The sequence below is a fragment of the Streptomyces sp. NPDC014870 genome, assembly GCF_043081505.1.
Classification (GTDB): Bacteria; Actinomycetota; Actinomycetes; order Streptomycetales; family Streptomycetaceae; genus Streptomyces.
In genome coordinates this window covers 111,178-162,774 of the sequence record NZ_JBIBWQ010000008.1, presented here as the reverse complement: position 1 = coordinate 162,774, position 51,597 = coordinate 111,178, and the positions used below count along the sequence as shown (strand labels likewise).

General features: G+C 72.3%; 56 protein-coding genes and 1 pseudogene. 26 read left to right on the top strand and 31 right to left on the bottom strand.

What is annotated here, in order from left to right:
* A pseudogene (locus tag ACF09C_RS23440) lies at positions 1 to 185 on the top strand (hypothetical protein); the annotation flags it as partial.
* A gap of 144 nt (positions 186 to 329) precedes the next feature.
* A complete protein-coding gene (locus ACF09C_RS23435; RefSeq protein ID WP_392094352.1) occupies positions 330 to 1,013 on the top strand; it encodes a class F sortase in 684 nt (227 codons plus the stop codon).
* Here the strand turns inward: ACF09C_RS23435 and ACF09C_RS23430 are convergent.
* Both ACF09C_RS23430 and ACF09C_RS23425 read right to left on the bottom strand, forming a co-directional pair.
* Complete coding sequence (locus ACF09C_RS23430; protein ID WP_392093942.1) at positions 1,010 to 1,909, bottom strand: hypothetical protein; 900 nt, start codon at positions 1,907 to 1,909, stop codon at positions 1,010 to 1,012. The genes ACF09C_RS23435 and ACF09C_RS23430 overlap by 4 nt on opposite strands.
* A 251-nt stretch (positions 1,910 to 2,160) precedes the next feature.
* Entirely contained in the window at positions 2,161 to 2,385 is a 225-nt protein-coding gene (locus ACF09C_RS23425) for a hypothetical protein (protein ID WP_392093940.1), read from the bottom strand.
* 115 nt (positions 2,386 to 2,500) lie between these two features.
* Here ACF09C_RS23425 and ACF09C_RS23420 point away from each other — a divergent pair, with 115 nt between their 5' ends.
* Together ACF09C_RS23420 and ACF09C_RS23415 are read left to right on the top strand one after the other, a co-directional pair.
* Positions 2,501 to 3,343, top strand: coding sequence for a helix-turn-helix domain-containing protein (locus ACF09C_RS23420; protein WP_392093939.1), 843 nt, complete (start codon positions 2,501 to 2,503; stop codon positions 3,341 to 3,343).
* A complete protein-coding gene (locus ACF09C_RS23415; protein WP_392093937.1) occupies positions 3,315 to 3,605 on the top strand; it encodes a DUF397 domain-containing protein in 291 nt (96 codons plus the stop codon). Before ACF09C_RS23420 ends, ACF09C_RS23415 begins: the two co-directional genes overlap by 29 nt.
* On the opposite strand, the gene ACF09C_RS23410 is transcribed toward ACF09C_RS23415, so the two are convergent.
* The 7 genes from ACF09C_RS23410 to ACF09C_RS23380 all read right to left on the bottom strand — a co-directional run bounded on the left by ACF09C_RS23410 (position 3,588) and on the right by ACF09C_RS23380 (position 10,289).
* Positions 3,588 to 5,258, bottom strand: a complete 1,671-nt coding sequence (locus ACF09C_RS23410; RefSeq protein ID WP_392093935.1) for a serine/threonine-protein kinase — start codon at positions 5,256 to 5,258, stop codon at positions 3,588 to 3,590. The genes ACF09C_RS23415 and ACF09C_RS23410 overlap by 18 nt on opposite strands.
* Before the next feature lie 134 nt (positions 5,259 to 5,392).
* Positions 5,393 to 6,316, bottom strand: a complete 924-nt coding sequence (locus tag ACF09C_RS23405) for a VOC family protein (RefSeq protein WP_392093933.1) — start codon at positions 6,314 to 6,316, stop codon at positions 5,393 to 5,395.
* A 21-nt stretch (positions 6,317 to 6,337) separates the two neighbouring features.
* Entirely contained in the window at positions 6,338 to 7,366 is a 1,029-nt protein-coding gene (locus ACF09C_RS23400; protein WP_392093931.1) for a sigma-70 family RNA polymerase sigma factor, read from the bottom strand.
* 25 nt (positions 7,367 to 7,391) lie between these two features.
* Entirely contained in the window at positions 7,392 to 8,636 is a 1,245-nt protein-coding gene (locus ACF09C_RS23395) for an NAD(P)/FAD-dependent oxidoreductase (protein WP_392093929.1), read from the bottom strand.
* Positions 8,637 to 8,822: 186 nt separating this feature from the next.
* Positions 8,823 to 9,143, bottom strand: coding sequence for a hypothetical protein (locus ACF09C_RS23390; protein WP_392094351.1), 321 nt, complete (start codon positions 9,141 to 9,143; stop codon positions 8,823 to 8,825).
* A gap of 136 nt (positions 9,144 to 9,279) precedes the next feature.
* Positions 9,280 to 9,918 carry a hypothetical protein gene (locus tag ACF09C_RS23385; protein WP_392093928.1) on the bottom strand — a complete coding sequence of 213 codons (639 nt, stop codon included), beginning with the start codon at positions 9,916 to 9,918 and terminating at the stop codon, positions 9,280 to 9,282.
* 20 nt (positions 9,919 to 9,938) lie between these two features.
* Positions 9,939 to 10,289, bottom strand: coding sequence for a hypothetical protein (locus tag ACF09C_RS23380; protein WP_392093926.1), 351 nt, complete (start codon positions 10,287 to 10,289; stop codon positions 9,939 to 9,941).
* An 87-nt stretch (positions 10,290 to 10,376) separates the two neighbouring features.
* Here ACF09C_RS23380 and ACF09C_RS23375 point away from each other — a divergent pair, with 87 nt between their 5' ends.
* Positions 10,377 to 11,015 (top strand): TetR/AcrR family transcriptional regulator, encoded by a 639-nt coding sequence (locus ACF09C_RS23375; RefSeq protein WP_392093925.1) that lies wholly within the window; start codon positions 10,377 to 10,379, stop codon positions 11,013 to 11,015.
* Here ACF09C_RS23375 and ACF09C_RS23370 read toward each other — a convergent pair.
* Entirely contained in the window at positions 11,012 to 11,848 is an 837-nt protein-coding gene (locus tag ACF09C_RS23370; RefSeq protein ID WP_362425244.1) for a transglutaminase-like domain-containing protein, read from the bottom strand. The two genes, ACF09C_RS23375 and ACF09C_RS23370, sit on opposite strands and share 4 nt — an antisense overlap.
* The gene (locus tag ACF09C_RS23365) at positions 11,845 to 12,846 is read right to left on the bottom strand and encodes a GNAT family N-acetyltransferase (RefSeq protein WP_392093922.1); all 1,002 of its coding nucleotides are present in this window, start codon (positions 12,844 to 12,846) and stop codon (positions 11,845 to 11,847) included. Before ACF09C_RS23365 ends, ACF09C_RS23370 begins: the two co-directional genes overlap by 4 nt.
* 112 nt (positions 12,847 to 12,958) lie before the next feature.
* Between ACF09C_RS23365 and fdxA the strand changes: the two genes are divergently transcribed.
* The gene (gene fdxA, locus ACF09C_RS23360) at positions 12,959 to 13,279 is read left to right on the top strand and encodes a ferredoxin (protein ID WP_003985062.1); all 321 of its coding nucleotides are present in this window, start codon (positions 12,959 to 12,961) and stop codon (positions 13,277 to 13,279) included.
* Positions 13,280 to 13,394: 115 nt separating this feature from the next.
* Positions 13,395 to 14,504, top strand: a complete 1,110-nt coding sequence (locus ACF09C_RS23355) for a bifunctional succinyldiaminopimelate transaminase/glutamate-prephenate aminotransferase (protein ID WP_392093920.1) — start codon at positions 13,395 to 13,397, stop codon at positions 14,502 to 14,504.
* 88 nt (positions 14,505 to 14,592) lie between these two features.
* Here ACF09C_RS23355 and ACF09C_RS23350 read toward each other — a convergent pair whose 3' ends face one another.
* Together ACF09C_RS23350 and ACF09C_RS23345 are read right to left on the bottom strand one after the other, a co-directional pair.
* Positions 14,593 to 15,027 (bottom strand): ATP-binding protein, encoded by a 435-nt coding sequence (locus ACF09C_RS23350; RefSeq protein WP_392093919.1) that lies wholly within the window; start codon positions 15,025 to 15,027, stop codon positions 14,593 to 14,595.
* A gap of 271 nt (positions 15,028 to 15,298) precedes the next feature.
* Positions 15,299 to 16,276: a hypothetical protein gene (locus tag ACF09C_RS23345; RefSeq protein WP_392093917.1), complete on the bottom strand. Its 978-nt coding sequence runs from the start codon at positions 16,274 to 16,276 to the stop codon at positions 15,299 to 15,301.
* Positions 16,277 to 16,305: 29 nt separating this feature from the next.
* Here ACF09C_RS23345 and dapE point away from each other — a divergent pair, with 29 nt between their 5' ends.
* Together dapE and ACF09C_RS23335 are read left to right on the top strand one after the other, a co-directional pair.
* Positions 16,306 to 17,388 (top strand): succinyl-diaminopimelate desuccinylase, encoded by a 1,083-nt coding sequence (gene dapE / locus ACF09C_RS23340; RefSeq protein WP_392093915.1) that lies wholly within the window; start codon positions 16,306 to 16,308, stop codon positions 17,386 to 17,388.
* An 84-nt stretch (positions 17,389 to 17,472) separates the two neighbouring features.
* Positions 17,473 to 18,222, top strand: a complete 750-nt coding sequence (locus ACF09C_RS23335) for a TIGR00730 family Rossman fold protein (RefSeq protein WP_392093913.1) — start codon at positions 17,473 to 17,475, stop codon at positions 18,220 to 18,222.
* Positions 18,223 to 18,280: 58 nt separating this feature from the next.
* Here ACF09C_RS23335 and folP read toward each other — a convergent pair whose 3' ends face one another.
* Complete coding sequence (gene folP, locus ACF09C_RS23330; protein ID WP_362425267.1) at positions 18,281 to 19,141, bottom strand: dihydropteroate synthase; 861 nt, start codon at positions 19,139 to 19,141, stop codon at positions 18,281 to 18,283.
* Positions 19,142 to 19,244: 103 nt separating this feature from the next.
* On the opposite strand from folP, the gene ACF09C_RS23325 reads away from it, so the two are divergent.
* A complete protein-coding gene (locus ACF09C_RS23325; RefSeq protein WP_392093911.1) occupies positions 19,245 to 19,601 on the top strand; it encodes a DivIVA domain-containing protein in 357 nt (118 codons plus the stop codon).
* Positions 19,598 to 20,182, top strand: coding sequence for a DNA-3-methyladenine glycosylase I (locus ACF09C_RS23320; protein WP_392093909.1), 585 nt, complete (start codon positions 19,598 to 19,600; stop codon positions 20,180 to 20,182). Before ACF09C_RS23325 ends, ACF09C_RS23320 begins: the two co-directional genes overlap by 4 nt.
* A 49-nt stretch (positions 20,183 to 20,231) precedes the next feature.
* On the opposite strand, the gene ACF09C_RS23315 is transcribed toward ACF09C_RS23320, so the two are convergent.
* From ACF09C_RS23315 to ACF09C_RS23305, 3 genes are all read right to left on the bottom strand, one after another.
* Positions 20,232 to 21,461: an FG-GAP-like repeat-containing protein gene (locus tag ACF09C_RS23315; RefSeq protein WP_392093907.1), complete on the bottom strand. Its 1,230-nt coding sequence runs from the start codon at positions 21,459 to 21,461 to the stop codon at positions 20,232 to 20,234.
* 32 nt (positions 21,462 to 21,493) lie between these two features.
* Positions 21,494 to 22,741, bottom strand: coding sequence for an FG-GAP-like repeat-containing protein (locus ACF09C_RS23310; protein WP_392093905.1), 1,248 nt, complete (start codon positions 22,739 to 22,741; stop codon positions 21,494 to 21,496).
* A gap of 123 nt (positions 22,742 to 22,864) precedes the next feature.
* A complete protein-coding gene (locus tag ACF09C_RS23305; RefSeq protein WP_392093904.1) occupies positions 22,865 to 23,668 on the bottom strand; it encodes an enoyl-CoA hydratase/isomerase family protein in 804 nt (267 codons plus the stop codon).
* Between the two features lie 314 nt (positions 23,669 to 23,982).
* Here ACF09C_RS23305 and ACF09C_RS23300 point away from each other — a divergent pair, with 314 nt between their 5' ends.
* Positions 23,983 to 24,150, top strand: a complete 168-nt coding sequence (locus tag ACF09C_RS23300; protein WP_073809075.1) for a DUF3117 domain-containing protein — start codon at positions 23,983 to 23,985, stop codon at positions 24,148 to 24,150.
* Between the two features lie 125 nt (positions 24,151 to 24,275).
* Here ACF09C_RS23300 and ACF09C_RS23295 read toward each other — a convergent pair whose 3' ends face one another.
* Positions 24,276 to 24,941, bottom strand: a complete 666-nt coding sequence (locus ACF09C_RS23295; RefSeq protein WP_362425285.1) for a class I SAM-dependent methyltransferase — start codon at positions 24,939 to 24,941, stop codon at positions 24,276 to 24,278.
* Between the two features lie 153 nt (positions 24,942 to 25,094).
* Here ACF09C_RS23295 and sigE point away from each other — a divergent pair, with 153 nt between their 5' ends.
* The 5 genes from sigE (at position 25,095) to ACF09C_RS23270 (ending at position 29,887) form a co-directional block, all read left to right on the top strand.
* On the top strand, positions 25,095 to 25,853 hold the full coding sequence (sigE, locus tag ACF09C_RS23290) for an RNA polymerase sigma factor SigE (RefSeq protein WP_352191173.1): 759 nt from the start codon (positions 25,095 to 25,097) through the stop codon (positions 25,851 to 25,853).
* Between the two features lie 2 nt (positions 25,854 to 25,855).
* Entirely contained in the window at positions 25,856 to 26,848 is a 993-nt protein-coding gene (locus ACF09C_RS23285) for an anti-sigma factor family protein (RefSeq protein WP_392094349.1), read from the top strand.
* A 78-nt stretch (positions 26,849 to 26,926) separates the two neighbouring features.
* A complete protein-coding gene (locus ACF09C_RS23280) occupies positions 26,927 to 28,627 on the top strand; it encodes a trypsin-like peptidase domain-containing protein (protein ID WP_392093902.1) in 1,701 nt (566 codons plus the stop codon).
* Positions 28,628 to 28,716: 89 nt separating this feature from the next.
* Complete coding sequence (locus ACF09C_RS23275; protein ID WP_392093900.1) at positions 28,717 to 29,157, top strand: sec-independent translocase; 441 nt, start codon at positions 28,717 to 28,719, stop codon at positions 29,155 to 29,157.
* Positions 29,158 to 29,260: 103 nt separating this feature from the next.
* A complete protein-coding gene (locus ACF09C_RS23270; RefSeq protein ID WP_392093898.1) occupies positions 29,261 to 29,887 on the top strand; it encodes a hypothetical protein in 627 nt (208 codons plus the stop codon).
* An 83-nt stretch (positions 29,888 to 29,970) separates the two neighbouring features.
* Here the strand turns inward: ACF09C_RS23270 and ACF09C_RS23265 are convergent, their stop codons facing one another.
* Genes ACF09C_RS23265 through ACF09C_RS23255 form a run of 3 tightly spaced genes read right to left on the bottom strand, consistent with a single transcriptional unit; the run spans position 29,971 to position 33,014 of the window.
* Positions 29,971 to 31,104, bottom strand: coding sequence for an Mrp/NBP35 family ATP-binding protein (locus tag ACF09C_RS23265; protein ID WP_392093896.1), 1,134 nt, complete (start codon positions 31,102 to 31,104; stop codon positions 29,971 to 29,973).
* A gap of 43 nt (positions 31,105 to 31,147) precedes the next feature.
* Positions 31,148 to 31,753 carry a DUF1003 domain-containing protein gene (locus ACF09C_RS23260; RefSeq protein ID WP_392093894.1) on the bottom strand — a complete coding sequence of 202 codons (606 nt, stop codon included), beginning with the start codon at positions 31,751 to 31,753 and terminating at the stop codon, positions 31,148 to 31,150.
* Complete coding sequence (locus ACF09C_RS23255; RefSeq protein WP_392093893.1) at positions 31,743 to 33,014, bottom strand: magnesium transporter MgtE N-terminal domain-containing protein; 1,272 nt, start codon at positions 33,012 to 33,014, stop codon at positions 31,743 to 31,745. Before ACF09C_RS23255 ends, ACF09C_RS23260 begins: the two co-directional genes overlap by 11 nt.
* Before the next feature lie 216 nt (positions 33,015 to 33,230).
* Between ACF09C_RS23255 and ACF09C_RS23250 the strand changes: the two genes are divergently transcribed.
* On the top strand, positions 33,231 to 34,016 hold the full coding sequence (locus ACF09C_RS23250; RefSeq protein WP_392093891.1) for a hypothetical protein: 786 nt from the start codon (positions 33,231 to 33,233) through the stop codon (positions 34,014 to 34,016).
* A gap of 25 nt (positions 34,017 to 34,041) precedes the next feature.
* Here ACF09C_RS23250 and ACF09C_RS23245 read toward each other — a convergent pair whose 3' ends face one another.
* The 3 genes from ACF09C_RS23245 to ACF09C_RS23235 all read right to left on the bottom strand — a co-directional run bounded on the left by ACF09C_RS23245 (position 34,042) and on the right by ACF09C_RS23235 (position 37,109).
* On the bottom strand, positions 34,042 to 35,298 hold the full coding sequence (locus ACF09C_RS23245; RefSeq protein WP_392093889.1) for a CapA family protein: 1,257 nt from the start codon (positions 35,296 to 35,298) through the stop codon (positions 34,042 to 34,044).
* 133 nt (positions 35,299 to 35,431) lie between these two features.
* Entirely contained in the window at positions 35,432 to 35,941 is a 510-nt protein-coding gene (locus ACF09C_RS23240; protein ID WP_392093887.1) for a hypothetical protein, read from the bottom strand.
* Positions 35,942 to 35,969: 28 nt separating this feature from the next.
* On the bottom strand, positions 35,970 to 37,109 hold the full coding sequence (locus ACF09C_RS23235; protein WP_392093885.1) for a magnesium and cobalt transport protein CorA: 1,140 nt from the start codon (positions 37,107 to 37,109) through the stop codon (positions 35,970 to 35,972).
* A 412-nt stretch (positions 37,110 to 37,521) separates the two neighbouring features.
* Here ACF09C_RS23235 and ACF09C_RS23230 point away from each other — a divergent pair, with 412 nt between their 5' ends.
* The 4 genes from ACF09C_RS23230 to ACF09C_RS23215 all read left to right on the top strand — a co-directional run bounded on the left by ACF09C_RS23230 (position 37,522) and on the right by ACF09C_RS23215 (position 40,909).
* On the top strand, positions 37,522 to 38,106 hold the full coding sequence (locus ACF09C_RS23230; protein WP_392093883.1) for a suppressor of fused domain protein: 585 nt from the start codon (positions 37,522 to 37,524) through the stop codon (positions 38,104 to 38,106).
* 121 nt (positions 38,107 to 38,227) lie between these two features.
* Positions 38,228 to 38,866 (top strand): DUF6758 family protein, encoded by a 639-nt coding sequence (locus tag ACF09C_RS23225; RefSeq protein ID WP_392093882.1) that lies wholly within the window; start codon positions 38,228 to 38,230, stop codon positions 38,864 to 38,866.
* 193 nt (positions 38,867 to 39,059) lie between these two features.
* Complete coding sequence (locus ACF09C_RS23220; protein ID WP_392094348.1) at positions 39,060 to 39,920, top strand: PHP domain-containing protein; 861 nt, start codon at positions 39,060 to 39,062, stop codon at positions 39,918 to 39,920.
* Between the two features lie 383 nt (positions 39,921 to 40,303).
* Complete coding sequence (locus ACF09C_RS23215; protein WP_362425325.1) at positions 40,304 to 40,909, top strand: MarC family protein; 606 nt, start codon at positions 40,304 to 40,306, stop codon at positions 40,907 to 40,909.
* Between the two features lie 99 nt (positions 40,910 to 41,008).
* Here ACF09C_RS23215 and ACF09C_RS23210 read toward each other — a convergent pair whose 3' ends face one another.
* Positions 41,009 to 41,161, bottom strand: coding sequence for a hypothetical protein (locus ACF09C_RS23210; RefSeq protein WP_318103221.1), 153 nt, complete (start codon positions 41,159 to 41,161; stop codon positions 41,009 to 41,011).
* Positions 41,162 to 41,340: 179 nt separating this feature from the next.
* Between ACF09C_RS23210 and ACF09C_RS23205 the strand changes: the two genes are divergently transcribed.
* On the top strand, positions 41,341 to 42,276 hold the full coding sequence (locus ACF09C_RS23205) for an NYN domain-containing protein (RefSeq protein WP_392093879.1): 936 nt from the start codon (positions 41,341 to 41,343) through the stop codon (positions 42,274 to 42,276).
* Here ACF09C_RS23205 and ACF09C_RS23200 read toward each other — a convergent pair.
* Complete coding sequence (locus ACF09C_RS23200; RefSeq protein ID WP_392093877.1) at positions 42,273 to 43,145, bottom strand: alpha/beta fold hydrolase; 873 nt, start codon at positions 43,143 to 43,145, stop codon at positions 42,273 to 42,275. The genes ACF09C_RS23205 and ACF09C_RS23200 overlap by 4 nt on opposite strands.
* Positions 43,146 to 43,247: 102 nt before the next feature.
* A complete protein-coding gene (locus tag ACF09C_RS23195; protein ID WP_392093876.1) occupies positions 43,248 to 45,431 on the bottom strand; it encodes a DEAD/DEAH box helicase in 2,184 nt (727 codons plus the stop codon).
* 487 nt (positions 45,432 to 45,918) lie between these two features.
* Here ACF09C_RS23195 and ACF09C_RS23190 point away from each other — a divergent pair, with 487 nt between their 5' ends.
* Positions 45,919 to 46,665, top strand: a complete 747-nt coding sequence (locus ACF09C_RS23190) for a ferritin-like fold-containing protein (RefSeq protein WP_362011224.1) — start codon at positions 45,919 to 45,921, stop codon at positions 46,663 to 46,665.
* Positions 46,666 to 46,752: 87 nt separating this feature from the next.
* Here the strand turns inward: ACF09C_RS23190 and ACF09C_RS23185 are convergent, their stop codons facing one another.
* The 4 genes from ACF09C_RS23185 to ACF09C_RS23170 all read right to left on the bottom strand — a co-directional run bounded on the left by ACF09C_RS23185 (position 46,753) and on the right by ACF09C_RS23170 (position 48,601).
* Positions 46,753 to 47,022 carry a hypothetical protein gene (locus ACF09C_RS23185; protein ID WP_392093873.1) on the bottom strand — a complete coding sequence of 90 codons (270 nt, stop codon included), beginning with the start codon at positions 47,020 to 47,022 and terminating at the stop codon, positions 46,753 to 46,755.
* A gap of 199 nt (positions 47,023 to 47,221) precedes the next feature.
* On the bottom strand, positions 47,222 to 47,449 hold the full coding sequence (locus tag ACF09C_RS23180) for a DUF3107 domain-containing protein (protein WP_362425336.1): 228 nt from the start codon (positions 47,447 to 47,449) through the stop codon (positions 47,222 to 47,224).
* 126 nt (positions 47,450 to 47,575) lie between these two features.
* Complete coding sequence (locus tag ACF09C_RS23175; protein WP_392093871.1) at positions 47,576 to 48,238, bottom strand: TetR/AcrR family transcriptional regulator; 663 nt, start codon at positions 48,236 to 48,238, stop codon at positions 47,576 to 47,578.
* Between the two features lie 147 nt (positions 48,239 to 48,385).
* Positions 48,386 to 48,601 (bottom strand): hypothetical protein, encoded by a 216-nt coding sequence (locus ACF09C_RS23170; protein WP_361964205.1) that lies wholly within the window; start codon positions 48,599 to 48,601, stop codon positions 48,386 to 48,388.
* A 134-nt stretch (positions 48,602 to 48,735) separates the two neighbouring features.
* On the opposite strand from ACF09C_RS23170, the gene ACF09C_RS23165 reads away from it, so the two are divergent.
* Both ACF09C_RS23165 and ACF09C_RS23160 read left to right on the top strand, forming a co-directional pair.
* On the top strand, positions 48,736 to 49,740 hold the full coding sequence (locus tag ACF09C_RS23165) for an alpha/beta fold hydrolase (protein ID WP_392093869.1): 1,005 nt from the start codon (positions 48,736 to 48,738) through the stop codon (positions 49,738 to 49,740).
* 8 nt (positions 49,741 to 49,748) lie between these two features.
* Positions 49,749 to 51,209, top strand: coding sequence for a DUF3152 domain-containing protein (locus ACF09C_RS23160; protein ID WP_392093867.1), 1,461 nt, complete (start codon positions 49,749 to 49,751; stop codon positions 51,207 to 51,209).
* Positions 51,210 to 51,597 lie beyond the last annotated feature (388 nt).

The following is a 51,597-nucleotide window of genomic DNA, read 5'->3' as shown; positions in this document are numbered from 1 at the left end:
GGAAGGACAAGGAGAAGGGCAAGGAAAACGGCTGGAGCCACGAGAAGCCGAAGGGCGGCATGCACACCGGCGGCGGCGGTCTCGCGAGCAGCGGTACGAGCATGACCGGCGGTCTCGTGCTCGCGGGCGGTCTGGCGGCGTACGCCCTCTACCGTCGTAAGAAGGCAGTCGGCACCGCTGCCTGAGTTGTCACTGACGCGGGAGCACCTGCCCCAGGTGGTCCCGCGTCAGGTTTCGTCGCCCCATCCGGCCAGCCGCCACACCGTCGAAAGGTGCACCCGGTGTCGAACCGGCCAGACTCCTCCCCGGGTACGCCCCGCCCCCGGCGCATCCGGCGATGGGTGATCGCCACCGCCTTCTGGACCCTCCTGCTCTCCTCGCTCGTGCTCCTCTTCGGCCCTGGCCTACCCGGATCGGGCGGGAATCCCCCCGCCGACTCCGCCGGAGCCAAGCCGGGAAAGCACGCGCCCGCGGCCACCCCCACTCCCTCACCCCGGGACCACCGACCGGCTCGGCCGACGCATCCGACGATGCCGCGGTCGGCCCCGACCCGCCTGACGATCCCCAAGATCGGGGTCAACGCCCCGTTCACCGGGCTCGCGATCGGCCCCTCCGGCGCACTCGACCCTCCGCCCGCGGACGATACGAACCTGGTCGGCTGGCAGACCGACGGAATCACACCGGGCGAACGGGGCACCGCGGTCATCGCAGGACACCTCGACACCGCGACCTCCCCGGCCGTCTTCGCGCGGCTCTCCGAACTCGTCCCCAGGGACCAGTTCGAAGTCAGGCGCGCCGACGGTACGACCGCCGTCTTCGTGGTCGACTCGGTGGAGAGCTTCAGCAAGGACGACTTCCCCGACGAGCGCGTCTACGCCGACACGCCCGCCGCGCTCGTCCGCCTGATCACATGCGCCGGCGCCTACGACCGCACGGCCAGGGACTACACCGAGAACCTGGTCGTCTTCGCCCACCTCGACGAGCGCGCTCTTGGCGCGACACCGGCGGCCTAGAGGCGCTTCCGCAGGGCCGCGCGGGCGAGAGCGGGCCCGCGTGGTGCGGGCGCGGGTGAACGGGGACCGGTGGGGGAGGCCGGGCGGCAGCCCTCGCAGCGATCCTCGTCCGCCAAGGGCCGGAACAGGTACGCCTGTCCATGCCGCCCGCTCTCGCATTCGCGCAGGCCGGTGACCCGGGGCGCCGGAAGCGGTGGAGGCGGCGGGGCGACCGGGGACACCTCGCGGAGGATGTACCGGAGCAGCCCGCCGGGCCGGTGGATGGGACTGCCCCGGCCGGGCAGGCAGCGGGCGATGGACTCCCGTACGGCATCGGCCGGATGCCCTGCCTCCAGCCAGCGGGCCGCGAGGCCCGCCAACTCGGGGACCATCGCGCGCGGGACGCGCAACCGGGGGTCGAGGGCGGTCAACTCGTCGACGAGTCGACGTGCCTCGGGTGCCTCGGGAACCTCGGGCGGGGGAGGGGTGGAGGTGTTCCCTTCGGGGGTCTTCTCTGGATGACGGCCGACGGCCCGACCGGTCGGCTCACCGGCGGCCGGACGGGTGTCCGCCGGTGGCGGGACGACCGGTGGGTGGGACCGCAGGGAGGCCGCCTCGGCGGCGCCGAGCGGCACGTTGGAGACGAGCTGACGCGTGGCCCACCGCCCGCCGGGCCCCTGCTCGCGCCACTCGTGGACGTAGCCGGCGAGCTTCAACTGCCCCTTGGCGCGAAGGAAGGCGACCTTACGGATGCCCGCCCGTTCGGCGGTCGTGGAGAGCGGCTCGTTGACGCCATCGGGGAGGGAGAGCTGCCAGCAGAGCAGCCGTACGGCGTCGGCGTTGAGGTCCCGGTGGCGGAGGATCTCGTGCGGGATCTGACTGAAGCGCCGAGCCGGAGAGATAGCATGACGAAGCATTCCGGGTGCCCTCCTGTTGGCACTCGAAGTGAAGGCCCTCGGCGCTGGCTGCAACCAGCTCGGGGGCCGCTTTTGTGCTCACCGTACAGCAGGATGAGTGACCGTACGGTCGCCTGCTGTGACGGAGCAGCGGGGGCAACGGCAGGGCGGGAAGCGCAGAATCGGTTCGACCGGCACGTCTCCGCGCAGGGGCGTGTACGTCGTGGTGGGCGTCCAGGTCCGCCCGCCGTCCCGGGAGACGCGCAGCCGCATCACCACTCCCCGCCGTACCGCTGCCGCTTCGCCCGCAGCCACTCCTGGATCTCCCGCGTCTCGCGCGGCGAGGCAGCGCGGAGGTCGTCGGCGCGGATCGTCGCCACGAAGTGCACGAACCGCACGCGCCGGTGCACTCCGTCGACCCCGATGACCTTGCCGGGGCCGTACACGTCAGTTCCGGTGTGCGCGACGAAGGCGCCGGGACCGTGGGGGGTTTGCATTGCTCGCGAGCCCTTTCGCTCTGTGTGTTGTTCCGGTCACACAGTGGCGTGGATCACGTTACGCTCGACAGGGGTTTGCACGTGACAACGCGAGCAGCACGTCGGGGAGTTGGCGATGGCGATCGAGGACAATCCGGTGTCGCGTCGAAAATACGGTGAAGAGCTGAAACGCCGAAGAGAAGCGGCGGGGCTCACGCAGGAGCAGCTGAGCGAGCGCACGATCATCTCGCGCACCCACCTGGCCCACATGGAAGCCGGCCGCCGCCGCCCAGGCGTCGAGGACGCCCGCCGCCTGGACCGCGCGCTGAACCCGGGGGACGACTTCTTCGAACGGTTCCTGCCGGTGCTGGACGGCAAGAAGGTGGCCGAGCACTTCGCGGAGGCGCTGGAGTTCGAGGGCAGGGCAACGTTGATCCGGGTGTACGGCCCGAAGCTGGTGCCCGGACTTCTCCAGACAGAGGCATACGCGAAAGCCGTCCTCGGATCGGGCCATCCGCCGAAGAGCGATGCCGCACGTGACAAGCTCCTGGTCACAAGACTGGAGCGCGCCCGCATCCTGGAAAACTTCGACTCCCCGGTGGTGTGGGCGCTCATGGACGAGGCAGTCCTGAGGCAACACATTGGCGGCCCCGCGGTGATGTGCGAGCAGCTGCGTCACATTGCGCGGCTGGGGGAGAGCCGCCGTATCCGTGTGCACGTCCTCCCCTTCGAGGTCGGTGCGCACGCGATGTTGGAGGGCTTCGTCTCTCTGATGTGGTTCTCGGACCTCCCGCCCATTGCGTACGTGGAAGGCCTCAAGTCAGGCCGTGTCTGGGAGACTCCGTCCGTGGTCCGGGAGTGCCAGGAGGTCTACGATCATGCCCTGGGCGACGCGCTGTCCCACCGCGAGTCGCTGGCTCTGATCAGGTCCGTTGCGGAGGAATACGAGCATGCAGCACGCACCGACAAGCATCCCTGACGCCTCGGTCCTCTCTGCCTGGCGTAAGTCCTCCTACAGCGGTGGCGACAGCGGCGAGTGCCTCGAAGTCAGCGACACCTGGCGCAAGTCGTCCTACAGCGGAGGCGAGAGCGGGGCGTGCCTCGAAGTCAACGACGCCGCTCGCCCCGACCACGTCCCCGTCCGGGACAGCAAGAACCCCACCGGCCCCGCCCTCCTCTTCCCCGCCCTGGCCTGGACGGCGTTCGTGGACGGGGTCAAGGCGTCAGCTGGGCGTCGCTGACACGGCGGCTTCGGCGATCTTCCGGGCTTCCGATTCGCACGTGGATACGGGGTGACGGTTCCCGTCGAGCGCGACCCACAGCACGAGGTTGCCGTCGCGGACGTTCAGCGAGCAGTTCATCCTGTCGTTGGGCGGGTCCCACGATGCCTCGTCGGCGAAGTCGACCGTCGTGTCCTGGCGGGAGGGCGGTCCGGCGTCCCGGTTGAACTTCTCGTGCTGGAGAACTGTGCCGTTCTCGCCCCCTTCCTCCGTGCGCTGCACAGTCCATTGGACGACGGCGTGTGGGCGGGCTGCCCAGTTGGTGGCGGGGTTCTCGCCGTCGTGCCACTCACAGCGGCTTACGTCGAAAGAGCCTGACCTCCCGTTGGCGTCCTGGCTGGTCAGGCGTTCGGGGAGGGGGAGCTTCGGGGCGGCGTCCGCGCAGAGCGGTGTGCTGGCGTACTTGTCGGGCTCGCCGGTACCGATGTTGCGCAGCAGCAGGTACGCACCGACTCCCGTCCCCGCCAGGGCGACCGCGCCGACCGTGGCGAGGGCGACCAGCTTGCCGCGCCTGGGCGGGCGCGGTGTGGGCGTCGGGGGCGGCGGTGTGGCTGCCGCCGTGACGGTCTCGGCGTCTTGGTCGATGTCGGCCAGGCGCACCGGTTCCGTCTCGGGCCGTGGCTCGGGTTCGGGATCTGGTTCTGGTTCTGGTTCTGGTTCGAGATCTGGTTCGGACTGAGGCGACGCGGCGGATGTGCACCGGGCACTGTCACCCTCGGCGCCCTCGCTCAGCAGCTCGTCCAGTCGGTCCTTCTGGTCGGCGATCAGCCCGTGGACGGCGGGTGGCCACGGCCTGGTCGCGGGCCGGACCGGGCCCAGCAGGTCCCGTAGCTCCGCCAGGGCAGGTCGTCGGGCCGGGTCCTTCGTGAGGCAGCGGGCAACGATCGGACGTAGATCATCCGGCACGTCGTCGAGGTCGGGCTCGGTGTGGACGACGTTGTGGAGCGTCAGGAACACCGACGCGGCGGCGAACGGGGCTCGGCCAGTCGCCGCGAGGGCGAGGACCGAGCCGAGGGAAAAGACGTCGCTCGCCGGGGTGAGTTCCTTGCTCTCCGCCTGCTCGGGCGACATGAACGGAGGCGAGCCGATCGCCCAGCCCGTCTGCGTCAGCGCGGTCGACCCCTCCGGCTCGGCGGCTCGTGCGATGCCGAAGTCGATGACGCGGACGCCGTCCTCGGCGAGGAGGATGTTCTCGGGCTTGAGGTCGCGGTGGATGAGGCCCACGCGGTGGATCTCGTCCAGGGCTGTCACCAGGCCCAGTGCCAGGCGGCGTACCGTCTCGGTCGGCAGCGGGCCGGTGGACTTCACGGCCGCACCCAGCGACGGGCCGGCCACGAACACCGAGGCGAGCCAAGGGAGCTCGGCATCGGCGTCCGCGTCCATGACGGCGGCCGTGTACGCGCCCGAGACCTTGCGGGAGGCGGTGACCTCGCGGCGGAACCGGCTCCGGAAGCCGTCCTCGGCGGCGAACCGCAGGTGTACCTGCTTCACCGCCGCGAGACGGCCGTCGGGCGCCGCGCCGAGGAAGACGCGGCCCATGCCGCCGCTGCCGAGTTCGGTCAGCAGACGGTACGGCCCGGCCTCCGTCGGCATGGACGCGTCGAGCGGCCTCATTCCGGTTCTCCCCCTCGGATCTCCCCTGAACGCGCGGTGATCCTATGGCCCTTGGCCCGCTGCCGTCCGGCGAGTGGCCAAGTCACCACTGCTGATGGCGTGGAACCACGCGGCTCCGGGCTCCCCCGCCCCTGTCAGGCCTCCCGGAAGATCAGCGCTGTACCCAGGGCCGCTTCGGCCGGGACGAAGAGTTCCCCACGAGCCGTCTCGCGTACGGGCAATCGACTCTCCGCGAGCAGCGCGCGTACGCGAGCGATGTCGGGGACGGTGACGGTGCAGGCGACAAGCGCCGGGAGCGCGGGCGGATCCTCGCCCGGCAGCAGATCCGAGAGGTCGGACTCGGTCAGGAGGGTGACCGGCCCCCCTGCGGAGAGCGGCCGGCCCAGATATCGCTCGTACCGCTCGCGGACCAGAGGGAGTTGTCCGTCAGGAACGCACAGGACCGCCTCGACGAGGTCCTGGGCGCCGTTGGGGTGGTCGAGGTGACGGGCGTGCTGGAATTCAGGGTCCACGTCGGCGACGACGCCTACGCGGCCCTCCGGCGCACCATCGATCTCCAGGTAGCGGACAGGCTCCGTGCGCACGCCGTCGGGGGTTTCGACCGGTCGGCCGACGGTGTTCACCCCGCCGTGCCCGACCTCGGCAGCGGTGAGCCGCTTCGCCGCGCCGTCCACGTCCGGCGAGGAGAACATCAGGATGTGGAGCCCTTCGAAGCGATCACGCCATCCGGCAAGCTGAGCGCTGGTCGCCTCGATCCGCGACAGCATCAGGGGAAGCTTCTCCACAGGCGCCTGGAGAGGAACGACCCGCGCGTCAGGGGGCAGGCCCGCCATGCTCCCTGGCTGCACCGGGGTCACCAACTCGACGAAGCTCCGGGAGAGGTCGGCGTGCGTGTTCGCCGCCCCGAACGGCTCCGGCGCGGCGCCCGCACGGGGGGCCAACGCCGGGACGCTGGGCGGAGGAAGGCGAAATCCGAGCCGCCGGTAGAGCGCCATGGCCTGTGCCATGTCGCTGACGACGTGCCCGACGTGGTGTAACCGTGTGAGGTCGTGAGGCATGTCCTCACCGTAGGGCCGGCATCACCACTCGGCCATGAGGGGTGTGTCCTCCTCGCGCTGACGCCAGGCCTCGGTCAGGCGGGCGAGACGGGCCGGGGCGGCGATGCCGCGTACCGTCGCGATCCGGCCGTCGGCGAGGTCGAAGGTCACCGAGCCGACCACCCGGTCGCCGTCCCGGTCGGGGAGTACGGCGAGGAGGGCGGGGGAGCCGTTGACCAGGGCGAAGTGCATGGCGGGCCGCCCGCCGACGAGGCGGTGCTTCGCGGGGGTCGACTTGAAGCCGGCCCGGGCCAGGGCGGCGATGCGCTCCGGGGTGTCGTACCGCAGCAGCCTCGTGGCCAGACCGCCCGCGCCGTCGGAGACCGCGGTCGCGTCGTCGGTGAGCAGCGCCACCAGCTGGTCGGTGCGGCCCGAGGTGGCGGCGGCGAGGAACTCCTCGACGATGCGGCGGGCGGCCGCCCGGTCGACCTCACCGACGCCGACACCGACACCGACACCGACACCGACACCGTCGCCGACGCCGGAGCGGCGACGCCCGGGGGTCGTGACGCGGCCGCGCGCCCGGTGGAGGTGCTGCTGGCTCGCGGACTCGGTGATGTCGAGGATCTCGGCGATCTCGGCGTGGCTGTACGAGAACGCCTCGCGCAGGACGTAGACGGCCCGCTCGACCGGCGAGAGCCGCTCCATGAGGGTCAGTACGGCCAGGGAGACCGATTCGCGCTGCTCGAAGGTGTCGGCGGGGCCGAGCATCGGGTCGCCCTGCAGGAGCGGTTCGGGCAGCCAGTCGCCGGCGGCGCGTTCACGGCGGGCCTGCGCCGAGCGGAGCCGGTCGAGGCACAGGTTGGTGACGACCTTGGTCAGCCAGGCCTCGGGCACGACGATCCGCTGCCGGTCCGCTGCCTGCCAGTGCAGGAAGGCGTCCTGCACGGCGTCCTCGGCGTCGGCGGCCGAGCCGAGCAGCCGGTACGCCAGCGAGGCCAGCCGGTTCCGGCCGGCCTCGAAGCTGCTGGTGTCGAACGGATCGGACGGTGTGGTGTCCGCGGAGTCCATGGAGGCCACCCTAGTGATCATGTGCCTACGCGGCCGCCGTTCGGGCGGAAACCTCCGCCGAAGCGCCCGTGGGCGTGGGCATGGGCGCTTCCGTCGGCGCGGCGGTGAGGCGGCGCGTGCGCGTGGGCAGGCCGAAGGTCGGGTGCTCGGTGGTCCAGAGCGACATCGCGAGGATCGCGGCCTTGAACCGGGCGGCCTTCCGGCCACTGAAGTACGTCGGCTTCGCCCGCGCCTCCTCGTCGACGAACTGCATGATGCCGTCGCGCCGACCCAGGCTGATGTGGTTGCCCACGTACTCCAGCTTGACGTTCGGGATCTCGCGCCCGGTCAGGCGCCCCACGATCGCCAGCATGGCCTGCCGGCCGGTGTAGCCGGCCGAGGCGCAGGACATCGGCAGGGGGCGGCCGTTGTCGCCGATGACGTGGACGCTGTCGCCCGCCGCGTAGACGTTCGGGTGCGAGACCGACCGCATGGTGCGGTCGACGACGATCCGGCCGCTCTCCGTGACCTGGAGACCGCTCGCGGCGGCGATCGGGTGGACCGCGAACCCGGCGGTCCAGACGGTGGCGTCGGACGCCACGGTGGCGCCGTCGGCGCAGCGCACGTGCGTCGCTTCGACCGCCTCCACGGTGGTGTGTTCCCGGACGGTGATGCCGAGTCGGTCGCACGCGCGGCGCAGGTGGTCACGGGCGCCGTCGGAGAGCGCGGCGCCCAGCTCGCCGCGGGCGATCAGGGTCACCGACAGGCCGGGCCGGGACTCGGCGATCTCGGTGGCGGTCTCGATGCCGGTCAGCCCGTCGCCGACGACCACGACGCTCCGACCGGCGGCCGTGTCGGACCGGTCCAGGTGGTCGAGGCGCTCGCGCAGGCGCAGCGCCGAGGGGCGGCCTGCGACGTCGAAAGCGTGCTCGGCGAGGCCGGGGGCTCCGTGGTCGGCGGTGTGGCTGCCGAGCGCGTACAGGAGGGTGTCGTAGCCGAGTTCGCCGCCGCCCTCGGGGTCGGTCACGGCGACGATCTGGCGCGCGGGGTCCACGGCCGTGACACGGGCGAGGCGCAGGCGGATGCCCGTGCCCGCGAAGACGTCGGCGAGCCTCGGGGCCTCGACCTCCTGGCCGGCCGCGAACTGGTGCATCCGCAGCCGCTGCACGAAGTCCGGCTCGGCGTTGACCACGGTGATCTCGGTGTCCGCGGGGGACAGCCGGCGGGCCAGGTTCCCGGCGACATAGGCCCCGGCGTAGCCGGCACCGAGGACGACGATGCGGTGCTTCATGAGCTGCTCCCGTCAGTTCGCACGCGCTCTGTGTGCGTGCTCTCTACGGGTTGAGCGGGACAGCGGCCCCATTCCTGACAGGACAGAGGTGTGACGTGGGTCACCCTGCCTGGGGCGGGTGGGGGCATCGGCCCTCAGGAGACCGAGGCGCCCCTGCGGAGCCCGCGATCCGCGCGTAAGTCGCCGCTAGGCGGTCGCGGGGCCGTCCAGGAGGCGCAGCAGGACGTCGGCCTCGGCGCGCAGTCGGGCGGCCCGGTCGGCGTGGGCGGGGGCGGTCAGTTGTTCCGCGGCCTCCAGGCGCTCGGCGGCCTCGGCGCGGACCATCTCCACCACCGTCTCCTCGCTCAGCTCGCGTCGTACGGCCTCGGTGACGCCGACCCCCGAGGGCGACGCCTCGATGGCGGTGCCCCGGAGCTGTTCCTCGGTCGGCGTGACCGCCTCCGCGTTGTCGAGCGCGGCGAGTGTCGAGCGCAGGGCGCTCACGGCGGCCTTGTCGCGGGCGCGCATGGCTTCGGGAAGGGCCTGACGCATACGAAGACGGAGAGACATGCGAACGACCCTATGGGGCAAGGGACCCCGGGCCAAGCGAGCGCCCGCCCCCTCGCCGGGCGCTCGCCGGGCCCGGGCCCCGGTCGGTGAGGTCCTACGCCAGCGCCGCCTCGACGCGGGCGGCGAGTGTGAGGACCGCCTCCGCGCCGAGGGACCAGCCTCCGGTGGTCTGCCGGTGGAGCGTCCGGGTCAGGAGGAGTCCGCCCTCCGGTCGCGGTTCGACCGTCAGGAGGCGGTCCACGCTCCACTGGTGGGTGGCGTCGGGGCCCGCGACGGTGGTGGACACGTGGTCGGCCAGGGCGAGGAGTTCGGGGTCCGCGTTGAGCCGTCGGGCCGCCTCCGGGTCGCCTTCGAAGGGGGACGGGCCGCCGCGCCGGCGTGCGCCGAGGGCGGCGGGGCCCGGGAGCGGGGTGGTGAGCGGGACCGCGTACTGGAGCAGGCCGAGCCCGAAGCTGCGCCGGATCGCCCGGCCGGTCAGGACGGAGGCGCGCAGCTCGAACGGTCTGGGCGCCTGGGCGTCCACGTAGACGAAGCAGTGCGTCTGGGCCGGCATCCCGCTGAACCGTTCACGCGGCGGCAGCAGGCTCCCGGCCGGGACGCCCTCGCTGTCGCCCGCGAGGACGTGGGCGGGCGGCGGTTCGGGGAGGCCGAGTTCGGCGGTGAGGACGCGGGCGACGTCCGTGGACACGACGGCGGGGTCCCTGCTCCGGCCGGTCCAGTGGGCGAGGGCCATGGCATGTCCTCCCTGGGCGCTCAGGCCGACCCGGCGCGGGTGCGCAGCTCTTCGAGGCGGAGCAGCGCGGACTGCCGTTCGCCCTGGAAGCGGCCGACGCGGGCCTGGGTGAGCGCCGTCCAGTGCTCGACGGCCTCGTCGGCGTGGAAGAGCGCTTCGGTGAGGCGGCCCTGCGCGGCCAGTGCGTCCCGCTCGCGGTCCGCGTCCTCGGCGTGCCGCAGCAGCGCCTGGGTGGGGTCCTCGGTCGAGGTCTGGGCGGCCTCGGCGCGGGCGACCTGGCGTCGTCGGCGGGCGACGCTCGCGTAGCCGACCAGAGCGACCAGTCCGCCCGTGATACCGGCGGAGACAACCTTCATCAACAGATCATCCATGGCCGCAGTATGGATCGACGGGGCGTGGTTTTGGAGATAGTTTCTAGAAAAAGATTCGAGTTATTGACCCGCACCTATACTCCCACCATGGCAAAGCAGTCCCGTGGCGAGGCCACCGTCGAACGCCTCCTGGCCGCGGCACTGGAGGTGTTCGCCACGTCCGGGCAGGCCGGCTTCACCGTGAACGCGGTGACGAGGGCGAGCGGGGTCAGCCTCGGCAGCCTGTACCACCACTTCGGCAGCTTCGACGGCCTCGCGGCGGCCCTGTACGGCCACTGCCTGCAGCAGACGTACGCGGCGGCGCTCGGCGCCCTCGACCGGGCCAGGACCGCCCACACCGGCATCCGGGCGTTCGTGACGACGTACCTGCGCTTCAACCAGGAGAACCCGGCCGTGGCCCGCTACCTGCACGGCTCGGCGTACTCCAGCTACCTGGCCGTCGACGCCGACCGGGCCCGCGGTGTCGAGCCGGACCACTTCCCCCGGGTCGCCGACCACCTGAAGCGCTGGATCGACGCGGGCGAGATCGCCCCGCTCCCCGGCCCGCTCCTCGAAGTCCTGATCGTCGGCCCGGTCGCGGTGGCCGCCCACCGCTGGCTCGCGACCCCGGAGGACATCGACCTCAACCAGGCGTCCCGGATCCTCTCGGCCCGCATCTGGGCCTCCGTCCGGGCCGACCAGGAGCCCCTCGCCCCGGCAGGCCACGGACCGCCGGGCACTCTCTAGTTCAGCAGCGCCCTGGCCGCCTGGGCCTTGTTGCGGATCGACGCCGCCGCGCTCGGTTCGACCGCGGCCACGACCGAGGCGTACGCCTCCATCTCCGCCGCCCCCGCCTGGAACTCGCCGCGCTGCACCAGCAGCTCCGCGTGCTCGTAGCGCAGCCGGGCCGGATGGGAGGGGAGGAGGAGGGACAGCTCCACCGCCCAGAGGGCCACGCTCGACCGCTCCGGGCGCGGGGCCGCCCAGGCGCGGATGTTGTTCAGGACGCGCAGGACGATGTCCAGCGGGTCCGTCGGGCGCAGCATCGACGGTTCGAGGGGCTCGCCCGTCGCGCCCGCGACCAGCAGCTCCGCGTCCATGCCGGTCATCGGCCGACCGCCCGCGAAGGGGTCCGCGAAGACCTGGGCCGACGGGTCGCCGAAGCCGATCACGAAGTGGCCGGGCAGACCGAGGCCGTACACCGGCGCGCCCGCCCGCCGCGCCACCTCCATCCAGACGACGGACAGCAGGATCGGCAGCCCGCGCCGGCGCCGCAGCACCTCGTGCAGCAGCGAGGACTCCAGGCGCTGGTAGTCGGCCGGAACGCCCTGGAAGCCGTACCGCCCGCCGAGTACCCGCTCGAGCGCGGCCACCCAGTCCGCCGGGTCCCGCACGCCGTACGGCAGCTCCCCGGCCAGCCGGTCGAGCTCGATCTCCGCCGCGTCCAGGTCGGCCTCGCGCAGGCCGTCGTCCGCCACCGCCCCGATCAGCAGGCAGAGCCGTGCGAGGTCCGGACGCCGTGCCCGGGCCTCCTCGGCGAACTCCCGCCGCCAGTCGGTCACCCCGGTCACCTCGCTCACCCCTCCGTCGGTCGGTAGTGGTGGTAGTGGTGATGGACCGCGAAGCCCATGCCCTCGTACATCGCCCGGGCCCCGTCGTTCTCCGCCTCGACCTGGAGCCAGGCGGCCGACGCGCCCTCGTCGAGGGCCCGCCGGGCGAGTGCCGTCATCACGGCCGAGGCCAGGCCCCGACGCCGCTGCTCGGGGTCGACCTCCACCGCCATGAACCCGGCCCAGCGGCCGTCGACCACACACCGTCCGATCGCCGCCGGTATGTCTCCCGTGCCCGGTACGGACGCGAACCACACACTCGGGCCGCCGGACAGGACGCTCAGCACATGCGGTCCGACCGTGCCCGACCGGTTGTAGCGGCGCAGCCACGCCTCGTCCACGCTCCGCGCGAGCCGCACCCGCGAGACGTCCGCGTCCAGGTCACCGACCGGGGCGAGGCCCCCGACGCGTACCTCCGCCGTGACCTCCGAGCGCCAGCCGTGCCGCTCCAGCTCCGCGCAGAGCAGTTCCTGCGTGCCCTCGGCACCGGTCGCCGTCTGGATGTAAGGGGGAAGATTCCGCTTCGCGTACCACTCGCGGACCCGCGCGAGCGCCTCGTCCGTCGGCAGGCCGGGGTCGCCGAGCGGCAGCACCGAGTTCGCCCGCCGCGTGAATCCGCCCGAGGCCCGCAGCGTCCACGCGCCGAGCGCCTCGCTCTCCACCGGCGGCCAGCCGCGCGCCATCGCGCGCGCGAGCTCCTCGAAGGAGGCGGCGGGGCCACGCCTGCGGGCCGGGGCGGCGGGCACGACCTTGCCCGCGACCAGGGCGGAATCCGGGATTCGGACGGCCTCGCCCGTCCTGCGTGTGATCAAGAGCACACCATGATCCCAGGATGTGAGAACTCCGACCGCGTCGGTGAATTTCCCGCCCGGATCGCCCGCGTCCGTCACATACCGAACTGAGACACGTTTTCCCACGTCAGCGCGGGTAATACGCACCTCAAGGCGCCCTCCAGCGGTGAATTCCACAGCTTCTCCGCCCCTCCTGTTCGGATCGTCCCCAAGAACGGAGATACTAGGGGCGGGCATCGACGACGCCGCGCTCCCGCGCAGACCAGCCCTACCGAGGAGGAACGACAGCGTGACCTACGTCATCGCGCAGCCTTGTGTCGACGTCAAGGACAAGGCATGCATCGAGGAGTGCCCCGTCGACTGCATCTACGAGGGCTCCCGGTCCTTGTACATCCACCCGGACGAATGCGTCGACTGTGGTGCTTGTGAGCCGGTGTGCCCGGTCGAGGCCATCTTCTACGAGGACGACACCCCGGAGGAGTGGAAGGACTACTACAAGGCGAACGTCGAGTTCTTCGACGAGCTCGGTTCGCCCGGTGGTGCCTCCAAGCTCGGCCTGATCGAGCGCGACCACCCCTTCATCGCCGCTCTGCCGCCGCAGAACGGCTGATCGAACCGTCCTCGGTCCCGTACAGCCTCGCCGACCGGCGCGCTGTACGGGACCGACGCGTTTCGACCACGCGATTTTTCCGTGCGTCCGTACGTATGAGGAAGTGAGCCAACTCGTGAGCGCAGTCCCGGGCGCAGTCTCTTCGCGCCTCCCCGCCTTCCCCTGGGACAAGCTGGAGCCGTACAAGAAGACGGCCGTCGCCCACCCGGACGGCATCGTGGACCTGTCCGTGGGCACCCCGGTCGACCCCGTCCCTGAGCTGATCCAGCGAGCCCTTGTGGCGGCGGCGGACTCGCCCGGCTACCCCACGGTCTGGGGCACCACCGAGCTGCGGGACGCGCTCACCGGCTGGTGCGAGCGGCGCCTCGGCGCGGTCGCGGTCGGCCACCGCAACGTGCTGCCGGTCGTCGGCTCCAAGGAACTGGTCGCCTGGCTGCCGACCCAGCTCGGCCTCGGCGCCGGCGACCAGGTCGCCTACCCGCGCCTCGCCTACCCGACGTACGAGGTCGGCGCCCGGCTCTGCGGTGCGGAGCCCGTCGTCTACGACGACCCGGTGACGGATCTCGACCCGGCCCGGGTCAAGCTGCTCTGGCTCAACTCGCCCTCCAACCCCACCGGCAAGGTCCTCGGCAAGGACGAGCTGACCCGGATCGTGGCCTGGGCGCGCGAGCACGGCATCCTCGTCTTCTCCGACGAGTGCTACCTGGAGCTGGGCTGGGAGGCCGACCCGGTCTCGGTCCTGCACCCGGACGTCTGCGGCGGTACGTACGAGGGCATCGTCGCCGTCCACTCGCTCTCCAAGCGCTCCAACCTGGCCGGCTACCGCGCCGCGTTCATCGCCGGCGACGCGGCCGTCCTGGGCGAGTTGCTCCAGATCCGCAAGCACGGCGGCATGATGACCGCCGCCCCCGTGCAGGCCGCCACGGTCGCCGCCCTGGGCGACGACGCGCACGTCGCCGAGCAGCGCGAGCGGTACGCGGCCCGGCGCGCGGCGCTGCGCACGGCGCTCGAGGCGCACGGCTTCCGCATCGCGCACAGCGAGGCCAGCCTCTACCTGTGGGCGACCCGCGACGAGCCCTGCTGGGAGACGGTGGCGTACCTGGCCGACAAGGGGATCCTGGTCGCGCCCGGCGACTTCTACGGGACGGCGGGGGAGCGGTTCGTCCGCGTGGCCTTCACGGCGACGGACGAGCGGGTCGAGGCCGCGGTGAAGCGCCTGGCGTGAGGCGGCTCGCGTGAAGTGACACCGAAGGGCCCGGGGAGCGTGTGCTCCCCGGGCCCTTCCGTGTGTCCGCGGGTGTGTGTCCGCGGGATCAGCCGCCGATCGGCAGGCCGCCCAGCGACGGGACGCCGCCGCCGGTCGGGAGGCCACCGCCGAGGCCGCCGGCCGACGGGGCGGTCTCGCCCACGACCTGGCCGGCGTTCCCCGCGGTGTCGCCGGCGATCTGCTGCGCGGCCGGGGTGGCGGTCCTGGTGGCCGAGCCCACGGTCTTGCCGGCGGCCGGAACGGCCTTGCCGACGGCCTCGCTGCCGGTCTCGCCGACGACACCGGTGGCGGTCTGCGAGGCGCCGTCGACCGTGCCGCCGACCCCGGCGGCGTCCAGCGAGCTGATGCCGGAGAGGGCGCCGGTGGGCGCGATGCTGTGGTCCAGGGCGCTCGCGGAGCCGGCCGCACCGACCACGGGGGCTGCTCCGGCCGCGACGAGGAGGGCGGCGCGGGCGATCCGACGGGTCAGGGGGAGGGACATGGTGCTCCTTCGACGGAGAGGACGTTCTGACGCCGTGCTCAACCGAGGCGGGGGAGGGGGAGGTTTCGGCGTTCGAAGGTAAAGCCCGTGCGATGGATCGCATTATCGGGTGGGGAGGAAAGCGGACGAACGCGCAGAAGATCCAAGCCGTGCTGAACCGTCACTGCCCTTGCGGCACAAGGGGAGTGCGGGGTCGGAGGGGTGGGCGCGCGGTGCGGGACGGCGAATACCCGGTCGGGTGACACCTCGTACGTGCGCGCGACGGCCACCTCTACGGCTGCATCCGGATGCGGACCGCGTCCGCGGCCGTTCCCTCCGGCGTCCGCGCGCGGTTCCACGTGCCCTTGGTGTCGGTCGCCCGCCAGACCATGCCCCCGTACGACACCTCCGCGATCCGCAGGTCGTCCGCGCGCGCCACCGCCCAGTGGGCCAGCTCCCAGCCGCGCTGGGCGCCCGTGCCCGAGGTCGCGAGGACGGGGATCGAGAGCACGGCGGGAGCGGTGCCGGACTTCGCGTCCGCGCCGCCGCCGGCGTTCCGGCCGGCACTCGAGCCCGCACCGGTGCCGTCCCCCGCCGTCGCCTTCGGGGCGGCCTTCTTGCCGAAGGCGCGGACCAGCTCCGCCCGCACCTGCGCCGGGTCGCCCGGCAGCTTCGTCTCCGCCGGGCTCGTGGTGCAGTTCAGGGCGGCCGCCGAGCGGCCCGTCAGCGCGGCGGCGAGCAGCGCCGCGTCCGGCTCGTGCTTCGCGTACGCCTGCGGGAACCCGCTCTTCTGCACCTTCTGCGCCGCCACCGTCAACGGCAGCCGCGAGTACCCCGGAACCTTCGCCAGACCCTCGTAGAACTTCCCCGAGGAGTACACCGGGTCCATGATCTGCTCCGGCGTTCCCCACCCCATCGACGGGCGCTGCTGGAACAGGCCGAGCGAGTCCCGGTCGCCGTGCTCGATGTTCCGCAGCCCGGACTCCTGGATCGCCGTCGCCAGGGCGATCTGGACGGCCCGCTCCGGCATCCGGCGCGTGGTGCCCACCGCCGAGATGGTGGCCGCGTTCGCCGCCTGGTCCGGAGTGAACTCGTAGGTGTTCTCGCCACTGCCCACCGTGCACGTGGGCGCGCCCTTGGAGCCCGTCACATGGTGCACGGCCACATAGCCGGCCAGGCCGCAGAGCACGACGAAGGCGGCCGTGTACCTGGCGAGACGCCCGGTGCGGCGGGTTCGGGGGGAACTGCTCGGCGTGGACACGGGGCCCACCGTACTGGAGGCCGGGTTAGGGTCGGCACATGGCTGACAACGCTCCCCTGGACCTCACGCTCGACGGCCCCGCGCTCACCGCCTGGCTCGTCGACTTCCCCTCGGTCAGCGGGACGGAGAAGCCGCTCGCCGACGCGATCGAGCAGGCCCTGCGGACCCTGCCGCACCTCACGGTCGACCGCTACGGCAACAACGTCGTCGCCCGGACGAACCTCGGGCACGAGGAGCGGGTCATCCTCGCCGGCCACATCGACACCGTCCCGATCGCGGACAACGTGCCCTCGCGGCTCGACGAGGACGGCATCCTCTGGGGCTGCGGCACCTCGGACATGAAGTCGGGCGTCGCCGTCCAGCTCCGGATCGCCGCGACCGTCCCCGCGCCCAACCGCGACCTCACCTTCGTCTTCTACGACCAGGAAGAGGTCGCCGCCCACCTCAACGGCCTCGGGAAGGTCGCCGAGGCCCACCCGGACTGGCTGGAGGGCGACTTCGCCGTCCTCCTCGAAGGCTCCAACGCCGAGGTCGAGGGCGGGTGCCAGGGCACGCTGCGCGTCTTCCTGCGCACGGAGGGCGAGCGGGCCCACTCCGCGCGTTCCTGGATGGGGTCCAACGCCATCCACTCCGCCGCCCCGATCCTCGCCCGCCTCGCCGCGTACGAGCCGCGCAGGCCGGTCATCGACGGCCTGGAGTACCACGAGGGCCTCAACGCCGTACGGATCGAGGGCGGCGTCGCCAACAACGTGATCCCCGACGCCTGCACGGTCGTCGTCAACTACCGCTACGCCCCCGACCTGAGCCCGACCGAGGCCGAGGCGCACGTGCGCGAGGTCTTCGCCGACTGCGGCGTCGCCGAGTTCGTCGTCGACGACCACAGCGGCGGCGCCCTGCCCGGCCTCTCCCACCCGGCGGCCGAGGCGTTCATGAAGGCCGTCGGCGGCACCGCCCACCCCAAGTTCGGCTGGACCGACGTGGCCCGCTTCAGCGCGCTGGGCGTCCCCGCGGTCAACTACGGGCCCGGCGACCCGATCTACGCGCACAAGGTGGACGAGCACGTCGTCGTGGAACGGATCGTTCACTGCGAGGCGAGGCTCCGCGACTGGCTCACTGCCTGACAGCCGAAATTCTGCTTTTTGTCACGTCTGTGGACCTACCCTGACCGAATCAGAAGATCAGTGGATCGGTGGAGGGAGCAGGCCATGGGTATCCCCGAGGGAGCGTCGAAGCCGGAGGAGCAGCGGCTGGGACCGGTGTTGAGGCGCCGGGACCAGGTTCAGCCGGGCACCACGGATCAGCGTCTGCTGGACACCGAGGGCGACTCGGAGTGGGTGCACACCGACCCGTGGCGGGTCATGCGCATCCAGTCCGAGTTCGTGGAGGGCTTCGGCGCCCTCGCCGAACTGCCGAGCGCGATCAGCGTCTTCGGCTCGGCGCGCACGAAGCCGGACTCGCCGGAGTACGAAGCGGGTGTCCGGCTCGGCCACGCGCTGGTGGAGGCCGGCTTCGCGGTCATCACGGGCGGCGGCCCGGGCGCGATGGAGGCGGCGAACAAGGGGGCGCGGGAGGCCAAGGGCATCTCGGTCGGCCTCGGCATCGAGCTCCCCTTCGAGCAGGGGCTCAACCCGCACGTCGACATCGGCGTGAACTTCCGGTACTTCTTTGTCCGGAAAACGATGTTTGTGAAGTATGCGCAAGGGTTCGTCGTGCTGCCCGGCGGCCTCGGCACCCTGGACGAGCTCTTCGAGGCGCTCACCCTGGTCCAGACGCGCAAGGTGACCCGCTTCCCGATCGTGCTCTTCGGTACGGAGTACTGGAAGGGCCTCGTCGACTGGCTCCGCGACTCGGTCGTCGCGGGCGGCAAGGCCTCGGAGCGGGACCTGCTGCTCTTCCACGTGACGGACGACGTGGACGAGGCGGTCGCCCTCGTGACCAAGGAGACGGGCCGCTAGAGGTCCGGGTACGGGAGGGGCGCCCCGCCCCTCCCGTACCGGCCCTTCCGCTCCCGCGCTACGCCAGCCCGCGCCGCGCCACGGCGGGCTCACGGTGGCCCGCGATGGACGCCACCATGTCCAGCACCTGCCGCGTCTCCGCGACCTCGTGCACCCGGTACACCTGCGCGCCGAGCCACGCCGACACCGCCGTCGTCGCCAGCGTCCCGAGCACCCGCTCCTTGACCGGCCGGTCGAGCGTCTCGCCCACGAAGTCCTTGTTGGACAGGGACACCAGCACGGGCCAGCCCGTCTCCGTCATCTCCCCGAGCCGCCGGGTCGCCTCCAGGCTGTGGCGGGTGTTCTTCCCGAAGTCGTGGCCCGGGTCGATCATGATCCCGTCCCGCCGCACGCCCAGCTCGACGGCCCGCTCGGCCAGGCCCACGGTGACCCGCAGGATGTCGGCCATGACGTCCTCGTACGCGATCCGGTGCGGCCGGGTCCTGGGCTCGGCGCCGCCCGCGTGGGTGCAGACGAGCCCGGCGCCGTACCGGGCGGCGACCTCCGCGAGCCGGGGGTCGACCCCGCCCCACGCGTCGTTGAGGACGTCCGCGCCGGCCTCGCAGACCGCCTCGCCGACGTCCGCGCGCCAGGTGTCGACGCTGATGACGACGTCCGGGTGCCGGCGCCGTACCTCCGCGACGAAGCCGACCGTGCGGCGGGCCTCCTCCTCGGCCGTGACCTCCTCGCCGGGGCCCGCCTTGACGCCGCCGATGTCGATGATGGCGGCGCCCTCGGCGACCGCCTCCTCGACGCGGGCGAGGGCGGGCTCGTCGCGGAAGGTGGCGCCCTGGTCGTAGAAGGAATCCGGGGTCCGGTTCACGATCGCCATGATCACCGGCTCGTGCGGCCCGAATTCACGCCGTCCCAAGCGCAGCATCCCTTTTGTCCTCCCTCGCGTCCGTTCGCCTGCGACCCTAACTGTCAGTGGCGCATGGCACGATCGGCACCGGACGATTTCCACCCCGGGGAGAGGCGCGCTGGTGTTCTGGTTTTTGCTGATCGCGATGGTCGTGGTCGTCGCCGCAGTCACCCTCGCGGTGATCGGCGGGGGCGACAGCGAGGTGCTGCCCGAGGTGGCGCCCGAGCAGCTGGTGGACCCGCTGCCGCGGTCCCGCCCGGTCGACCGCGAGGACATCGAGGCGCTCCGGCTTCCGGTGACGGCGCGCGGCTACCGGATGGCGGACGTCGACGACGTCCTCGGACGCCTCGGCGCCGAGCTCGCGGAGCGGGACGCGCGGATCGCGGAGCTGGAGGCGGCGCTCGCGGGCGGGCACGGCGGACGTGGCCCCTCGGCCGGTCCCTCGCTGCGCAAGGACGAAGGGCCGGAGCAGCGGTGACCGGCGAGGCGGTCCCCGGTCCCGACGGGCGACTCCGCTGCCCCTGGGGCCTCTCGACCGAGGACTACGTGGCGTACCACGACGAGGAGTGGGGCCGCCCGGTCCACGGGGACGACGCGCTGTTCGAGCGGCTGTGTCTGGAGGCCTTCCAGTCCGGCCTGTCGTGGATCACGATCCTGCGCCGCCGCGAGGGCTTCCGCAGCGCCTTCGCCGACTTCTCGATCGCCGCGGTCGCCCGCTTCGACGAGGGCGACCGGGAGCGGCTCCTCGCGGACGAGGGCATCATCCGCAACCGCGCGAAGGTCGATGCGACCATGGCCAACGCCAAGGTGCTCGCGGAGTGGGCGCCCGGTGAGCTGGACGCCCTGATCTGGTCGTACGCCCCCGACCCGGCGACGAGGCCGGCCCCGCTGACCGTCGCCGACGTCCCGGCCGTGACCGACGAGTCGACGGCCCTCTCCAAGGCCCTGAAGAAGCGCGGTCTCCGCTTCATCGGCCCCACGACGGCCTACGCCCTCATGCAGGCCTGCGGCCTGGTCGACGACCACCTGGAGACGTGCGTGGCCCGAGGCGCCCGCTGAGGGCTCCCCGGGCCACGAGGGTCGTGCGCGATCCCGACGGGGACGTCCGTCAGAAGACGCGGACGTTGTCCGCGGAGTCGTACGAGGTCTGGAACGTCGGGGCGCCGATGCCGCCCCGGCCGTTGCCTGCGTCGACGTGCAGCTCGCGGTAGTTGATCGTCCGCATGACGTCGGACAGACCGTCCCCGGTCACGTCCCCGACGCTCATGACCTCCTCGTTGGCGGGCCAGGCGTACGGCAGCTTCGTACGGGCGCCGAAGGCACCCTTCCCGTTGCCGGGGTAGAGCCACAGCGCGCGCGAGCCGTCACGGGCGAGGAGGTCGGCCTTGCCGTCCCCGTTCATGTCGCCAGGCCCCACCAGCCGGTTCATGACGTTCCAGCCGGCCCCGACCTTCGTGCGGGCGCCGAACCAGCCCTTGCCGTTGCCCGGGTACGTCCAGAGCACACCGGCCGTGTCCCGGGCGACCAGGTCGCGCCGGCCGTCGCCGGTGATGTCGCCGACCGCGGCGATCTCCCGCATGGTGTTCCAGCCCGCGCCGATCTTGGCACGCGTCTTGAACGCGCCCGCGCCGTTGCCCGGGTAGAGCCAGAGCACACCGGCCGTGTCACGGGCGAAGAGGTCCTCGTTCCCGTCACCGTTGTAGTCGCCGTGCCGGACGAGCTGGGTCATCGTGTTCCAGCCCGCGCCGATCAGCCGCCCCTTCGGCATGTCCATGCTGCCCTGGGGGCGGTAGCCGGGCAGGAACCACAGCCGGCCGTCCTCCCCGCGGTGGAGCAGGTCGGGGACCCAGTTGTTGTCCAGGTCGCCGAAGTTCGTCACCGGGGTGGGCTCCGGGCGGGCGCTGGGCGCGAGCCAGTCCATCCACCCGACGCCGTAGGACAGCTCCCAGTCGGTCCTGGCCACCCGGATCGAGCTGATCGTGTTGTCGAAGGCCCCGTCGAACGCGCCGCCGCCGAAGCTGATCGAGCCGTTGTGCGGGCTGATGTGCAGCGAGTCGTTGCCGGTGTAGTTGGGGCCCGTGTGGGCGCTCGCGTACAGCGAGGAGTTGTTGACGAGCGACGAGGTCCTGTCGTTCCAGGTGCCCATGGTCGCCTGACTGGACGAGATGATCTTCATCTCGCCCTTGAACTCCGGGTACTGGAAGAGGCAGAGCTTGCCCGCCGGGCAGCGGGACTCGCTGGCCGAGGCGCTCGGCGCCGCGACGACGAGGGTGGCCAGCGAGGCCACGGTGGCCAGGGCCGCGACGAGGGCGCGGCGGGGCCGAGAGGTTCCGACCATGGATCGGACTCCCTTCGAAGGAGGAGTGAGGGTCAGAAGACGAGGTGGGAGGAGCGCAGGATGCCGAAGGTCTTCGGGGCCGCGAGGCTGCCGTCCGCCTTGCCGGGGTAGACCCGGAGGTAGATCGGGGTGGTGCGGTCCCAGGACTCGGTGCTCGGGCCGTGCGCGACCAGGTCGGGTCGGCCGTCGCCGGTGAGGTCGCCCAGGCCGGCGAGTTCGCGCAGCCCGTTCCAGCCACCGGTGCCGATGAGCTTGCGGGCACCGAAGGCGCCGCGGCCGTTGCCCGGGTAGAGCCAGAGCTTGCCGGCCGTGTCGCGGGCCACCAGGTCGGCCCGCCGGTCGGAGTTCATGTCGCCGGCGCCGACGAGTTCGTTCATGACGTTCCAGCCGGCCCCGACCTTCTGCCGGGCGCCGAACCAGCCCTTGCCGTTGCCGGGGTACGTCCACAGGACACCCGTGGTGTCCGCCGCGAGCAGGTCGGCCTTGCCGTCTCCGGTCAGGTCGCCCGCGGCGGCGATGTCCCGCATGGTGTTCCAGCCCGCGCCGATCTTGAGGGGGGACTTGAACAGGCCCTTGCCGTTGCCCGGGTAGAACCACAGGACGCCGGCCGTGTCGCGGGCGAGGAGGTCCTCGGTGCCGTCGCCGTCGTGGTCGCCGTGCCGGGTCAGCTTGGTCATGGTGTGCCAGCCGCCGCCGATGCGCTGCGTGGTGCCCGTGCTCTCCCAGGCGTGGGTGGTCCACAGCCCGCCGACCGCGTCACGGGTGAGCAGGTCGCCGTACTGGTCGCCGTTGATGTCGCCGAACGCGCCGAGCGTCGTCGAGGCGGCCGGCCGCAGCTTCGGACCGGTGTCGCCGTACCAGCCCGGGAGCCGGCTCTCGGCCCCGCAGAAGTTGTCCGCCTCCGGCCCGACGTCGATCGAGCTGACGGCGCGGTCGAGCTGGGGGTACGCGCTCTCGTCGAAGGACTCCGAGTTGTAGAAGTGCACGGACCCCTCGGGAGCGAAACCGGGCTGCGGGTAGAAGCAGACCGCGTCCGAGCTGTAGTTCACGAAGGAGCGGACGCGGTTGTCCCAGGCCCCGAGGGAGTACATCGGCTTGCTGACGACGAGCATGTCGCCCTGGTAGAGCGGCTGGCTGAAGACGCAGACCTTGCCCGTCGGGCACCGGTCCCAGCCGTCGGCGGCCTGTGCCGGGGCCGTGAGGGCCGTCGCCGACAGGCCGAGCGCCAGGGCAGCCGTAAGAGCGCCGCGAACGGATCGCGACGCGGAGAGAGGACGCACGGAACCCCCCAGGTGTGTGCGTGGAGAAGATGTGGAGCACTCGAGGTGAACGAGTGGTGTGCGGATCATATAGAGGCGCGCACCACTCGCTCGACCGGGTTCCCCGGGGGTTCCGGCGAGGGCTCAGCGGCCCACGTACTTCGGCTTCTCCTTCGCCAGGAAGGCCTGCACCGCGATCGTGTGGTCCTCGGACGCGCCCGCCGCCGTCTGGAGCTCGTCCTCCTTCTCCAGGGCCTCCGCGAGGGAGTGGTCGGCCCCGTACGCCAGGGACTCCTTCAGGGCCGCGTACGCCACCGTCGGGCCCTCGGCCAGGGTGCGGGCGACCTTCAGGGCCTCCTCGGCGAGGTCGGCGGCCGGGACCAGCTTGTTCACGATGCCCAGCTCGTACGCCTCCTGGGCGCTGATCGAGCGGGGGAAGAGCAGCAGGTCGGAGGCGCGGCTCGCGCCGATGAGGCGCGGCAGCGTCCAGGACATGCCGGAGTCGGCCGTGAGCGCCACACCGGCGAAGGAGGTGTTGAAGGCGGCGGTCTCCGCGACCACCCGGTAGTCCGCCGCCAGCGCGAAGCCGAAGCCCGCCCCCGCCGCGACCCCGTTCACGCCCGCCACCACCGGCTTCTTCATGCCGGTCAGCGCCCGGACGATCGGGTTGTAGTGGTCCCGGACCGTGTTCATGGTCGCCTGCGAGCCGGTCTCCTTGTCCTGGAGCAGCAGACCCACGTGCTCCTTCAGGTCCTGGCCCACGCAGAACGCCCGGTCGCCCGCCGCCGTCAGCAGAACCGCCCGTACGGCCGTGTCCGCGCCCGCCGCCTCGACGGCGTCCCGCAGGGCGAGCTTCGCCTCGACGTTCATCGCGTTCATGGCCTCGGGCCGGTTGAGCGTGATCGTGGCGAGTCCGTCGGTCACTTCGTACAGCACGGTGTCGGCCATCGCGGCTTCCCTTCGCGTCTTTGCGGTCCCTGACTCGCCCCAGCATGGCGGAGATCACCCACCCCGCACATGTGACCTGCGTCAAAGAGCCGCGGCGCGGTGGCGGAGCGATGGCGGCGAAGTATCGCAGGCCGATCGCCGAAATGTGCGGTTTTGCGGAAGCGCGTTGCGCAAGCGATGCAGTCCGATGTTGGTCATCGGGTCCTGTGATGCGGGATAATGACCTGGAAGCAATGTGTTCGATGCCGGTGACGTGTGCTCCCGATCAGGGGCCGTCGGCTGACGAAGAGCTGGTTTCAGGAAGGGGAACGAGCATGGCGGCCATGAAGCCGCGGACGGGCGACGGCCCGCTCGAGGTGACCAAGGAGGGGCGGGGCATTGTCATGCGCGTTCCGCTCGAAGGCGGCGGTCGGCTTGTCGTCGAGCTGACCCCGGACGAGGCCCAGGCCCTCGGCGACGCCCTGAAGCAGGTAGTCGGCTGACGCGACAAGCCAGGATTGTCCGCTCCTGCCCCGGCACGGTACCCACCGCGCCGGGGCAGGGGTGTATCAGGGGCCGGGCGTAGGGCCTGTCGTTCGGATCAGGCCCTGGGTCGTGTCCGGAGGCGTCAGCCGCGGCGTACCGCGCACAGCAGGCCGTCGCCGACCGGCAGCAGCGAGGGCAGCAGCTCCTGGCTCTCCCGGACCGCCCGCAGCAGCTCACGTATCCGCAGTACCTCCGCCGGCTGGGCCGCCGAGTCGACCGTGCGGCCGTCCGCGAAGACGCCCTCGAAGCAGACCAGACCCCCCGGTCGCAGCAGGCGCAACGATTCAGCGAGACAGTCCAGGCTCTCCAGCCGGTCGCCGTCGCAGAACACGAGGTCGTACCCGCCGTCCGCCAGCCGGGGCAGTACGTCCAGGGCGCGGCCGGGGATGAAACGCGCCCGGTTCGCGGCGAAGCCCGCCGCCCGGAACGCCGCCTTCGCGAACTGCTGGCGCTCCGGTTCCGGGTCCACGGTGGTCAGGACCCCGTCCGGCCGCATGCCCTGCAGCAGATAGATCCCGGACACGCCCGTGCCCGTACCGATCTCGGCCACCGCTTTCGCGTCCGCCGTCGCGGCCAGCAGGCGCAGCGCGGCGCCGGTGCCCGGTGACACCGAGGGCAGCCCTGCCTCCCGGGCCCGCTCACGGGCCCAGCGCAGCGCTTCGTCCTCGGCGACAAAGGCGTCGGCGAACGCCCAGCTCGTCGGCCGGTTGGCGGTAATGGCCCTCTCCTGTCCCCGTAGTTGGCGCAACGGTGACTGTATCCGCTGCGCCCGGGAACCCGCAGATGGGACCGCGCGTTCACAGGGGGAGGAACGCGGCTGAGGGGCGCCGGAGGAAAGAGAAAGACCCGGTCCCCAAATTCGCGTAAAGATTCTTATCCGGAGCTAACGGGCGAGGTGGCTATGGTAGGGGCTCCACTGGACACCACCAGAGCCGACAGGGGAGGTGCGGCTGCGCCTGTGGACCGGGGAGGAGTGCTTCGGCGTCTTCTCAGGTCGGCGGGTGAGCCGAAATCCGTGACCGACACCGCTGACCGAATCCACACCGCCGACTCCGCTCCCACCACCGCGACCTTCGCATCGGATGCGGAATCGCAGGCGTGGACTCCGCCCACCTGGGAGGAGATCGTCAGCACGCACAGCGGCCGGGTCTACCGCCTCGCGTACCGGCTGACCGGCAACCAGCACGACGCCGAGGACCTCACGCAGGAGGTCTTCGTCCGTGTCTTCCGGTCGCTGTCGACGTACACGCCGGGCACCTTCGAGGGCTGGCTGCACCGCATCACCACCAACCTCTTCCTGGACATGGTCCGCCGCAAGCAGCGGATCCGGTTCGACGCGCTCGGCGACGACGCGGCCGAGCGGCTGCCCAGCCGCGAGCCCTCGCCGCAGCAGGCGTTCAACGACACGCACTTCGACGCCGACGTGCAGCAGGCCCTCGACACCCTCGCCCCCGAGTTCCGGGCCGCGGTCGTCCTCTGTGACATCGAGGGTCTTTCGTACGAGGAGATCGCCGCCACGCTCGGCGTGAAGCTCGGTACGGTCCGCAGCCGTATCCACCGCGGCCGCTCGCACCTGCGCAAGGCGCTCAAGCACCGTTCCCCCGAGGCCCGGGCGGAGCGCGCGCTCGCCACCGTCGGCTGGGAGGGCGGAACGGCGTGAGCATCAGTCCTGCCGGCCCGACCCCCGCGGAGCAGCACCTCGGGGACCGACTCGCCGCGCTGGTCGACGGGGAGCTCGGCCACGACGCCCGCGAGCGGGTACTCGCGCATCTCGCGACCTGTGCCAAATGCAAGGCGGAGGCCGACGCCCAGCGTCGGGTCAAGAGCGTCTTCGCCTCCACCGCCCCGCCACCGCCCTCGGAAGGGCTCCTCGCACGCCTCCAGGGGTTGCCCGGGGGCCCTGGCGAACCGGGGGGTGACGACAGACGGGGACCCTTCGACGAGCTCTTCGCCCTCGGCGGGGGCGGCGGCGTCGGAGGAGGCATCGGCGGAGTGAGGTCGGACGGCTTCGCGACGGCCGCACCGGTCTCCCCCCACCACTCCGGATTCCGCATCCACCCCGTCGGGCGGCCCGAGAGCGACCGCTCGTCCTGGCGGAGCCGGCGCTTCGGCATCGCCGCCGCCAGCGCGGTCTCGTTCGCCGCGATAGCACTCGGCGGCGCCCTGCCGCTGGAGACGACGGTGAACGTCGGCGCGCGCGGCGAGGGCACGGGTTCGAACGTCACCCCGCTCCGGTCCGCCGGCGCGGGCACGGGCTCGGGCACCGGCGCGGGCTCGGTCACCGGGACAGGCACCGGCTCCGGTACGGGCACGGCGACGAGCGCCGGGGCGACCTTCGGGCGAGGCGGGCGTACGGAGGAGCGCACGGCCGTCGGCTCCTCGGCGAGCCCGATCGGCATCGGCTCGACCACTGGCACGGTCTCGGCCGGACCCCTGGTTCCGGGCACGCCGGCCCACGACGTCTCCCTCCGACTCCAGGGGACATCCAGCCAGTCCGTCTTCGAACTCTCCCCGTTCGTCAGGCCCACGGGCCCGGCGCTGCGCCTGGCCTTCACCGGCGGGTACGCCCCGCTGAGCGGCCCGGTGGCCACGCCGTCCCCGAGCCCGCTCGTGGACGCCAACCCGACGACGACGCCGCTCACCTCCCACCGCTGAGCCCGGACCTGGTTGAATCCTGGGCACGGGCGCCTGCCGTGAGGCCGGCGCGGACAGGTGAGCTGTTGCGGGGAGAGCATGAACGACGGGAAGCCGACCGGCCAGAAGCCGAAGTGGTGGAGTCGGCCGACGAGTACGCCGCCGGCGGGGATACCGGAATCGCAGGTCGCGGACGAGGGTGACTTCACCCTCGCCGCCCCCGCGACTCCGGAGGCGCCGTCCACCCCGGACGCGCCGTCCGCCCCGGCGCCCGGGTCCGTACCGCAGCAGGCCGAGGCCGAGGCGCCGGTCGAGCCGCAGGATCAGGTGCCCCCGCAGGCCCAGCCGCAGCCACAGGCCCAGCCGCTGCACGAGCCGGACGAGTACCGGACTCCGCCCTACGGGGAGCCCGGGCCCTGGGCGCCCGCGCCGCCCGTCCAGCGACCGGTGGCGACCCCGGCCCACGGCGTTCCCGTACCGCCACAGCCCGTGCCGCCACAGCCCATGCCGCCACAGCCCGTGCCGCCGCACGCCGTCGCCCCGCCGGCCGTCCCGCAGCCGGCCGCCCCCGTCCCGCAGCCGGTCGCGCCGCAGCCCGCGCCGTGGGTGCAGTACGACCCCTGGGGCTCGCCAGGCGCGCCCGCCGCGCCGCTGAGCGTCGGGACGGAGCCGCTTGTCGAGCCCCGCCGCTCCCGCCGAGGGCTCGCGCTCGTGGGGGCGCTGATCTTCGCGCTGATCACCGGCATCGTCGGCGGCGCCATCGGCGCGTACGTGGAGCGCAACGGCGGCATCACCACCGTCGAGTTGCCCCAGGCGGGCGTCGAGGACTCCGACCGGGCCCCCGAGAGCGTCGCCGGGATCGCCGCCAGCGCCCTGCCGAGCGTCGTCACCCTGCACGTCAGCGGTGCCGGTTCCTCCGGCACCGGCACGGGCTTCGTCCTGGACACCCAGGGCCACATCCTGACCAACAACCACGTGGTCGACGCGGCCGCCTCCTCCGGCGACATCAGCGTCACCTTCAGCAGCGGCGAGACCGCGAGCGCCAAGCTCGTCGGCAAGGACAGCGGCTACGACCTCGCCGTCGTCAAGGTCACCGGCGTCTCGGGCCTCAAGCCGCTGCCGCTCGGCAACTCGGACAACGTCCGCGTCGGCGACCCGGTCGTCGCCATCGGCGCCCCCTTCGACCTCCAGAACACCGTCACCTCCGGCATCATCAGCGCCAAGGAGCGCCCGATCACGGCGGGCGGCGAGAAGGGGGACGGCAGCGACGTCAGTTATGTCGACGCCCTCCAGACCGACGCCCCGATAAACCCCGGCAATTCGGGCGGTCCGCTGGTCGACTCCAAGGCCCGGGTCATCGGCATCAACAGCGCGATCCGCGCCGCCGGCGACGGATCGAGCGGCGAGGGCGGCGGCCAGTCCGGCTCCATCGGCCTCGGCTTCGCCATCCCGATCAACCAGGGCAAGCGGGTCGCCGAGGAGCTGATCAACACCGGCAAGGCCACCCACCCCGTGATCGGTGTGAGCCTCGACATGCAGTTCAACGGCGACGGCGCCCGGGTCGGCGAGAAGGGCAAGGACGGCACCGCGTCGGTCACCCCGGGCGGCCCGGCGGCCAAGGCCGGCATCCGGCCCGGCGACGTGATCACCAAGGTCGACGGCCAGCGCGTGCACAGCGGGGAGGAGCTGATCGTCAAGATCCGCGCCCACCGCCCCGGCGACCGACTGGAGCTGACGCTCAAGCGCGACGGCAAGGAACAGACCAAGACGTTGACGCTCGGTTCCTCGCAGAGCGACTGAGCGCCATCTGGGAGACACCGCAAGGTACCCGCCCGGCTGTTTCGGCGGGTACCGTGGACGGGCCCGGACCCGTGTAAGGAGCAGCCAAGGTGTTCAACGACATCGGCATACTCGAGCTCGTGACGCTCGTGGTCCTCGCCGTGCTCATCTTCGGCCCGGACAAGCTGCCGAAGGTCATCCAGGACGCCTCGCGTTTCATCCGCAAGATCCGCGAGTTCTCCGAGAGCGCCAAGCAGGACATCCGTACCGAGCTGGGACCGGAGTTCAAGGACTTCGAGTTCGAGGACCTCAATCCCAAGACCTTCCTGCGCAAGCAGCTGGACGGGAACGAGGACCTCAAGGAGCTGAAGGAGCTGCGCAGCACCTTCGACCTCAAGAAGGAGATGAACGAGGTCGCGGACGCGGTCAACGGCCGCGAGCCGGAGCCCTCGACCGTCCCGGCGGCGGTCAACGGTTCGCCGGACCTGCTGAAGAAGCAGGACAAGCCGGCCGCTGACGAGCGGCCGCCGTACGACTCGGACGCGACCTGACCACACCCGGCCACCTGGGCTGACGCACCCCGGCGCGAGCCGGTGGCTATCCTCCATCTGTTGTCCGCCGTCGCGGACACGACGGATCGAGGAGGCGGCCGAGATGGAGACGACGAGTCGGGTGGAGGGAGTGCCCGCAGCCCGGCGCACGGCCGAAGGCTATCTGCGCGCACCCTTCACCTGGTACGGACTTGACGACGCGTTCACCGGGGCGCGCTGGCTGATGCAGGTCGGCACGGCGGCGGACGGCACCGTCCAGCACGGGTCGATGGGCCACGGGGACGAGCCGTCGATAAAGTCCGACGCGAGCGGCGCGGAGAAGGAGCGCTTCGCCGTCGTCGTGACGGTCGCCGCGAGCCCCGTGCGCAGGAGCGGTGACGGTACGGGCGTCCTGGACGCCACCACGGTCTCCTCCGCGGCCTGGCTGGCCGGCTCGGGGCTCCTGGCGTACACCTGGCCCGCACAGCTGGACCACGCGCTGCGGGACGACTGGCTGGACCAGCAGACGGAGGCCGCGTTCGAGCTGGCGGACGACCTGAGCGGCCCGGAGTGGTCGACGCTGTCGCTCCCGGTGGACGGCGTGCCGATGCCGTTCCACTACCGCGAGTCCGAGTTCGGCTGGGTGCTCGCCGGCTCCGCTGGCGCGGTGCACATCGGCGCGTACGGGCGGGGCATGAGCGCGTACGGCCTGGGCTTCGCCGGGGTCCAGGACCTGGGCGCGTACGCGTAGCCGCCGACAGGTCGCACGGACCACGACGAAGGGGCACCCCGGCCGGGGTGCCCCTTCGTCGTACGGTCTCGGAACGTACGGTCTCAGAACTTGTTGCGCGGGGTGATGCCCAGGCTCATGCCCGAGAGGCCGCGCTGGCGGCCGCCGAGCTTGCCGGCGATCGCGCGGAGGGCCGAGCCCGCGGGGGAGTCCGGGTCGGTGATGACGACCGGCTTGCCCTCGTCGCCGCCCTCGCGCAGCCGCACGTCGATCGGGATGGAGCCGAGGACCGGGACCGTCGCGCCCGTGGTCCTCGTCAGGCCCTCGGCGACCTTCTGGCCGCCGCCCGTGCCGAACACGTCGACCATCTCGTCGCAGTGCGGGCACGGCAGGCCCGACATGTTCTCGACGACGCCGACGATCTTCTGGTGCGTCTGCACGGCGATCGAGCCGGCCCGCTCGGCGACCTCGGCGGCCGCCTGCTGCGGGGTCGTCACGACGAGGATCTCCGCGTTCGGCACGAGCTGCGCCACGGAGATCGCGATGTCGCCCGTGCCCGGGGGCAGGTCGAGCAGGAGGACGTCCAGGTCCCCCCAGTACACGTCCGCGAGGAACTGCTGCAGCGCGCGGTGGAGCATCGGGCCGCGCCAGACCACAGGGGCGTTGCCCGGCGTGAACATGCCGATGGAGATGACCTTCACACCGTTCGCCGACGGCGGCATGATCATGTTCTCGACCTGGGTCGGACGGCCGTCCGCGCCCAGCATGCGGGGGACCGAGTGCCCGTAGATGTCGGCGTCGACGACACCGACCTTCAGACCGTCGGCGGCCATCGCCGCCGCCAGGTTGACGGTCACGGAGGACTTGCCGACGCCGCCCTTGCCGGAGGCGACCGCGTACACCCGGGTCAGCGAGCCGGGCTTGGCGAACGGGACCTCGCGCTCGGCCGTCGTGCCCCGCAGGGCCGAGGCCAGCTCCTTGCGCTGCTCGTCGCTCATCACGTCCAGCGTGACGTCGACGCCGGTGACGCCCTCCACCCGGGCGACCGCGTCCGTGACCCGCTGCGTGATCGTGTCGCGCATCGGGCAGCCGGAGACGGTGAGGTAGACCGTGACGGCGACCCTGCCGTCGGTCCCGATCTCCACCGACTTCACCATGCCAAGATCGGTGATCGGTTTGTTGATCTCGGGGTCGTTCACCGTCGCCAGTGCTTCGCGCACCGCGTCTTCCGTAGCCATATGGAGATGGTACGGCGCCGACCACGGGCACCGGAAAGACCTCTCAGCGGTCGGGTACGTCACGTCCCCGACCGGCGGCGCCGGGGAATAGATCGCGGCGCTCGTCCATCTCCTTGATCAGGTCCTGGAGCTCCGACCGGATCCAGTCGCGGGTGGCGACCTCGCCGAGGCCCATCCGCAGTGCCGCGATCTCCCGGGTCAGGTACTCGGTGTCGGCGATGGAGCGCTCGTTCTGCTTGCGGTCCTGCTCCAGGTTGACCCGGTCGCGGTCGTCCTGCCGGTTCTGCGCGAGGAGGATCAGCGGGGCCGCGTAGGAGGCCTGCAGCGAAAGCATGAGCGTCAGGAAGATGAACGGGTACTCGTCGAACTTCAGCGAGCCCGGCGCGAAGATGTTCCACAGCACCCAGAGGATGATGATCACCGTCATCCAGACGATGAACCGCCCCGTCCCCAGGAAGCGCGCGATCCGCTCCGAGAGCCGGCCGAAGGCCTCCGGGTCGTACTCCGGCAGCAGCCTGGCCCGGCGCTCGCGCGGCAGGTCGAGCCGGATCCGGGACATGGACCGCTCCCGCTCCCGTTCGCGCTCCTTCTCCTTCTCCCTTTCCAGCTTCAGCTCCCTGTCCCGTTCGCGCGTGCGCTCAGGTGTCATGCGTCACCCCCTCCTCGTGGAACTCGGCCTCGCGCCAGTCCTCCGGCAGCAGATGGTCGAGCACGTCGTCCACGGTGACCGCGCCGAGCAGCGACCCGCTCTCGTCCACCACCGGCGCGGCGACCATGTTGTAGACGGCGAGGTAGCTGGTGACCGCGGGCAGCGGGGTGTCCGGGGCGAGCGGCGGCAGGTCGCTGTCGGCCAGCGAGCTGACCAGCGTGAACGGCGGATCCCGCAGCAGCCGCTGGAAGTGCACGGTGCCCAGGTACCTGCCGGTCGGCGTCTCGTCCGGCGGGCGGCACACGTACACCTGCGCGGCGAGCGCGGGGGAGAGGTCCTGCTGCCGTACGCGGGCCAGCGCGTCCGCGACGGTGGCGTCCGGCCGCAGCACGATCGGCTCCGTCGTCATCAGACCGCCCGCGGTCCGCTCCTCGTACGCCATCAGCCGGCGCACGTCGGCCGCGTCGTCGGGCTGCATCAGCGTGAGCAGCCGCTCCTTGTCCGCCTCCGGCAGCTCCGAGAGCAGGTCGGCTGCGTCGTCCGGGTCCATCGCCTCCAGGACGTCCGCGGCACGCTCCTCCTTCAGCTTGCCGAGGATCTCGACCTGGTCGTCGTCCGGCAGCTCCTCCAGGACGTCGGCGAGCCGGTCGTCGTCGAGGGCGGCGGCGACCTCGGCGCGCCGCTTGGGGGAGAGATGGTGCAGCGCGTTGGCCAGGTCGGCCGGGCGCAGCCGCTCGAAGGTGGCGACCAGGCTCTCCGCCCCCTGGCTCTCCTCCTCCAGGGAGAAGCCGGTCACGGCCGACCACTCGACAGTCAGGGTCTCGCCCTTGCGCCGCAGCGCGCCGGGCTTGCCGCGCCGGACGAACACCCGGTCGATCTCCCACTCACGTCGGGCGGGGAGCTGCTGGATCGCGATGTCGAGGACGGTGACCTCCTCGTCGGTCTCGACGAGCCGGACGCGGCGGTCGAGGAGTTCACCGAGGACCAGCCGTTCGGTGGGACGCGACTCGAAGCGGCGCATGTTGACCACGCCCGTCGTGATGACCTGACCGGACTCGACGCCGGTGATCCGGGTCATCGGCACGAAGACCCGGCGGCGGCTGAGCACCTCCACCACCATGCCGAGCAGCCGGGGCGGGCGACGGCCCACCCGGAGCATCGCGACGAGGTCGCGGACCCGGCCGACCTGGTCGCCGTTGGGGTCGAAGACGGGCACGCCCGCGAGGTGCGAGACGAAGATCCGGGGGGCGCCTGCCACCATGCCACGCGCCTCCTCGGTGCCGCACGATTCGGGTCGATGCTGGTCAATGCTGAGGTATGCCGGATTCAGGCTAGCCCGTGGCCATCCGTGGCGCCTTGGCGAGAGCACCCGTACGGCTGCCTGTGGCCCCGCCGCGCGGCCCGGGTACGCTGCGTGCTGCCGTCCCCCCACCCTCGACGAACACCCACCGTCGACGACAGACAAGAGGCCGCGCCGGTGACCGCACTCCTCACTGCATCGCGCATCCGCAGGGCCGTCCTGCCGCTGGCGCTGTGCGCCGGTCTCGCGGCGGGACTCAGCGCCTGCGCGGAGGACCCGGACGAGGGGACCAACGGGGTCGGGAAGCTGGCCCCGGACGCCATCGAGCAGAAGGCGCAGACGGCGGCGGACGGCGCGAAGGCGGTCCGGCTGGCCGGGACGCTCGTCAGCAAGGGCGGCACGTTCAAGCTGAACATGCGGCTCAAGGACGACGGCGCGAGCGGTTCGGTGACGACGAAGAACAGCACCTTCGAGCTGCTGCGGATCGGCGACGAGCTCTACCTGAAGGCCGACGCGGCGTTCTGGACGCACGGCGAGGGCGGGAGCCAGGGCTCGCCCGCGCCCTCCGCGAGCGCGGACGCCTCCGAGGCCGACAGCGAGGCCGCCGACACGCTCGACGACAAGTACGTGAAGGTGCCGCAGGACGACCCCTCGTACAAGCAGCTGCGTGGCTTCACCGACATGGACCTGCTCCTGGACGGGCTGATCGGGCTGCACGGCGACGTCGTGAAGGGCGACCGCGACAAGATCGGCGGCATCCGCACGGTCAAGGTCAAGGGCGGCGAGGACGGCGAGGGCGGCACGCTCGACGTCGCCCTCGAAGGCACCCCGTTCCCGCTGCAGTTCGCGCGCGGCGGCGGGGCGGGCGTGGTCGTGCTGTCCGAGTGGGACAAGGACTTCCCGCTGGAGGCCCCCGCACCGGGCGAGACGCTCGACTACGGCAAGCAGCTGCCGCGCACCTGAGCCCTCTGCCCGCTGCCGACGCGCGCTACTTCGTGGCGCGGGTCAGCCCCTGGGCCGCCGCGCCCCGGGACAGCACGGCCTCGGTGACACGGGCGTCGATCTCCGGGTACCGCGCGTCGCAGGAGGCGCACACGACGCGGAACGGCGGGCCCATGTCGGAGTACTGCGTGAGGTACTCGGCCTTCGTCACCGTCCACCTCCCCGGGTGCTCCGCGGAGGGCCCGAAGGTGAAGCGCGGGATCGAGGACATGTTGCCGCGCCGCTTCTCGGCCTCGTAGAAACTGGCGACCTGGTCGCCCATGCCGTAGACCACCCAGACGCCGTTGACCTTCTCGTACGGCTGCGGCACGTGGTTGTGCGTCCCGAGGACGAGGTCGATGTCCGGCAGCCCGTCCGTGGTGGAGGCCGTCAGCGCCCGCGCGAGCTCGCGCTGCGCCTGGTCGGGGGCCTCCTGCCACTCGGTGCCCCAGTGGATGCTGAGCAGGACGACCTGGGCGCCCGCCCGGCGGGCGGCCCGCGCGTCGTCGACGATCCGCTGCCGGTCGGTCAGGTTGACGGCCCAGGGCCTGCCTTCGGGGAGCGGTATGCCGTTCGTCCCGTACGTGTACGAGAGCTGCGCCACCTTCGCGCCGCCGGCCGTGTACCAGGCGGGTGCCCTGGCCTCCTCGGCGTCGCGCGCCGAGCCGACGTGCTTCAGGCCGGCCCGGTCGAGCCCGTCGAGGGTCCGCTTCAGGCCCTCGAAGCCGGCGTCCAGGGTGTGGTTGGAGGCGGTCGAGCAGCCTTCGTACCCGGTCTCCTTGAGGGCGTCGGCCAGCTGGTGCGGCGCCGCGAAGGCGGGGTAGCCGGTGTAGGGGCCGCCGGGGGGCCCGTAGGGGATCTCGTGGTGGCACAGGGCGAGGTCGGCGCCGGAGACGACGGGCCGGACGCCCGCGAGTATCTTCCGGAAGTCGTGCCCGCCGCCCTCCGCGTCCGCGGCGGCCCGCTGGATGATCGAGGGGTACGGGATGATGTCGCCCGTCGCGACCAGGGTGAACGGACGGGCCTCCTGGCCGGGGGCGGGCTTCGCGGATGCGCCGGGGGACCGGGTGGTGCCCGCGGGGCCGTCGGGAGCCGTCGGAGCCTGCGGGACTCCCGTTGTGGCGCCGTGCGAGCGGGGTGGGCCGTCCGAGCCGAACGCCAGCCAGGTGCCGGCCGCGCCGGCGACGGCCAGACAGACGGCCGTCGCCACGGCGGTGGCCGCCCGCCGTCGCCACGGTCGGGGTGTTTCGGGATCGCTCGTCATGCGGGGCCCCGATCCTGGGGAGTTCACTGGCTGTCAGCTGAGCAGATGCGTCCGCTGCCAGTCAGGTTGCATGAGGACCGGGCATCGCGCACGGCGAGATCCCGCCGTCCGGCCGCTCACCCCCTTCGGGGCCTCAGCGCTTGCGGCGCTTCAGCAGCAGACGCGGGAGGGCGGCGGGTACGGGGCGCCGGGTGATCGCGTCGGAGGCCTGCGGGACCGCCGCGAGGGAGCCGTTCGGCAGATCGGTCGTCGAGTCGAGCGGGGTCAGCCGGAGCACCCGGCACTCCCGGGACCACCGCTCCGGCATGGCCTCGCCGTCCGTCGCGTTGAGGCGCTTGCCCTTCAGCTCCGCGACCGCCGCGTCCCACTCCTCGGTGCCCGGGGCCAGCTCGGAGACCGCCGCCGTCCAGGCGACGATCCGGCCGCCCTTGTCCTTGCTGCGGACGGTGACCTCGGCCGTCGCGCCCGCGACAAGACCCGGGAGGGGCTGCTCGCCCGGGCCGTCGCCGACGACGTGCGCCGCGCCCTCGTGCCAGACGTGCCACAGGGCCCGCGCGGCCGGGGCGTCGCCCCTGACCCAGATGAGGCCGGACTTCTTCGTGGCCTCCTCGACGAGGGCGGGCCCGAGCAGCGTGTCTGTCATGCGCGCAGCCTATCGAGCGCGCCGCGACCTACAGCCAGCCGTTGCGCTTCAGGGTGCGGTGGATGGTGAAGCAGATGACCGCGATGCCGCCGAGCACCATCGGGTAGCCGTACTGCCAGCGCAGCTCCGGCATGTAGTCGAAGTTCATGCCGTACACACCGCAGACCGCCGTCGGCACGGCGATGATGGCCGCCCAGGACGTGATCTTGCGCATGTCCTCGTTCTGGGTGACCGTCGCCTGCGCCAGGTTGGCCTGGAGGATGGAGTTGAGCAGCTCGTCGAAGCCGACGACCTGCTCCTGCACGCGCGCGAGGTGGTCGGCGACATCACGGAAGTACTTCTGGATGTCCGGGTCCACCAGCCGCATCGGGCGCTCGCTCAGCAGCTGCATCGGGCGAAGCAGCGGGCTGACGGCCCGCTTGAACTCCAGTACCTCGCGCTTGAGCTGGTAGATCCGCCCGGTGTCCGTGCCGCGCGTGGAGCCCTTCGCGGGCGGCGAGAAGACGTCGATCTCGATCTGGTCGATGTCGAGCTCGACGGCGTCGGCGACCGCGATGTAGCCGTCGACGACGTGGTCGGCGATGGCGTGCAGGACCGCGGAGGGGCCCTTGCCCAGCAGCTCGGGCTCGCCCTGGAGGCGGTGGCGGAGGTTGCGCAGGGAGCCCTGGCCGCCGTGCCGGACGGTGATGACGAAGTCGGGGCCCGTGAAGCACATCACCTCGCCGGTCTCGACGACCTCGCTGGTGGCGGTGAGCTCGGCGTGCTCGACGTAGTGGATCGTCTTGAAGACGGTGAACAGGGTGTCGTCGTACCGCTCCAGCTTGGGCCGCTGGTGGGCGTGGACGGCGTCCTCGACGGCGAGCGGGTGGAGCCCGAACTCGGCCGCGATACCGGCGAATTCGGCCTCGGTCGGCTCGTGCAGACCGATCCAGACGAAACCGCCGCTCTCCCGTACCTGGCGCATCGCGCCGCGCGGCGTCAGGCAGGCGCGGTCGTCCACGCGGCGGCCGTCGCGGTAGACGGCGCAGTCGACGACGGCGCTGGAGGCGGAGGGGTCACGGGTCGCGTCGTAGTTCGCGTACGGCGAGGCGCCGGCGACGGCGGGCTTGCGCAGGGAGGTGCGCAGGGAGGGGCGGACCGCGGCACGCAGGTCTCGGATCATCGACATGGGCATGCTCCTTCACGGAGAAGCCGTCGGCGAGGCGTGGCACAGCCCGGAATGAGGACGTGGAGCTACGTCGTCCACAAAGCGGGCGGCACCGCGAGGTCGCGGTGACGGCGTTCGCTACAGACAGGCAAAGGCGAAGTGCTCTTCCGTCGTGTGAGATGCCGGGTGATGGTGGGCGGACCGTATGCGGAGGCTCAGATCACCGGGAGGGACGCACCGGGCTCGGGTGCGGGGCGGAAGAGCGGTTGGTACTGCCCGATCGACTTCGATTCACGACAGTCCCACCTCCTCCGGCCGGTCCCCCGTGGGGGATGACGAGTGGTCGGGAGTACCGACCACCGGCCAAGACTATCAGCCGACAGAGAGCCAATCCCTTTCTTTGCCCGTTTCATACGCGCTTTATGCTCCCCGCATGGGAGAAGTTCTTGCTCTGGTCGAGGCCCGGTTGCGTACGGCGCTCGGCGAACCGGACGCGCGCGCCGCTGTCACCTTTCTCGGCACGGACCGGATCGAGGTGCTCCGTTTCCTCGACGGCGACATCGTCCGGTACGCGAGCCTCGGCATGTCCGCACATCCGATGACCGACCCGACGGCCGCGCTCGCCGACCCGGTGAAGGGACCGCGAGCCGAACTGGTCCTCTCGGTACGGGCCGGGCTCGCCGACACCGACAAGGTGCTGCGGCCGCTCGCCGTGCTCGCCTCGACGCCGCAGGTCGAGGGCGTGGTCGTGGCGGCGGGCGCCTCGCTCGACGTGGGTGAACCCCTCTGGCCCGGGGCCCCGTTCAGCTCGGTCCTCGTCGCGGAGTCGGGCGGTCTGGTGGAGGACCTGGAACTCGACGAACCGATGGACCCCGTCCGCTTCCTTCCGCTGCTGCCGATGACCTCCAACGAGGCGGCCTGGAAGCGGGTGCACGGAGCGCAGGCGCTGGAGGAGCGCTGGCTGGCCCAGGGCACGGACATGCGCGATCCGCTCCGCCGTTCGGTCACGCTGGATTGACGCCGGTCCGGCGTGTCGCGCCGGTGGTCGACCGCTGTACCCGCCACTCGGGGTGAACTGGTCGGTCCGGACGGGTGATCGTCCTTGACGCGGGCGCGGAGGGGTAGGACCGTTGGGCTCTATGAGGGGCGAACCCAGTTGCCCGAGGTGCGGTGGCCGGGTCCGGGCGCCCGGTCTTTTTGCCGACTCCTGGCAGTGCGCGGTGCATGGCCCGGTGCACCCGCTGCAGCCCGTGATCCCGCCCAGCGTCGAGGCCCTCGGTGTCGTGGTGCACCGGGCCCAGGTGCCGGTCTGGATGCCGTGGCCGCTTCCCGTCGGGTGGCTCTTCACCGGGGTCGCGTACGCCGGTGACGACCGCAGCGGGGGGCGCGCGACCGCCGTCGCCTGCTCGGGGCCCGGGCCGCTCGGCGGGATCGGTGAGCTGCTGCTCGTTGCGGAGGAGCTGGGCGTCGGCCTCGGCGCGCGGTACGCCGGGCTCGACGGCCCCGACCCCGGGAGCGGGCTCTCCATCGACAAGCCGGCGCAGACCAAGGTCCTCGCCGCCGGGCGCCCGACGCCGCTCTGGCACGTGAACGGGACCCCGCACGACCGGGCGGTCTTCGCCGGGGAGGCGCGCGGTCTCTGGCTGTGGGCGATCGTGTGGCCCGAGCAGTCGGGGCTGCTCATGTACGACGAGCTGGTCCTCACCGACCTGCGCGACGCGGGCTCGGAGGTCGAACTCCTGCCGTGCGGGGCGCTCACGCCGCGCCTGCTGACGTAGGGCGGGGTCGCGGGATGCCGAACCGCAGCGCCCGCGGGGCCTTGGGATCTGCGGGCGGTGGGGGCGTCGTGGCTTGAGTGTGCGGGGCGGGTGCGGCTCGAAGCCTTCGTTGTACGGGGCCGACGGGCCTTATTCGCCCGTTATGCTGGAGCGTCCCCTTGTTCGCCCGCCCCGAGACCTGGAGTACGACGTCGTGCGCATCGACCTGCACACCCACTCCACCGCCTCGGACGGCACGGACACCCCGGCAGAGCTGGTCCGCAACGCGGCCGCCGCCGGCCTGGACGTCGTCGCCCTCACGGACCACGACAGCACGCGGGGCCACGCCGAAGCGATCGCCGCGCTGCCGGCGGGGCTGACCCTCGTCACCGGCGCCGAGCTGTCCTGCCGCATGGACGGCGTGCCCCTCCACATGCTCGCGTACCTCTTCGACGCCGACGAGCCCGCGCTCGCCGCCGAACGGGAGCTGGTCAGGGACGACCGGGTGCCGCGCGCCCGGGCGATGGTCGGCAAGCTCCAGGAACTCGGCGTCCCGGTCACCTGGGACCAGGTCGCCCGGATCGCGGGGGACGGCTCGGTCGGCCGCCCGCACGTCGCGGAGGCGCTCGTCGAACTCGGCGTCGTGGCGGACGTGTCCGGCGCGTTCACGCCCGAGTGGCTGGCGAACGGCGGACGCGCGTACGTCGAGAAGCACGAGCTCGACCCGTTCGAGGCGATCCGGCTCGTCAAGGCGGCCGGCGGCGTCACGGTCTTCGCCCACCCGCTCGCGGTCAAGCGGGGCGAAGTCGTCCCGGAGGCCGCGATCGCCCGCCTCGCGGAGGCCGGCCTCGACGGCATCGAGGTCGACCACATGGACCACGACGAGCCGACCCGGGCGCGCCTGCACGGGCTCGCGCAGGACCTCGGGCTGCTGGCCACCGGTTCGAGCGACTACCACGGCAGCCGCAAGACCTGCGCCCTCGGCGAGTACACGACCGACCCCGAGATCTACGGCGAGATCACGCGCCGTGCCACCGGCGCCTTCCCGGTCCCGGGCACGGGCGGACCGGCCTAGGGCCTGTCCGGCGGATCATGACCGGGGCCGCGACGCCTGGCACGACGCCTCGCCGCGTTGCCGAAACGCCCCGATAGCTCCGCTATCGAGACGCTCCGACGCCTTGCGATGCACCGCACCAGACGCCGCGTCCTATCCGGCCCTGATCCGCCGGACAGACCCTAGGGCCAGTTCGGAGGATCAGGGGCGTAGCACGCCCCGGCTCTCCCACGTCTCGGGAACGCGCCCGCACCGCTCGGCGGTACGCGCGGGCGGTCACCCCTGACCCCGGCGATCCCTCCACCCCTCATTCGTCACCCGCCACCGCGCCCTCGCGCGGCGGAGCCGTGGCGCGGGCGCATGCCCGCCCACCCCCTCGTACACCCCTCATCGCAAGGCACACCGTGTTCGACGTCGCCGTATTTGGCTCGCTGTTTCTGACCCTGTTCGTGATCATGGATCCCCCCGGGATCACCCCGATCTTCCTCGGCCTCACCTCCGGCCGGCCCGCCAAGGTGCAGCGGCGGATGGCCTGGCAGGCCGTCGCCGTCGCCTTCGGCGTCATCACCGTCTTCGGGATCCTCGGGCAGCAGATCCTCGCCTATCTGCACGTCTCCGTGCCCGCCCTGATGATCGCCGGCGGTCTGCTGCTCCTGCTCATCGCGCTCGACCTGCTCACCGGCAAGACCGACGAGCCCAAGCAGACCAAGGACGTCAACGTCGCGCTCGTGCCGCTCGGCATGCCGCTGCTCGCCGGTCCCGGTGCGATCGTCTCCGTGATCCTCGCCGTGCAGCACGCCGACGGCGTCGGCGCGCAGGTCTCCGTCTGGGCGGCGATCGTGGCCATGCACGTCGTGCTCTGGCTGACCATGCGCTACTCGCTGCTGATCATCCGGGTCATCAAGGACGGCGGTGTCGTGCTCGTGACCCGGCTCGCCGGCATGATGCTGTCGGCCATCGCCGTGCAGCAGATCATCAACGGCGTGATGCAGATCGTCCAGGGGGCGTAGCCCCTCCTGCGCCGCACAGCCGCACAGCACTGCGCCCCCGTACGGATTCCGGTCGTCGGAGTCCATGCGGGGGCGCGGTGCGTGCGGGCGGGTACCTCGTTACGAGGCGGTGGTGTCGGCCGGGCGGATCCAGATGCGCTGGCCGATCGAGGCGGCCTGCTGCACGATCCGGTTGACGGAGGCGGCGTCCACGACGGTCCGGTCGACGGGCGTGCCGTCGATGTCGTCGAGTCGCAGGATTTCGAAGCGCATGGCTTCTCCCTTCGTCTGGAGTTGATCCTCCTGATGGAGAACTGCTGTGCGTGTTACAGAGGGTCCAACGACATGCATCCTGCAAACATTCCCTACGCTAAGGAAATTTTTCGGATGGCTAACTACTACCGTGGGGGGTGGTGGCGGGAGCCGTGGACCGGGCGGAGAATGAGCCCCGTATGAACGACGCAGAGACACCCCGCACGCCGTCCCCGGACCCCTTCGCCGAGCTGGGCGACCGCCTGGAGCGCACCAATGAGCTCCTGAGGCGGATGCTCGCCGAAGTGGCTAAGACCCCTTCGACCCATGCCATCTTCGTCGACGCGGGTTACGTCTATGCTGCGGCCGGGTTGCTGGTCGCGGGCACCGAGGACCGCCGCTCCTTCGACCTCGACGCCGAAGGGCTCATCGAGGCCTTCATCGACAAGGCCCGCACGATCTTCGCCGACAGCCGGCTGCTGCGCGTCTACTGGTACGACGGCGCGCGTCGCCGCATCCACACGCCCGAGCAGCAGTCCATCGCCGAACTCCCCGACGTCAAGGTCCGGCTCGGCAACCTCAACGCCAACAACCAGCAGAAGGGCGTCGACTCCTTCATCCGCTCCGACCTGGAGTCCCTCGCCCGCCACCGCGCGATCAGCGACGCCGCGCTCGTCGGCGGCGACGAGGACCTCGTCTCCGCCGTCGAGGCCGCCCAGGGCTACGGAGCCCGGGTCCACCTCTGGGGCATCGAGTCCGCCGACGGGCCCAACCAGGCCGAGCCCCTGCTCTGGGAGGTCGACAGCCGGCGCACCTTCGACCTCGACTTCTGGCGCCCCTATGTCACCCGACGACCCGTCACGACGTACGAGAACGACGGCGGGCCACCGCCCTCCCGCGACGAGGTCCGCTTCGTCGGCGCCCAGATCGCCGCCATGTGGATCGCCCAGCGCGGCAGCGACACGCTGGCCGAGCTGCTGCCGGGACACCCGTACCTGCCGGGACCGGTCGACCAGGAACTCCTCATCGACGCCGAGCGGCTCCTCGGCCGGTCCCTGCGCGGCCACGCGGCGCTGCGCAGGGCGCTCCGCGACGGGTTCTGGCAGCACCTCCAGGCGCAGTTCCAGCTCCCCTAGGGGGTGGACTCGGGCGGACCGTCCCAGAACGCCGCCAGCCGGGCCGCCAGCTCCTCCGGGTGGGAGACGTTGGGGGAGTGGCCCGCGCCCGCGACCACTGTGTGGTGCGCGCCCGTCCGGGCCGCGGCCTCGGCCAGGCCCTGCGTCGGCCAGACCATCTCGTCCGCGCCGTACACGATGTGCACCGGCATCGGCAGCGCGGCAAGCCTCGCCGTACCGTCCGGATCGCTCAGCAACAGCCGCCCCGCGCCCGCCAGTTGGGCAATCCGGGTGCGCATCCAACGCCGCCGCAGGAACCGTACGATCTCCGGCGGGTCGCTCGCCCCCGGCTCCTCGCCCCGGCTGTCCAGCCAGCGCGTCGCCCGCCAGACCCGCTCCTTCGGCAGCAGCGCGAGCGCGCCCCGCAGCGCCAGGACCCTGATCCGCTGCGGCCGTGCGACCCGGCCGGGGCCCGAGGAGAGCAGGGTCAGCGAGCGGAAGGCACCCGGCGCGAGCTCGGCGGCGGCGCGCGCCACCAGGCCGCCGAAGGAGTGGCCGAGCAGATGCACCGGACCGTCGCCGAGCACGGCCGCCTGCGCCACCACGTCCAGGGCGAGCGCCCGACGGCGGTAGGCGTGGCGCCCGCGCGGCCCCGGGGTCTCGTGCTGCCCGCGCCCGTCGACGGCCAGGGCGCGGTAGCCGTGCTCCGCCAGCGGACCGAGCAGCGCGAGGAAGTCCTCCTTGCTGCCGGTGTAGCCGGGCAGCAGCAGCACCGTGCCGCGCCGCTCGCCCTCGGGCGCGATGTCCAGGACGGCGAAGTCGCCGCGTGTGGTGCTCAGCCGGTAGGCACGGGTGCGCGGCGGCAGCGCCAGGGACCGGGGCTTGCTCATGGTGCGACTGTATCCGCTGTTCAGCGCGGGCCGGAGGGCGGACAGCCGCGTGGCCCGGCCCCTGGTGAGGGGCCGGGCCACGCGGAAGGTGCGGACGGCGCGTCAGCTCTCGGGCTGCGCGGCCGCGGCCTTCTTCGTCGTGCGGCGACGCGGAGCCTTGGGGGCCTCCTCGACGACACCGGCCTCCGCCGGAGCGGCGGCCGCCTTCTTGGTCGTACGGCGGCGCGGCGCGGTCTTCGGCTCCGAGGCGTCCGGTGCCTCGGCGGCGACGGCCTTCTTCGTCGTCCGGCGACGCGGGGCCTTGGGGGCCTCCTCGGCGACCGGCTCGACGGCCGGCGTCTCCACCGGCTCGGCGGCCACGGCCTTCTTGGCCGTACGGCGACGGGGGGCCTTCTTCGGCTCCTCGACGGCCTCGGCGGCGGCGGCCGGGGCGGCCTCGACGGCCTCGGTCACCTCGGCGGCGACGGCCTTCTTCGTCGTCCGGCGACGCGGGGCCTTCTTCGGCGCCTCGGCGACGACAGGCTCGGCGGCCGACTCGACGGCCGGCTTGGCGACCGGCGCCACCGGCTCGGCGACAGGCTCCGCGACCGGGGCGACGGTGGCCGCCGCGGCGAGGGCCGCGGCCGCGGTCTCCACGGTCTGGAAGCCCACGGTCTCCGCCTCGGGCAGGATGCGCGGACGGCGGCGGCGCGGGGCCCTCGGCGCCTCGGAGGCGGCCTGCGGGGCCCGGTCCACCGGCTTGGCCTGCTTGACCACGGGCGCGGCGACGACGGCGACCGGAGCGACGGCGACCGGAGCGACGGCGACCGGAGCGGCGGCGACCGGAGCGGCGGCGGTCGTCTCGGCGACGCGCGGGGCCGGAGCGCCGGCCGCCCCGCCCGTGCGGGTGCGGCGACGGCGGCGCGGCGTGCGCGGCTCCGCCGGCGCGTCCTCCGTCACCGGAGCGGCGACCGCTGCCGGTGCGGCGGCGACGGCCGTCTCGGCAGCGGCCGAGCCACCGCGCGTACGGCGACGCTGGCGCGGGGTGCGCGTCCGGTCCGGGCGCTCCTCGGCAGCGGGGGCGGCCTGCTTGCGACCGCGGCCACCACGACCACCCGGCTCGCCCAGGTCCTCGAGCTCCTCCGCGTCCAGACCGGCGCGGGTCCGCTCGGCGCGGGGCAGGACACCCTTGGTGCCGGCCGGGATGTCGAGCTCCTCGAAGAGGTGCGGGGAGCTGGAGTAGGTCTCGACCGGGTCGTGGAAGTCCAGACCCAGAGCCTTGTTGATCAGCTGCCAACGCGGGATGTCGTCCCAGTCGACCAGCGTCACCGCCGTACCCTTGGCGCCCGCGCGGCCGGTGCGGCCCACGCGGTGGAGGAACGTCTTCTCGTCCTCCGGCGACTGGTAGTTGATGACGTGCGTGACGCCCTCGACGTCGATGCCGCGCGCGGCGACGTCGGTGCAGACGAGCACGTCGACCTTGCCGTTGCGGAACGCGCGCAGGGCCTGCTCGCGGGCGCCCTGGCCGAGGTCGCCGTGGACCGCGCCGGACGCGAAGCCGCGCCGCTCCAGCTGCTCGGCGATGTCGGCCGCCGTGCGCTTCGTACGGCAGAAGATCATCGCGAGCCCGCGGCCGTTGGCCTGCAGGACGCGGGAGATCAGCTCCGGCTTGTCCATGGAGTGCGCGCGGTAGACGCGCTGCGTGATGTTGGCGACCGTCGCGCCCTCGTCGTCCGGCGCGGTGGCGCGGATGTGCGTGGGCTGCGACATGTAGCGACGGGCCAGGCCGATGACGGCGCCCGGCATCGTCGCCGAGAACAACATGGTCTGACGCTTCGCCGGAAGCATGTTGATGATCTTCTCGACGTCGGGCAGGAAGCCCAGGTCGAGCATCTCGTCGGCCTCGTCCAGGACGAGGGCCTTGACGTGGGACAGGTCCAGCTTGCGCTGGCCGGCCAGGTCGAGCAGACGGCCCGGGGTGCCGACGATGACGTCGACGCCCTTCTTGAGCGCCTCGACCTGAGGCTCGTACGCCCGGCCGCCGTAGATGGCGAGCACGCGGACGTTACGGACCTTGCCGGCGGTCAGCAGGTCGTTGGTGACCTGGGTGCACAGCTCGCGGGTGGGGACGACGATCAGGGCCTGCGGGGCGTCGGTCAGCTGCTCGGGCTTGGCCCGGCCGGCCTCGACGTCCGCGGGGACGATGACGCGCTCCAGGAGCGGCAGACCGAAACCGAGGGTCTTGCCGGTGCCGGTCTTGGCCTGGCCGATGACGTCGGTGCCGGAGAGGGCGACCGGAAGGGTCATCTCCTGGATGGGGAAGGGGGACACGATGCCGACGGCTTCGAGCGCCTCGGCCGTCTCGGGAAGGATCCCGAGCTCTCGGAAAGTCGTAGTCAGGGTGCTGCCTCTTCTGTGAGACGCGGCGCGAGGCGAACGCTGGGGGTCGTACCGTGCCGATTCGCTTCCGGCCGGATCGACGAATGGATCACAGCCGGGTGGCGCGGGACCACTGCCGTCGCTCGAGCGTCGTGCCGCTGAGGGACCCTCCTGCGGGTGCGCGGGGAGGGCTGTCGGGTCGGAGCCAGTCGGGCCACCGACCGGGCATCCTCATTCATGAGTCGGCCCACCGAGTATGTCCGAACGTGCGAAAGCTTGTCCGCATACTCGGCAGGCGCTTTACCACTGTACCCCGGATTCGCGCATGTGTGTTGGGAGAATTGGTGATGAGGGCGCGGTCACAGTGACTGACCAGGGCCTTGAGCGCCCCGGGGAGCGGGCTATTGTGCGCTTCATGGAGACGCCTGACAACGCCACGCCCGCCGAAGAGCCCCTGACCGGGATCGCCGCCCAGGACTGGGCCACCGCTTCCGCCGAGCCGCAGTACCGCGCCGCGGTCGTCGATCTGCTCGGCGCGCTGGCCTACGGAGAGCTGGCGGCGTTCGAGCGGCTCGCCGAGGACGCCAAGCTGGCACCGACCCTCGCGGACAAGGCGGAGCTGGCGAAGATGGCCTCCGCCGAGTTCCACCACTTCGAGCGGCTGCGGGACCGGCTGGCCGCCGTGGACGCCGAGCCGACGGCCGCCATGGAGCCCTTCGCCAAGGCGCTGGACGACTTCCACCGCCAGACCGCGCCGTCCGACTGGCTGGAGGGCCTGGTCAAGGCCTACGTCGGTGACTCGATCGCCAGTGACTTCTACCGGGAGGTCGCGGCCCGGCTCGACTCGGACACCCGCGCCCTCGTGCTGTCCGTCCTCGACGACACCGGTCACGGCAACTTCGCCGTGGAGAAGGTCCGCGCCGCGATCGACGCCGACCCGCGCGTCGGCGGCCGGCTCGCGCTGTGGGCGCGCCGTCTGATGGGCGAGGCGCTCTCGCAGGCCCAGCGTGTCGTGGCCGAGCGGGACGCCCTCTCCACGATGCTCGTCGGCGGCGTCGACACCATGGCCGCGGGCTTCGACCTGGCGGAGGTCGGCCGGATGTTCTCCCGGATCACCGAGGCCCATACCAAGCGCATGGCCGCGCTCGGCCTGGCGGCATAACACCTGCGGCACGAGGCCGCCGCGACACGGCCCGGTTCTCCGGGCCGGACGCGGCGGCCTCGTGGTGTCTGTGAGGAGCGGCGCTGTTCACGCCGCCGCTGATCGGCGCAGCCGGCGGGAGGCCGGGCGGATCAGCAGCGAGAGCAGGACGGCCGCGATCGCCACGGCCCCGACGAGCGTCGGCAGGGCGTGGCCCGGGCCGAGGGCGCCATGGGTCACCAGAGCGCCGAAGACGGCCCCGAGCGTGCCGGTCGTGAGGACGACCACGCGTGCGGGGAGGCGGTCGGGCAGCCGGTGCACGGCGGCCCAGGCCAGGGCGAATCCGAGCAGTGCGGAGCCGAGAGCTTCCAGGAACACGGGATCACCTCGCGTGCGGTGCGGGGCGGGCATTGCGGTCGTAGCCGTCCTACCCGGGGCGACTCGAACGCAATCCTCCCCGCCCGCCTCACCTGCACCTTCGTTCCGTCCCCGGGCGCTCGGGCCGGAACACGGGCCACCCGGACGGACGAAGGGCCCGGCGGAACGAATCCGCCGGGCCCTTCTCCTGTCGGCTGTCTCAGAGAGCGCCGAAGCCCACCCGTCGCACGGCCGGCTCGCCGATCTCCACGTACGCGATCTTCTCGGCCGGGACCAGAATCTTGCGGCCCTTGTCGTCGGTGAGGCTGAGCAGCTGCGCCTTGCCGGCCAGCGCGTCGGCCACGGCGCTCTCGACCTCCTCGGCGGACTGCCCGCTCTCCAGAACGATCTCCCGGGGTGCGTGCTGCACGCCGATCTTGACCTCCACGGCTATGTCCCTCCGAACGGTCAGCGTTGCGCGTCTACCGCGCCGTACGCTGCACACATTAGCCCGGAGAGGGGACCCGCACGGCCCACCGGCGGAACGCCAGGAGCGAACACCGGCGGCGAGGGGTCAGTGACCCTCGGCAGCGGCCGGCTGGCCGTCCGTCGGGTGCAGCGGGAAGCCCGCGATGCCCCGCCACGCCAGCGAGGTCAGCAGCGCCACGGCCTTGTCGCGGGGGATGGCGGACTCGCTGGAGAGCCAGTAGCGCGCCACGACCTGGGAGACACCGCCCAGGCCCACCGCGAGCAGCATGGACTCGTCCTTCGACAGGCCGGTGTCCTCGGCGATGACGTCGGAGATCGCCTCGGCGCACTGCAGGCTCACCCGGTCCACCCGCTCGCGCACCGCCGGCTCGTTGGTGAGGTCCGACTCGAAGACGAGCCGGAACGCGCCGCCCTCGTCCTCCACGTAGGCGAAGTACGCGTCCATGGTGGCCTCGACCCGGAGCTTGTTGTCGCTGGTCGACGCCAGGGCCGTGCGCACGGCCTGCAGCAGCGCCTCGCAGTGCTGGTCGAGCAGGGCCAGATAGAGCTCGAGCTTGCCCGGGAAGTGCTGGTAGAGGACGGGCTTGCTGACGCCCGCGCGCTCGGCGATGTCGTCCATCGCGGCGGAGTGATACCCCTGCGCGACGAACACCTCCTGGGCCGCCCCGAGGAGCTGGTTCCGTCGGGCGCGGCGCGGCAGGCGCGTGCCCCGAGGGCGTGCTGCCTCTGTCTGCTCGATGGCTGTCACGCCGCCTCCCAAAAATCGATCCATGCGCGCTGTGGTGTCGCGCCCGCCATCGTACTTTTGGGTAACCCGGCTGTGCGCGGCGCGGACGCAGAATTTCACGGACCGGACGCCGAGGGCGACAGGAGATTCAACGTTAAACCGAACAAATCAGCGGTAGTCGTCTTCGTCGAGGGCGACCACGCGCGCCTGTTCGGAGGAGTCCGCCTCGTTCGCCGAGTCCCGTTCGACATGGGTGTGCGGCTCGTCCTCGCGCTGCTGCAGTTCCGCGCGCTGCTCGGCCGCGTCGGCCTCAGGGATTTCCTCGTCGAGCACGACGTCCTCTTCCTCGGCGAATGTGTCCGGCTCGGTCGGATCGACAGTCATGCGGTTCCTTCCGGCATGCGGGTCCTCTCCGATGGCCCTCCCTACGAGCGTAGGAGCACACTCCGCGCGGCGCACCCGATCCTGTGACGCCACACACACGCGCCGCCGCGTGATCGTCTCGTAATATTGCGGCCATGTCGTCGACCGAGCTTCCGGAGACCCGGACCGCCGCCGCACCTCACACGCCGCGGACCCGCGCCGTTCGGGTCGCCGACGGCGAGGAGCTGCGCTCCGTCGCGCTGCCCGGGCTCACGCTCACCGTGCGCGCCCGGCCCGCCACCCGCCCGGGCCTCCCGCCCGCGCTCTACGTCCACGGCCTCGGCGGTTCCTCGCAGAACTGGTCGGCCCTGATGCCGCTGCTCGCGGACCTGGTCGACGGCGAGGCCGTCGACCTGCCGGGTTTCGGCGACTCCCCGCCGCCCGACGACGGCAACTACTCCGTGACGGGACACGCCCGGGCGGTCATCCGTTTTCTGGACGCCGCCGGCCGCGGCCCTGTCCACCTCATCGGCAACTCGCTGGGCGGCGCCGTCTCCACCCGGGTCGCCGCCGTCCGCCCCGATCTGGTGCGCACGCTGACCCTGGTCTCCCCGGCCCTGCCCGAGCTGCGCGTCCAGCGCACCGCCTGGCCGACCGCGCTGTTCGCCCTGCCGGGTGTGGCACCGCTGTTCGCGAAGCTGTCCCAGGACTGGACGCCGGAGCAGCGGGTCCGCGGCGTCCTCTCGCTCTGTTACGGAGACCCCGGCCGGGTGTCCGAGGAGGGCCTGCGGCACGCCGTGGAGGAGATGGAGCGCCGCCTGGAGCTCCCGTACTTCTGGGACGCCATGGCCCGCACCTCGCGCGGCATCGTCGACGCCTACACCCTCGGCGGCCAGCACGGCCTGTGGCGGCAGGCGGAACGGGTGCTCGCGCCCACGCTGCTCGTCTACGGCGGTCGGGACCAGCTCGTCTCGTACCGGATGGCGCGCAGGGCCGCCGCCGCGTTCCGCGGCTCGCGACTGCTGACCCTCCCGGACGCCGGGCACGTGGCCATGATGGAGTACCCCGAGACGGTCGCTCAGGCCGTGATTGAACTGATCGGGGCCGACCCGGCGAGCACAGCCGGTACGGCGGCCGGCGACGACAGCGGCGGGAGCTGATCCGGGGCGTGGGACGACATAGTCGTAAGGGCGCCGCGCCCACTCCCCCCGCCGAACCGGCGCAGGGGCGGGACCAGGGGCGGGGCACGAACGGGGCGGGAACGGGGCGCCGCAGGCGCGCACCGGGCGCCGAGGGCGCGTACGCCCAGGACGCGTACGCCCAGGACGCGTACGCCCAAGGCGCGTACGCCCAGGGATCGCGCTCACAGGGTTCGTATCCCTCGGGTGGGTACGGCCAGGACCCGTACGGCCGCGGCGGGTACGCCCAGGGGCAGCCGACCGGGTACGCGCAGGGCACCGGCACCGCGCCGTACGGGCGGGCGCCGAGCGGGTACGGACAGCAGCCCGCGGCGCGGCCCGCGCCCGGTGGGCGGCCCGTCTGGGACACGCCGATGCACGGCACCCCCGTCTACACCGCCCCCGCGGAGACGGCCGTACGGGGCGGGCACCCCGAGCACACCGACACCCCGCCGCATCCCCAGCGCTACGGCGACTGGCAGGGGCGCCGCAGGACCGCGCCGGCCGAGACCGCCGACGCGCCCCCGCCGTTCATCCCCGGCCCGCGCCGGGAGAGCGACGCGGACGACACCGCCGTACCCGAGCCGCTCCCCGAGGAGGCCCCGGCCAGGACGGGCGGCAAGGGCCGCGCGTTCACCGGCATCGCGGCCGCCGCCGTGACCACCGTCCTCGCCGTCGTCGTGGCCGGTCAGGTGGCCGACCGGGGCACCGGTGCGCCTGTCACGCGGTCGGCGGAAGGGCCCACCGACCGGGCCGTCGACAACGGCGGGGCCTCGCGCTCCGACGACCGGCTGACACCGTCCCACCCCGTGGCCCCGTCCGCCGAGCCGGCCGCACCCGCCGCGCCGGTCACGTACGAGCAGTTGATGGCCCGTCAGTACCCGATCGACCCCAAGCTCCAGGGCTCGGGCGAGTTCGAGGCCGTGCCCGGTTTCGACAAGGCGCCGGGGCAGGGGCGCAAGATCCGCTACCGCGTCGATGTCGAGAGGGGCCTCGGACTCGACGCGAAGCTCTTCGCGCAGGCCGTGCAGAAGACCCTCAACGACCCGCGCAGCTGGGCCGGCAAGGGCGCCATGACCTTCGAGCGGATCTCCACCGGGGAGCCGGAGTTCGTGGTCACGCTCGCCAGCCCGGGCACCACCGGGAAATGGTGTGCGAAGTCCGGTCTCGACACCACCGTCGACAACGTCTCCTGCGACTCCGCGTCCACCTCCCGGGTGATGATCAACGCCTTCCGCTGGGCGCGGGGTTCGGACACCTTCGGGGACGAGGCGATGTTCGCCTACCGCCAGATGCTCATCAACCATGAGGTCGGTCACCGCCTCGGACACAGCCACGTCACCTGCCGCACGCCGGGCGCGCTCGCGCCCGTGATGCAGCAGCAGACGAAGTCCCTGGACATCGACGGAATCAAGTGCCGTCCCAATCCATGGGTCCATCCGGGAAGTTGATGCCGGCGGGCCGTGCCCGACGGGCATCGATCCGCGCGTGAATTCCGCCGGTTCCGTGGATTCGGCCGCGGCCCGCGCCGCGGCCTTGTCCGTGGTCGCGGCCTTGGCCATGGCGACGGCAATTCCGCGCGGTGAAATCCGCCTCCGCCATTCCGGCCGGAAAGGGTGCGGACTTCGCCGTGGCCGCAGCCTGACGCTGTGTATGCGAAACATCCCGTAGCGCGACGAAACGCGACCGGGGTGGGAAAGTTACGTGCATTCACCCCTTCCGGTGGGGGGGGGGGGGCCCGCGCCCCCCCCCCCCCCCCGCGGCCGGCCCCGGGCGGGGGGGGGGGGGGGGGGGGCCGGGGGGGGGGGCCCGGCCCCCCGCGGCGGGGGGGGGGGGCAA

Excerpts from the sequence above, each read along its gene's own strand:
- ACF09C_RS23430 (WP_392093942.1), bottom strand. The coding sequence starts at position 1,909 with ATGCTTCGTCATGCTATCTCTCCGGCTCGGCGCTTCAGTCAGATCCCG.
- ACF09C_RS23425 (WP_392093940.1), bottom strand. The coding sequence starts at position 2,385 with ATGCAAACCCCCCACGGTCCCGGCGCCTTCGTCGCGCACACCGGAACT.
- ACF09C_RS23420 (WP_392093939.1), top strand. The coding sequence starts at position 2,501 with ATGGCGATCGAGGACAATCCGGTGTCGCGTCGAAAATACGGTGAAGAG.
- ACF09C_RS23415 (WP_392093937.1), top strand. The coding sequence starts at position 3,315 with ATGCAGCACGCACCGACAAGCATCCCTGACGCCTCGGTCCTCTCTGCC.
- ACF09C_RS23410 (WP_392093935.1), bottom strand. The coding sequence starts at position 5,258 with ATGAGGCCGCTCGACGCGTCCATGCCGACGGAGGCCGGGCCGTACCGT.
- ACF09C_RS23405 (WP_392093933.1), bottom strand. The coding sequence starts at position 6,316 with ATGCCTCACGACCTCACACGGTTACACCACGTCGGGCACGTCGTCAGC.
- ACF09C_RS23400 (WP_392093931.1), bottom strand. The coding sequence starts at position 7,366 with ATGGACTCCGCGGACACCACACCGTCCGATCCGTTCGACACCAGCAGC.
- ACF09C_RS23395 (WP_392093929.1), bottom strand. The coding sequence starts at position 8,636 with ATGAAGCACCGCATCGTCGTCCTCGGTGCCGGCTACGCCGGGGCCTAT.
- ACF09C_RS23390 (WP_392094351.1), bottom strand. The coding sequence starts at position 9,143 with ATGCGCGCCCGCGACAAGGCCGCCGTGAGCGCCCTGCGCTCGACACTC.
- ACF09C_RS23385 (WP_392093928.1), bottom strand. The coding sequence starts at position 9,918 with ATGGCCCTCGCCCACTGGACCGGCCGGAGCAGGGACCCCGCCGTCGTG.
- ACF09C_RS23380 (WP_392093926.1), bottom strand. The coding sequence starts at position 10,289 with ATGGATGATCTGTTGATGAAGGTTGTCTCCGCCGGTATCACGGGCGGA.
- ACF09C_RS23375 (WP_392093925.1), top strand. The coding sequence starts at position 10,377 with ATGGCAAAGCAGTCCCGTGGCGAGGCCACCGTCGAACGCCTCCTGGCC.
- ACF09C_RS23350 (WP_392093919.1), bottom strand. The coding sequence starts at position 15,027 with ATGTCCCTCCCCCTGACCCGTCGGATCGCCCGCGCCGCCCTCCTCGTC.
- dapE (WP_392093915.1), top strand. The coding sequence starts at position 16,306 with ATGGCTGACAACGCTCCCCTGGACCTCACGCTCGACGGCCCCGCGCTC.
- ACF09C_RS23335 (WP_392093913.1), top strand. The coding sequence starts at position 17,473 with ATGGGTATCCCCGAGGGAGCGTCGAAGCCGGAGGAGCAGCGGCTGGGA.
- folP (WP_362425267.1), bottom strand. The coding sequence starts at position 19,141 with ATGCTGCGCTTGGGACGGCGTGAATTCGGGCCGCACGAGCCGGTGATC.
- ACF09C_RS23315 (WP_392093907.1), bottom strand. The coding sequence starts at position 21,461 with ATGGTCGGAACCTCTCGGCCCCGCCGCGCCCTCGTCGCGGCCCTGGCC.
- ACF09C_RS23305 (WP_392093904.1), bottom strand. The coding sequence starts at position 23,668 with ATGGCCGACACCGTGCTGTACGAAGTGACCGACGGACTCGCCACGATC.
- ACF09C_RS23300 (WP_073809075.1), top strand. The coding sequence starts at position 23,983 with ATGGCGGCCATGAAGCCGCGGACGGGCGACGGCCCGCTCGAGGTGACC.
- sigE (WP_352191173.1), top strand. The coding sequence starts at position 25,095 with ATGGTAGGGGCTCCACTGGACACCACCAGAGCCGACAGGGGAGGTGCG.
- ACF09C_RS23280 (WP_392093902.1), top strand. The coding sequence starts at position 26,927 with ATGAACGACGGGAAGCCGACCGGCCAGAAGCCGAAGTGGTGGAGTCGG.
- ACF09C_RS23270 (WP_392093898.1), top strand. The coding sequence starts at position 29,261 with ATGGAGACGACGAGTCGGGTGGAGGGAGTGCCCGCAGCCCGGCGCACG.
- ACF09C_RS23265 (WP_392093896.1), bottom strand. The coding sequence starts at position 31,104 with ATGGCTACGGAAGACGCGGTGCGCGAAGCACTGGCGACGGTGAACGAC.
- ACF09C_RS23260 (WP_392093894.1), bottom strand. The coding sequence starts at position 31,753 with ATGACACCTGAGCGCACGCGCGAACGGGACAGGGAGCTGAAGCTGGAA.
- ACF09C_RS23255 (WP_392093893.1), bottom strand. The coding sequence starts at position 33,014 with ATGGTGGCAGGCGCCCCCCGGATCTTCGTCTCGCACCTCGCGGGCGTG.
- ACF09C_RS23245 (WP_392093889.1), bottom strand. The coding sequence starts at position 35,298 with ATGACGAGCGATCCCGAAACACCCCGACCGTGGCGACGGCGGGCGGCC.
- ACF09C_RS23240 (WP_392093887.1), bottom strand. The coding sequence starts at position 35,941 with ATGACAGACACGCTGCTCGGGCCCGCCCTCGTCGAGGAGGCCACGAAG.
- ACF09C_RS23235 (WP_392093885.1), bottom strand. The coding sequence starts at position 37,109 with ATGTCGATGATCCGAGACCTGCGTGCCGCGGTCCGCCCCTCCCTGCGC.
- ACF09C_RS23230 (WP_392093883.1), top strand. The coding sequence starts at position 37,522 with ATGGGAGAAGTTCTTGCTCTGGTCGAGGCCCGGTTGCGTACGGCGCTC.
- ACF09C_RS23225 (WP_392093882.1), top strand. The coding sequence starts at position 38,228 with ATGAGGGGCGAACCCAGTTGCCCGAGGTGCGGTGGCCGGGTCCGGGCG.
- ACF09C_RS23210 (WP_318103221.1), bottom strand. The coding sequence starts at position 41,161 with ATGCGCTTCGAAATCCTGCGACTCGACGACATCGACGGCACGCCCGTC.
- ACF09C_RS23205 (WP_392093879.1), top strand. The coding sequence starts at position 41,341 with ATGAACGACGCAGAGACACCCCGCACGCCGTCCCCGGACCCCTTCGCC.
- ACF09C_RS23200 (WP_392093877.1), bottom strand. The coding sequence starts at position 43,145 with ATGAGCAAGCCCCGGTCCCTGGCGCTGCCGCCGCGCACCCGTGCCTAC.
- ACF09C_RS23195 (WP_392093876.1), bottom strand. The coding sequence starts at position 45,431 with ATGACCCTTCCGGTCGCCCTCTCCGGCACCGACGTCATCGGCCAGGCC.
- ACF09C_RS23190 (WP_362011224.1), top strand. The coding sequence starts at position 45,919 with ATGGAGACGCCTGACAACGCCACGCCCGCCGAAGAGCCCCTGACCGGG.
- ACF09C_RS23170 (WP_361964205.1), bottom strand. The coding sequence starts at position 48,601 with ATGACTGTCGATCCGACCGAGCCGGACACATTCGCCGAGGAAGAGGAC.
- ACF09C_RS23165 (WP_392093869.1), top strand. The coding sequence starts at position 48,736 with ATGTCGTCGACCGAGCTTCCGGAGACCCGGACCGCCGCCGCACCTCAC.